Below are 54,290 nucleotides of genomic sequence, written 5' to 3'. Positions count from 1 at the left end.
ATGCGCCGGGGAGCCCCGGACGCGGCGTGCAGGCAAGCTGCGGGTTAAGTTGTTGACATCGCGACCCTCAGTGAACTGACGTTCGGAGGGAAGGGCCGCGGGCCGTGGCTTCTCAGGCCTGGGCTCCTCTAGCCGCCGTCTTGGATGACGGTCAGAAGGGCCGGCGCTGTTGCCACCAATCCAGCATCTGCTCCACCGAGGCTTCGATGGTCAGCGCCGAGTTGTCGAGCAACTGCGCGTCCTGCGCGGGAGTCAGCGGCGAGGCCGAGCGGTTCTTGTCCCGTTCGTCCCGCGCCTCCAAATCTTCGCGCAAGCCTCTGATATTAGCCGAAATTCCCTTGGAAATCAACTGCTTATACCTGCGCTCGGCACGCGTGGCGGCGCTGGCGGTCAGGAAAACCTTGAGGTCGGCGTCGGGAAAGATGGCCGTGCCCATGTCGCGGCCGTCGGCGACGAGGCCGGGCAGGCGGCGGAAGCTCAACTGCAGCTGGTGCAGGGCCTGGCGCACGGCGGGGTGCACGGCCACCTGCGAGGCCAGCAGGCCGGTCGCTTCCGCGCGCAGCCGGGCGCTGACGTCTTCGGCGCCCAGGAAGACCTGGCCGTCGCTGAAACGCAGCTGCAGCATCGGCACGATGGCCGCCACGGCGGCGCCGTCGTCCAGGTTCAGGCCGGCGCGGCGAGCGGCCAGGCCGGTCACGCGGTAGAGCGCACCGGAATCGAGCACGCCAAAGCCCAGCGCCTTGCCGACTTCGTCCGCCAGCGTGCCCTTGCCGGAGGCGGTGGGGCCATCGATGGTGATGACGGGGATGTCGGCAGCATCGGCCGTCACGACGCCGAACAGCGTCTCGAAGTAGTCCGGGAAGGTCTTGGCGACGCAGTGCGGCTCCAGGATGCGCACTGGCGCGGCCGCGTCGGTGACCAGGCCGTTGAAGGCGGCCAGCGAGAAACACATCGCGACGCGGTGGTCGTCGTAGGTGTGGATGGCCGCGGCCTGCCAGTCCTTCAGCGGTTCGACCCGGATCCAGTCCGGTCCTTCGTCGACCGTTGCACCCAGCTTGCGCAACTCGGCGGCCATCGCGGCGATGCGGTCGGTTTCCTTGACGCGCCAGCTGGCGATGTTGGTGAGCGTCGTCGGGCCGTCGGCGTACAGCGCCATGACGGTCAACGTCATCGCCGCGTCGGGGATGTGGTTGCAGTCCAGTGTGATGCCCTTGAGCGGCCAGGCGCCGCGGCGGACTTCGAGCCAGTTCGGGCCGGTCTTGACCTGGGCGCCCATGGCGGCGGCGGCTTCGATGAAGCGCACGTCGCCCTGCAGGGATTCGCTGCCCACGCCTTCGATGCGGATGGGCGCGTCGACCGCGGCGATAGCGCCCAGGCCCACGAAGTAGGACGCCGACGATGCATCGCCCTCGACAAACACCTCGCCCGGCGATCGATAACGGCTGCCGGCCGGGATGACGAAGGCCTCCCAGCCCTCGCGCTTCACGTCGATGCCGAAGCGGGCCAGCAGCGCCAGCGTGATCTCGATGTAGGGCTTGGAGATCAGCTCGCCGATGACCTCGATGCGAATGTTGCGCTCCGCGACCAGCGGCAGGGCCAGCAGCAGCGCGGTCAGGAACTGGCTGGACACGTCGCCGCGTACGCGCACCGGCGTGTCCAGCGCGAGCGGGGACGGGCCACGCAGGCGCAGCGGCGGGAAGCCGGGGTTGCCCAGGTCATCGATCTCGCAGCCCAGGCCGCGCAGAGCGTCGACGAGGTCGCCGATGGGGCGCTCATGCATGCGTGGCACGCCGGAGACTTCAAAGCTCGCCCCTTGCGTCGCTGCCAGCAGCGCGAGCGCGGCGGTCAGGGGCCGCATCGCCGTGCCGGCATTGCCGAGGAAGAGCTTGGCTTCCTTGGCGCGCAACTTGCCGCCCAGGCCGTCGATGACGACCGCATCGCCTTCGCGCCAGACGCCGCAGCCGAGCGCCCGCAGCGCATCCAGCATGACGGCCGTGTCGTCGGACGCCAGCAGGTCACGCACGAAGGTTTTCCCCTCGCTCAACGCCGCCAGCAGCAGCACGCGGTTGGAAATGCTCTTGGAGCCGGGCAGGCGCACCGTGCCTGCAGCGCCGCGCAGCGGCGGCAGGTCGAGAAAGGGGATCTTGAACATCACTTGCCGGCCGGGCGGCCGGGAGGGGGAGCAGGCGGAGGGTTGCCCCAGGCGGAGCGGCCTTCTGAGATGGGGCGCAGCGCGGCTTCCAGGGCCGGTGCATCACCGGATTCGATCAGGGCTTCGAGCTGGTCCAGCATGGTGCGAAAGCGCTTGGACTGGGCCAGCACTTCGTGCTTGTTGGCGAGCAGGATGTCGCGCCAGACCGCAGGCTCGCCAGCCGCGATGCGCGTGAAGTCGCGAAAGCCCGGGCCGGCCAGGCTCAGGTAGTCGCGCGCGGCGGGCTGCTCGGCGATGGCCTGGAAATAGGCAAAGGCCAGCAGATGCGGCAGATGGCTGACGGCGGCGAAGGCGGCGTCGTGGTTGTGCGGCCGCATCTTCAGCACCGTGGCGCCCAGGGCCGACCAGACGTCGGTGGCCTTTTGCACCAGCTGCGGGTTGGTGAAGGGCTGCGGCGTCAGGATGACCTGGCGGCCCTCGTAGAGCGTTGCCTCGGCATGCTGGACGCCGCCCGACTCCTTGCCGGCGATGGGATGGCAGGGCACGAAGCTGGACGAGCGGTCGCCCAGCGCCCGGCGCGCAGCCTCGATGACGTCGCACTTCGTCGAGCCGACATCCATGAACAGGACGCCCGGGTTGACGAGGTGGCGGATGGCCTTGAGCGTGCTTTCGGTGGCCGACACTGGCACGGCGATCAGCACGATGTCGGAGCCCGACACGGCCAACAGGGCCGATTCAGCGGCAACGTCGATGACGCCCAGCTTCTTGGCCTGCTCCGTCGTCGACGGCGACTTGCTGTAGCCGACGACGCGCTTGACCAGGCCGGCGCGTTTCATCGCCAGCGCGAAACTGCCACCCATCAGGCCGCATCCAATCACGCCGAGCTGTTGAAACATGGTCAATTTTTGACTGGGTAGGCGCCCAGCATCTTGAAGAAGGCGCAGAGCTCACGCAACTCGGCCAGCGCGCCGGCGACATGGGGTTGGCTGGGGTGGCCATCCAGGTCGATGTAGAAGTAGTAGTCCCACTGGCCGGTGCGGGCCGGGCGGGACTCGAGGCGGGTCATGGACACGCCGTGCCGTTTCAGCGGCACCAGCAGGTCGTGCATCGCACCGGGGCGGTTGGGCACCGACACGACGAGGCTGGTGCAGTCGCGGCCGGTAGCCGGCGGCGTGGCCATGGTCTGCGGCAGGCAGATGACGGCGAAGCGCGTGCGGTTGTAGGCCTCGTCCTGAATGGCGTGGGCGGTGATGTGCAGGCCGAACAGCGTCGACGCGCGCTCGCTGCCCAGGGCCGCCCAGGCCGGGTTGGTGGCGGCGAGCCGCGAGCCCTCGGCATTGCTGGACACGGCGCGGCGCTCGACGTCGGGCAGATGCTTGTTCAGCCAGTTCTGGCACTGGGCCAGGGCCTGGGGATGCGCCAGCACCGCCTCGATGCCGTGCATCGACGGCTCCTTGCGCATCAGGTTGTGCCGGATCAGCAGCGACACCTCGCCGACGACGTGGCAGGGCGTGTGCAGGAACAGGTCCAGCGAGCGCGTGACGACGCCTTCGGTCATGTTCTCGACGCCCACGACGCCGAACTGCGCGCTGCCGCTGGCCGTCGCGTGGAAGACCTCGTCGAAGTTGGAGCAGTAGACAAGGTCGGCGGCGCCGCCGAAGTATTCGATGGCGGCCTGCTCGCAGAAGGTGCCGACCGGGCCGAGCACGGCGACGCGCTGCGGCGACTCCAGCGCGAGGCAGGCGGACATGATCTCGCGCCAGATGGCCGCGACGTGCTCGCCCTTCAGGGGGCCGGGGTTGGCGGCACGAATCTTGTCGATGACCTGGGCGACGCGGTCGGGGCGGAAGAAAGGCGTGCCCTCGGCGCGCTTGATCTCGCCGACCTGCTCGGCCACTCGGGCGCGCTGGTTCAGCAGCTCCAGCAGTTGCTTGTCCAGGCCGTCGATCTGGCCCCGCAAAGCCAGCAGCTCTTGGGAGGCGACGGGTTCAACCATGGCGGGCCTCGAAGTGCTTCAGGAAGGACACCAACGCCTGCACGCCTTCCAGCGGCATCGCGTTGTAGATCGACGCGCGCATGCCGCCCACCGACTTGTGGCCCTTGAGCTGCAGCAGCCCGGCGGCCTTGGCCTCGGCAAGGAAGCTCTCGTTGAGCTTCTCGTCCTTCAGGAAGAAGGGCACGTTCATGCGCGAGCGGCAGTTGGCATCCACGCGGTTCTCGTAGAGGCTCGACGCATCCAGTGCCGCGTAGAGCAGGCTGGCTTTGTCGATGTTGCGCTGCTCGACGGCCGCCAAGCCACGCTTGCCGGCGTATTCCAAGCCCTTGACCCACTGGAAGACCAGACCAGCGACGTAGATCGCGAAGGTCGGCGGCGTGTTGTACATGGACTGCGCGGCCGCCACGGTCTCGTAGTTGAAGGCCGTCGGGCAGATGTCCAGCGCGTGGCCGAGCAGGTCTTCGCGCACGAACACCAGCGTCAGGCCTGCGGGGCCGATGTTCTTCTGCGCACCGCCGAAGGCCAGGCCGACGCGGCTCCAATCGATGGGGCGCGACAGCAGATGGGACGAGCAGTCGATGACCAGTGGTACGTCACCGCCAATGCGCGGCAGATCGTGGAACTCGACGCCGTCGATGGTCTCGTTCGTGCAGACGTGGACGTAGGCAGCGTCATCGCGCAGCTGCCATTCACGCGGAATCTCGCGGCCGTTGCCCTCTGCGGCGATCTGGACATCGGCATAGCGGCGCGCCTCGGCCGCGCTCTTACGCGACCAGGAGCCGGTGACGACGACATCGACCTTGCCGCCGCGGCTCAGGTTCAGCGGCACGATGGCGTTTTCACTCAACCCGCCACCCTGCATGAACAGGATGCGGAAGTTGCCCGGCACTGCCAGCAGCTCTCGCAGATCTCGTTCGGCCGCCTCGGCAATGGAGATGAACTCCTTGCCGCGGTGGCTCATCTCCATGACGCTCATGCCGCTGCCCTGCCAGTCCAGCATCTCGGCCGCCACCTGGCGCAGTACGGGCTCGGGCAGGGTGGCGGGGCCGGGGGAAAAGTTGAACGGGCGGGCTGAGGTCATCGAGAAAGGTGAACTACTTCTTCGGCGTGGACGCCGCGGGCTTGGCCGGGGCGGGAGCGGACGCAGGCGGCGGCGGCAGGCCGAGCTGTTTGGCGAGGTTGCCCTGCAGGGTCTTGAGGCGACCTTCCAGCGTCGGGCCGGCTTCGGCCATCACCTTTTGCGCGACGGCCTTCTGCATCTCAACGCTGGCAAGACCGAACTTCTGGCTGACCGGCGATTCTGCCCAGACCACGATCTGCTTCAGTTCGTCCTCGTTGAAGCGTTCATCCAGCAGCGCCGAAGCCGTGGTCGGCACGGCCTTGGCGATCTTGTCCTTCAGATAGGGCACGTTCTCCTCGACGAACTTCTTCAGCTCGGCATCCATGGACTTGGCCGTGGCTTCGCGCTTCTCCACGGGCAGCTGCAGCAGCGCGGCACGGCCGGCCTGCATCAGTTGGGGCAGCGGTTGCTGCACGATGTTGGCGGCCATGCTCTCGGCCATGCCCTGCTGCTGCAGCGCCACGATCTTGTCGATCAGCGCCTTTTTGGCGGGCGACGGCTGCGCCAGCGCGGTGCCGGTGGCCAGCGCTACGGCGAGGGCCAGGCCCAGCTTGCGAAAAGTCATGTCAGTCCTTGGGGGCTTCAGGGGTATCGCCGGCCTCACCGGGTTCGGCGGTGGCATCGGTTTCGGAGGTTTCGTTGGCGTCGTTCTCGACGATGCGCTGCAGGCCCGACAGCTTGCTGCCGTCGTCCAGTGCAATCAGCGTGACGCCCTGTGTGGCGCGGCCGAGTTCGCGGATCTCGCTGACGCGGGTGCGCACGAGCACGCCCTTGTCGGTGATCAGCATGATCTCGTCCTCTGGGCGCACCAGCGTGGCGGCCACGACGCGGCCGTTGCGCTCGCTCTGCTGGATGGCGATCATGCCCTTGGTGCCGCGGCCGTGGCGGGTGTACTCGGTGATGTTGGTGCGCTTGCCGTAGCCGTTCTCAGTGGCGGTCAGCACGCTCTGCGTTTCGTCCTCGGCCACCAGCATGGCGATGAGGCGCTGGTCGGGCTCGAGCATCATGCCGCGCACGCCGCGGGCGGTGCGGCCCATGGGGCGCACGTCGTCTTCGTCAAAGCGCACGGCCTTGCCGCCGTCGCTGAACAGCATCACGTCGTGGTGGCCGTCGGTCAGGGCGGCGCCGATCAGGTGGTCGCCTTCGTCGAGGTCGACCGAAATGATGCCGGCCTTGCGCGGGTTGGCGAAGTCCTTCAACGACGTCTTCTTGACCGTGCCCATGGCCGTGGCCATGAAGATGAAGTGATCTTCAGGGAAGACGCGGAACTCGCCGGTCAGCGCCAGCACGACGGTGATCTTCTCGTCGGCCTGCAGCGGGAACATGTTGACGATGGGCTTGCCGCGCGAGTTGCGCGAGCCCTGCGGCACTTCCCAGACCTTGAGCCAATAGACGCGGCCGCGGTTGGAGAAGCACAGCAGCCAGTCGTGCGTGTTGGCGATGAAGAGCTGGTCGACCCAGTCGTCGTCCTTGGTCTGCGTAGCCTGCTTGCCGCGGCCGCCGCGCTTTTGAGCACGGTATTCGCTGAGCGCCTGGCTCTTGATGTAGCCGGTGTGCGAGAGCGTGACGACCATGTCGGTCGGCGTGATCAGGTCCTCGGTACCGAGTTCCTGCGCGTTGTGCTCGATGACGCTGCGGCGTGCGCCCAGCTTGGTCTGGCCGAACTCGGTCTTCAGCTGCACCAGCTCTTCGCTGATGATGGTCGTGACGCGGGCCGGCGTGGCCAGGATGTCCAGCAGGTCGGCGATCTCCGACATCACTTCCTTGTACTCGCCGACGATCTTGTCCTGCTCCAGGCCGGTCAGGCGCTGCAGGCGCATCTGCAGGATTTCGCCAGCTTGCGATTCCGACAGGCGGTAGAGGCCGTCGGCCTGCATGCCGTACTCGGGCTCCAGGCCATCCGGACGGTAGGCGGCGGGGCCGCCGGCCGACAGCGTCTCGGTGCGCGACAGCATCTCGCGCACCAGCGACGAATCCCAGCTCTTGGCCATCAGCGCGGACTTGGCGACGGGCGGTGTCGGCGAGGTCTTGATGGTCTCGATGAACTCGTCGATGTTGGCCAATGCTACGGCCAGGCCTTCCAGCACGTGGCCGCGCTCGCGCGCCTTGCGCAGCTCGAAGATCGTGCGGCGGGTCACCACCTCGCGGCGGTGCTCCAGGAACACGATGACCATGTCGCGCAGATTGCACAGCTTGGGCTGGCCGTCCACGAGGGCGACCATGTTCATGCCGAAGCTGTCCTGCAGCTGGGTCTGCTTGTAGAGGTTGTTCAGCACCACCTCGGGCACTTCACCGCGCTTGAGCTCGATGACGACGCGCATGCCCGACTTGTCGGACTCGTCCTGGATGTGGCTGATGCCCTCGATCTTCTTCTCGTGCACCAGCTCGGCGATGCGCTCGAGCAGCGTCTTCTTGTTGACCTGGTAGGGGATCTCGTCAACGATGATCGACTGGCGCGAGCCCTTGTCGATGTCCTCGAAGTGCACCTTGGCGCGCATGACGATGCGCCCGCGGCCGGTGCGGTAACCGTCGCGAACACCGGCCAGGCCGTAGATGATGCCGGCGGTGGGGAAGTCGGGCGCCGGGATGATCTCCATCAGCTCGTCGACCGTGCACTCCGGGTTCTTCAGCGCGAACAGGCAGGCGTCGACGACTTCATTGAGGTTGTGCGGCGGGATATTCGTCGCCATACCCACGGCAATACCCGACGAGCCATTCACCAGAAGATTGGGCAAACGGGTGGGCAGCACCAACGGTTCTTTATGACTGCCGTCGTAGTTGGGCCCGAAATCGACGGTTTCCTTGTCGATGTCGGCCAACATTTCATGAGCGATTTTGTCGAGGCGAATCTCGGTGTATCGCATCGCAGCAGCGTTATCGCCGTCGATGGAGCCGAAGTTGCCTTGCCCGTCGATCAGCATGTGCCGCAAGCTGAATGGCTGAGCCATGCGGACGATGGTGTCGTAAATCGCCGAGTCGCCGTGCGGATGGTATTTACCCATCGTTTCACCCACGGCCTGCGCACTCTTGCGGTACTTGGCGTTGTAGGTGTTGCCCATCTCGTTCATCGCGTACAACACGCGGCGATGCACCGGCTTGAGGCCATCGCGGGCATCGGGCAGGGCGCGGCCGACGATCACGCTCATCGCGTAATCGAGGTACGAGCGGCGCATCTCCTCCTCGAGGCTGATCGGAAGGGTTTCCTTGGCGAACTGGGTCATGCGGCAGGATTACGCACGTGCTACACGCACACGGCGTCCTCAGAGGTAGGTGAAAGACGCGAATTCTAAGCGGCCCGCCTCCATGTAGCAGCAGCGCAACATCGTCACCGTGCCCATGAACGTAGCCCGCCACAATGCGTTCGTCTCGGTGCCCCCATGGCACAATCGTCGAGTCCCTAGGAGAAACCCTAAAGTCTCTCCTGTGGTTAGAGGTTCGAGTACTGACTCTCGCAGGGCAACTGCGGCATTCCTTGAGAGGAGAATCATGAAGAAATTGAATCGTGTGGCGTCGCTGTTTGCGGTGGCCGCTGTCGCCGTTGCTGCGTCCAGCGCATCGGCCCAGGTCATTGACAACTGGCGCGCAACCGACGGTACCGTCTGGAAGAATGGCACCAATGAATATTGCTGGCGCGACAACTTCTGGACGCCCGCCACGGCTGCCAAGGGTTGCGACGGCGAAATCAAGCCGGCGCCGAAGGTCGAGCCGCCTGCACCGGTCGCTCCGCCCCCCCCGGCCCCCGCGCCTCAGCCTCCGAAGCCGGTTCCCCCGCCTCCGCCGGCTCCGGTCAGCGAGAAGGTCACCTTCGCTGCTGACGCCTTCTTCGATTTCGACAAGGCGACGCTGAAGCCCGAAGCTACGGCCAAGCTGGATGACCTGGTCAGCAAGACCAAGGGCATCAACCTGGAAGTCATCATCGCCGTTGGCCACACCGACTCGGTGGGCAGCGATGAGTACAACCAGAAGCTGTCGATCCGCCGCTCGGAAGCCGTCAAGGCCTATCTGGTGAGCAAGGGCGTCGAGCCGAACCGCGTCTACACCGAAGGCAAGGGCGAAAAGCAGCCCGTCGCCGACAACAAGACCGCTGAAGGCCGCGCCAAGAACCGCCGCACCGAGATCGAAGTCGTCGGTACGCGCAACAAGTAAGTCGAAGCGCCTTCGGGCGCTTTGCACAAAGCCCCGCCGGCCTGCCGTCGGGGCTTTTTTAATTTCAGGACGTCATGACGATCAATGCCGACCCGCAAGAGCTCGCCAAATTCGGCGAACTGGCCCACCGCTGGTGGGATCCCGAGAGTGACTTCAAGCCCCTGCACCAGATCAACCCGCTGCGCCTGGGCTGGATCCAGCAGCTCAGCCCGCTGGCGGGCAAGCGCGTGCTCGACGTCGGCTGCGGCGGCGGCATCCTGAGCGATTCCATGGCGCGTGTCGGCGCGCAGGTGCTGGGCATCGACCTGTCGACCAAGCCGCTGCGCGTGGCCGAACTGCATGCGATGGAAGCCGGCACCGAGGGCGTTGAATACCGCGAGATCGCCGTCGAGGCCCTGGCCGACGAGCAGCCGGCGGGCTTTGATGTGGTGACCTGCATGGAGATGCTGGAGCACGTGCCCGACCCGGCCTCGGTCGTGCGCGCCTGCGCCACGCTGGTGAAACCCGGTGGTTGGGTCTTCCTGTCCACGCTGAACCGCAACGCCAAGGCTTTCCTGCTGGCCATCGTCGGCGCCGAGTACGTGCTGAACATGCTGCCCAAGGGCACGCACGAGTACGCGCGCTTCCTGAAGCCCTCGGAGCTCGCGCAGTTCTGCCGCGACGCGGGTCTTGAAACCCAGGCCAGCCGAGGCCTGACCTACAACCCACTGACACAGCGCTACAGCCTCGGCAGTGATACCGACGTCAACTACCTGATGGCCTGCCGCCGCCCGCTGTGAAGCCGCTTGCCGCGCGCTGGGCGCATTTGCGCGCCGTGCTGTTCGACCTGGATGGCACGCTGATCGACAGCGCCGAGGACCTGGCCCGCGCCGCCAATGCCATGCGCGCCGAGCGCGGGCTTGCGGCGCTGCCGCTGGCGCAGTACCGGCCGCATGGCGGGTCGGGTGCGCGCGGCATGTTGGGCCAGGCCTTCGACGTGGCACCTGGGCAGCCGAGCTACGACGCACTCAAGCGCGAGTTTCTCGACCGCTACGAAGGCCTGATGCAGGACAGCACGCGGCCCTTTGCAGGGGTCGAAGCCGAGCTTGCTGGCCTGTCTGCCGGCGGGCTCGCCTGGGGCATCGTCACGAACAAGGCCGAGCGCTTCGCTCTGCCGCTGGTCGCAGCGCTACGCCTGGGGGCGGCTGCTGTCGTTGGCGGCGACACCACGGGCCATACCAAGCCCCACCCGGCGCCGCTGTTGGAGGCTGCCCGCCGGCTCGGCGTTGCGCCGGCTGCCTGTCTCTATGTCGGCGATGACGAGCGCGACATCCTGGCCGGCCGGGCCGCCGGCATGGCGACGGCCGTGGCGGCCTGGGGCTACCTGGGCCCGCAGGCTCAGCATGAGCGTTGGGGTGCAGATATCGAGCTTGCCGCGCCCGGCGAGCTCTTGAAGCAGCTCGGACTGGCCTAAACTACGCCTTCTGGGGCCGACCTGGTTTCGACGTGGGTGCGGATCCGGAGTAGGGCATGCCGAGCACCAGTTCGCTCGTAAAACCACTGGAAACAAAGTAACTGCAAACGACTCTACGTTCGCACTCGCCGCTTAATTGCGGATGAGCTTCTCAACGGCAGGCCGATGGGCCGGGCTGAACCTCGCAAGGGGCTAGGCTGAGAAGTCACTCACATCGGCTGGCGTCTGACCGGGTCACTCGGCTAGGCGTGAGATCAAGTGACTGGCGGGAAAGCTAGCGTGCCACTGCGCGAGTTGACCGTGAGATTCAAATCAGCCGGCTAAGCATGTAGATCTGCCCGGTGATGGCTGACGGACGGGGGTTCAATTCCCCCCGGCTCCACCATCCAAACGAAAAGGCCCGTGTCGGTGACACGGGCCTTTTTTCATTTCGAGTGGGCCGGGGGAATTGAACCCCCGTCCAAACTCAGTTGAAGCCTTGCCCGCGGATCAGGCCGACGGCCAGGCCTTCGATGCTGAAGTGCTCGCTGTTCTCGTTGATGCGGATGGGCTCGAAATCGGCGTTCTCCGGCAGCAGCTCGATCCCTTCGGGGCCGCGCTTGAAGCGCTTCACGGTGACCTCTTCGCCGACGCGGGCGACGACGATCTGGCCGTTGCGGGCCTCCTTGGCCGATTGCACGGCAAGCAGGTCGCCATCGAGGATGCCGATGTCCTTCATGCTCATGCCCTTGACCTTGAGCAGGTAGTCGGGCCTTTTGGCGAACAGGCCGGGTTCGACGGTGTAGGTCTGCTCAACGTGTTCCTGCGCCAGGATGGGCGCGCCTGCTGCCACGCGGCCGATCAGCGGCAACGTGAGTTGCGCGAAGTTGGGAATTGGCAGGCTGAACTGGCGAGCGCGGTTGACGGCGTTCAGCGCGTCGGACTTCAATCGGATGCCGCGCGAGGTGCCGCCGACGAGTTCCAGCATGCCTTTGCGGGCCAAGGCCTGCAGATGTTCTTCGGCGGCGTTGGCGGATTTGAAACCCAGCTCGGCGGCGATTTCAGCGCGGGTGGGTGGCGAGCCGGTGCTTTCGATCGCGTGGCGGACCAGGTCGAAGATCTGCTGCTGGCGGGCGGTAAGCTTGGGTCGGTCTTGCACGTGCGGCCTTTTGAGGTGGCTGGAAATTTGTCCAGCACCTGTATTTTCATCCAGGAATCTACAAAATTGCAAACTGCAGCGGATCTGATCGTCATTCTGGGTACCGGCGGCACGATTGCCGGGACCGCCAAAACAGCCAGCGATGGTGTCGGCTACACGGCCGCGCAGCTGAGCGTCGAGGATTTGCTGGCCGCGGTGCCGGCGTTGGCCGGGCGCCGGCTGGAAGCGCATCAGGTCGCCCAGCTCGACAGCAAGGACATGGATTTCTCGACCTGGCAGCGGCTTGCGGCTGTCGTGCATGAGCAGCTTGGGCGGCCGGAGGTTGGCGGCATCGTCATCACGCATGGCACCGACACGCTGGAGGAGACCGCCTACTTCCTGCAGCGCGTGCTGGCGCCGGCCAAGCCCGTCGTGCTGACGGCAGCGATGCGCCCTGCAACGGCGCTGGCGCCTGACGGACCGCAGAACCTCTTCGACGCGGTGCAGGTGGCGGCGAAGCCAGGTGCGTCGGGTGTTGTCGTTGCGTTTGCCGGCCGCGTGCATGACGCGACGCAGGTGCGCAAGGCCCACAGCTACCGCGTCGACGCCTTCGAGTCGGTCGATGGGGCCTTGGTGGCGCGGGTGGAGGAGGGCGTGGTGCGGCAGCTCGGGCGGTGGCCGTCAGGTGACGCCGTGGGGATGGCGCGCATCGGCCGTCAGGCCGAACGCTGGCCGCGCGTCGAGATCGTCATGAACCATGCCGGCGCGGATGGCGCCGTCGTGCGGGCGCTGTGGGCGGCCGGCATTGACGGGCTGGTTGCCGCCGGCACGGGCAACGGCACGCTCAGCGTCGCGCTGGACGCGGCACTGCGCGAGGCGCAGGCCGGGGGCGTGAAGGTCTGGCGCAGCACGCGCTGCGACGCCGGCCCGGTGATGGACTTGCCCGGCCTGCTGCCGAGCGCCGGCGCGCTGAGCCCGGTCAAGGCCAGGATCGAACTGATCCTGACCCTGCTGGGCGAATAAGCCTCAGCGGCTGCGGCGGCGTGCCACGAAGCCGACCAGGCTCAGGCCCGCCAGCAGCAGCGCGTACTGGCTGGGTTCCGGCACGGCAGCGATGGTCTGGTTGACCAAGTTGCCCTCGAAGGCGAAGACGTAGAACTGGTTGCCGTAGGCCACCGGGGCGCTGCCACCGTTCGGGGTGAACGTGGCCAGGAAGTCGTTGTCGTTGGCCAGGTAGAGCGTGTGCATCGTCTTGCCGCCCACGACGACGTCCTCGCCGAAGGCGATGCCTTCGAGCTTGGCCGGGATCAGCGCGTCAGGGATGCCGGCGGCGTTCAGCGCGGCCTTGATGTCGAGGAAGCGCGTGCCGACGATTGCCGTGCTGGGCTGGGTGCGCAGGTCGGCGATGCCGCTGACGTCGGCGGCACCCGTCAGGTCGATCTTGATGAGCTGCTTCACCACGGCCTTGGAGCCGTCGCCCATGCCTTTGCCGTCGCGCTCCAGCACGATGAGTTCGTGGTCGTTCAGCGCCAGCAGCTCGCTGCTGTTGTAGGCCTTGCCGGCGATCTGGTTGTCGTAGGCGAACTGGCTGACGGCGCCGGTGGCGATGTCGATCTTGACGATGCGGTTGTAGCGGCCGCCGTCGCCGCCGTCCTGGGCCAGCGGGCTCTGCACGAAGCCGAACAACGTCTTGCCGTCGGGCGAGATGGCCAGGCCTTCCATGCCCTTGTTGGCGACGCGGCCGGTCGCGTTGCCGGAGATCTCGGCAGCGCCCGACGAGCTGACGTTGCTCACGCCGAAGCTGCTCGGCAGGCTGTAGGTGCGCAGGCGCTCGCCGGTCGCGCGGTCGAACTGGTAGACGTAGGGGCCGTACTCGTCGGAGATGAAGACGCTCTTGCCGTCGTTGGAGACGCGGATGCCTTCGGGGTCCAGGCGCGCGTTGGCCGGGTTGGTGGACAGACCCACTGCGAAGTTGTCCGAGCGGCCCGAGAAGTAGTTCTTGCTGCCGGCGGGAAGCAGGCTGCTGTCGACGATGCCGGCCAGCGTCGCTGCCTTGGGGCCGTAGTTCAGCGCGGTGGTGCTGGACAGCAGCGTGGTGGCCTGCAGCGTCGGCGTCAGCGTGTAGGGCAGGGCGGAGCCGGCTGCGTTGGCGGTGAGGCTGAGCTGCACCGTCTGGAAGCGGGCGATGAAGGACGTCGTGTTGTCGAGCTGCGGCGCGCCCCAGTCATTGGCGTTCGGGCCGCGGTCGGGCAGGGCCAGGAAGGTGTTGCCACCGGCCCAGGCCAAGCCCGAGCCCATGCCGCCCAGCAGATTGGCCGCGAGGCCGCTTTCCAACGAGTAGTTCAGACCGGACATGTCACTCAGCGAGCCGCTGAGGTTGCCCATGCCGATCAGCACCGGCTCGGCCGCGCGGGATTGGGCGGCGAGGGCCAGCAGGGCGCTGGCGAGCACGGTGGGAAGGAAGCTGGGGCGCATCGCGGGTCTCCGGAGTGGTTGGAAAACCCGCGATGCTGACCGGCGGCCGTGACGCCAGCGTGACGGATGTCACGAACCGGCGTTCACGGCTCCCGGCCTCAGACGATGGTCAGCGTGACGTCGATGTTGCCGCGCGTGGCGTTCGAGTAGGGGCAGACCTCGTGGGCGGTAGCCACCAGGGTTTCCAGCGCGGCGCGGTCCATGCCCGGCACCGAGATCTTCATGTCGACCTGGATGCCGAAGGCGCCCGGCTTGTTGGCGTGAGGGCCGATGCCGACTTCCGTCGTGATCGAGACCTCGGCGGGCAGGCTGACCTTCTGGCGGGCCGACACGGCCTTCATCGCGCCGATGAAGCAGGCCGAGTAGCCAGCGGCGAACAGCTGCTCGGGGTTGGTGCCGGTGGCACCGTCGCCGCCGAGTTGCTTGGGCGTGGTCAGCACGACGTCCAGCACGCCGTCAGACGACTTGGCGGTGCCGGCGCGGCCACCGGTGGCAGTGGCGGTGGCGGTGTAGAGGGCTTTTTCGATGGCCATGGTGGCTCCTTTGGGGGTGGTGGTGGGGAAGGAATCAGGCGGCCGCGTCAGCGGCCCGGTTGAGTTGCTGGCGCAGCTGCGTGAGCCGTTGCGTCAGCGCGATGACCTCGTCCAGCTCACAGGCGCTGGCACAGGCGAGGTGACTGGGGATGTCCAGGGCAAGCTCGCGCAGTTGGCGGCCCTGGGGTGTCAGGAAGATGTCGACGCGGCGCTCGTCGTCGCTGGCGCGGCGGCGCTCGATATGGCCCAGGGCTTCGAGGCGCTTCAAGAGCGGCGTCAGCGTGCCCGAGTCCAGCGACAGGCGCTGGCCGAGCTGGGAGACGCTTTGCCCCTCGACCTCCCACAGCACCAGCATGACGATGTACTGCGGGTAGGTCAGGCCCAGCGGCGCCAGCAGGGGCTTGTAGATCTTGGTCATGGCCAGCGAGCTGCTGTACAGCGCAAAGCACAGCTGGCGGTCCAGCTGCAGCCATTCACCGCGGGGATCGACGGTGGGGGTGGGGGTCTTGCTGCGTGCCATGGGTGTTAATGTAGTACGCAATTCAATTGCACACAAGTTAAATGGTCTTTTGGGCGACACCGGACGCTAGAGCGATCTGCGAGGATGCGCCACCCCCAAACAATGACAAGGAGTGAGGCGATGCAGATGGTTGCGATCGTGCTGGCTGCGCTGGTGGCGCTGCTTCACCTGTATTTCCTGGTGCTGGAAATGTTCTTCTGGACCAAGCCGCTGGGCCGCAAGGCCTTCGGGCTGGACAAGGATTTCGCCGAGAAGAGCAAGGCGCTGGCGGCCAACCAGGGGCTCTACAACGGCTTCCTGGTGGCGGGCCTGGTCTACGGGCTGATGCTGGGCGCCGCGGGCGCGGGCAAGCCCTGGCTGGTGTTCTTCCTGGGCTGCGTCGTCGTGGCTGGCCTGTTCGGCGCGGCCACGGCCTCCAAGAAGATCCTGTTCGTGCAGGCGCTGCCAGGCGCCTTGGCGCTGGCGGCTGTCCTGCTCAGCTGAGCGTCAACTCAGCGCTTCGATCTGCTCGCCCAGCTCCAGCCAACGGGCCTCATCGGCTTCGAGCTGGTCGCTGATCGCCTTCAGCCGCTTGCCCATCTCGGCAATGGCGGAGGCGGCGGCGCCTTCGGCCAGCTGAGCCTCGATCTCGGTGCGCTCGGTGGCGAGCGCGTGCATGCGCTTGTCGATCTGCTCCATCTCCTTGCGCAGCGGTCGCGTCTGCTCGGCCACTTTGGCGCGCGCCTGGCCTGAGGCCTTGCGGTCTTCGCGCGGCGCAGGCGCGGCGGCAGGTGTGGCAGGTGCGGCGGCAACCACCGGCGCGGGCGCTGCGGCTGATTGCTTCTTGGCGGCGCGCGCAGCCTCCTTGCTCTGGTCGAGCAGCCATTTTTGGTAGTCGTCCAGGTCGCCATCGAAGGGCTTGACGACGCCGTCGGCCACCAGCCAGAACTCGTCGCAGACCTCGCGCAGCAGCGCGCGGTCATGGCTGACCAGCATGACGGTGCCTTCGAACTCGTTCAGCGCCATCGACAGCGCCTCGCGGGTGTTCAGGTCCAGGTGGTTGGTCGGCTCGTCCAGCAGTAGCAGGTTGGGGCGCTGCCACACCAGCATGGCCAGCACCAGCCGCGCCTTTTCGCCGCCCGACAGGCTGCCGACCTGCTGGTTGACCATGTCGCCGGTAAAGCGGAACTGGCCCAGGAAGTCGCGCAGCTCCTGCTCGCGGCCAGCCGGGCCGACTTCGCGGGCCAGGCGCACCATGTGCTCCAGCGGACCTTCGTCCAGGCGCAGCACGTCCAGCTCCTGCTGGGCGAAGTAGCCGATGGACAGGCCCTTGCCTTGCGTCAGCTTGCCGGCCAGCGCGGGCTGGGTGCCGGCAATCGTCTTCACCAGCGTCGACTTGCCCTGGCCGTTGGCGCCCAGGATGCCGATGCGCTGGCCGGCCAGCACGGAGCGGTCGACGTTGCGCACGATGGTGGTCGTGCCGTAGCCGGCCGACATCTCGTCGAACATCAGCATCGGGTTGGGCAGGTTCAGCGGCTCGCGGAACTCGAAGTTGAAGTCGGCGGAGGCCAGCACCGGTGCCAGCCGCTCCATGCGCTCCAGCGCCTTCACGCGGCTCTGCGCCTGCTTGGCCTTGCTGGCCTTGGCCTTGAAACGGTCGATGAACTTCTGCAGGTGGGCCACGCGGTCCTGCTGCTTGGAGAAGGCGGCCTGCTGCAAGACCATGCGTTCTGCGCGCTGGGTCTCGAAGCTGGTGTAGTTGCCGCCGTAGCGAACGAGCTTGCCTTCGTCCAGATGCAGCGTGACCTTGGTGATCGCGTCGAGGAATTCGCGGTCATGGCTGATGATGATCAGCGTGCCGTCGTAGCGCTGCAGCCAGGCTTCCAGCCAGACGAGTGCGTCCAAGTCCAAGTGGTTGGTGGGCTCGTCCAGCAGCATCAGCTCGGCCGGGCACATCAGCGCGCGGGCCAGCTGCAGGCGCATGCGCCAGCCGCCGGAGAAGCTGTTGACGGGCGCGTCGAGCTGCACAGTCTTGAAGCCCAGGCCCATCAGCAGCGCCTGGGCGCGCGAGCGGGCGTCAAAGGCACCGACGTCGGCCAGCAGCGCGTGCGCGTCGGCCATCGCGTGGCCATCGTTGGCAGCTTCGGCCGCTTCGAGCGCGGCGCGGGCGGCCATCAGCGGCAGGTCGCCTTCCAGCACGTAGTCGGTCGCGCCTTCCTCCGTCTCGGGCATGTTCTGGGCAACCTCGGAACGGCGCCAGTGCTTGGGCACCTCGACCTCGCCCTTGTCGTTGCCCAGGCGGTGCGTCAGCAGCGCAAACAGGCTGGACTTGCCGGCGCCGTTGCGGCCGACGAGGCCGATCTTTTCACCGGGTTGGAGCGTGGCGGAGGCGTTGTCCAGCACCACCTTGACGCCGCGGCGCAGCGTGATGTCGCGCAGCGTGATCATTGCAGGGCCTCCTTCGTCAGCAGCAGCACTTGGTCTGCGCCGGAGGAGGTTTCGAGCCAGACGGTTTCGAGTGTGGGGAAAGCGGCTTCGAAGTTCTCGCGTTCGTTGCCGATCTCCAGCACGAGGACGCCGTCGTCGGTCAAGGCGGCAGGCGCGGCGCGCAGCAGCTCGCGGATGAAGTCCATGCCGTCGCTGCCGCCGGCCAGGGCCAGTTCGGGTTCGGCGCGGTATTCGGCGGGCAGGGCGGCCATGCTGGTGCTGTTCACGTAGGGCGGGTTGCAGAGAATCAAGTCGTAGGGGCCTGTGCCTTGGCTGATGGCGCCGGCCAAGCCGTCGCCTTGCAGCAGGCGGATGCGTGCGGTCAGGTCGTGGCGAGCCACGTTGAGCTTGGCGACTTCGAGGGCATCAGTGCTGAGGTCCAGCGCGTCGACCTCGACCTCGGGCCAGGCCATCGCGGCCAGCACGGCCAGGCTGCCGTTGCCGGTGCACAGGTCCAGCACGCGGCGGCTGGCCGGGTGCAGCCAGGGGTCGATGCTGGCGTCGGCGATCAGTTCGGCGATGAAGCTGCGCGGCACGATGGCGCGCTCGTCGATGGTGAAGGGCACGCCCTGCAGCCAGGCCTCGCCGGTCAGGTAGGCGGCGGGCTTGCGGGTGGCGATGCGTTCGTCGACGAGTTGCGTGATGCCGGCCAGTTCGGCCTCGCTCAGTTCGCGCTCGGCGTTTTCATCCAGCGCATCCAGCGGCAGGCCCAGGCGCCACAGCGCCAGCCAGGCGGCCTCGTCGAAAGCGTTCGTCGTGCCGTGGCCAAAAAACAAGCCCGCTTGGGTCAAGCGGGCGGTTGCGGTTTCGATGCAGGTGATCAGGTTCAAGAGGTACGCACGTCGAGCGTGATTTCGGTGAAGCTGGCGTCGTCGCCAGCTTTTTCTTCCTTGCGTGGCGTGTTCGTGAGGCGCGCACCGGGCGCCTCGTTCTGCAGCCGCCACAGCAGGTTGGTCGGCGAGTCGGCAAAGGCGAGGCCTTCCTCGCGGGTGATGGTGCCGTCGGTGATGAGCTTGGCGAAATGCTCTTCGTAGGTCTGCGAGCCCTCGGCGATGGACTTCTCCATCGCCTCTTTCACGCCGGCGAAATCACCCTGCTCGATGAGTTCAGACACCAGCTTGGTGTTCAGCAGAATCTCGATGACCGGCACGCGGCCACCGGCGGTTGCGCGCACTAGGCGCTGCGACACGATGGCCTTCAGGCCGGCGGCCAGGTCGTTCAGCAGTGCCGGGCGTGACTCGGGCGTGTAGAACGACAGGATGCGGTTCAGCGCGTGATAGGTGTTGTTGCCGTGCAGCGTGGCCAGCACCAGGTGGCCCGACAGCGCGTAGCTGATGGCCGCGGTCATCGTGTCGCGGTCGCGGATTTCGCCGATCAGGATGCAGTCGGGCGCCTGGCGCAGCGCGTTCTTCAGCGCGATCTGCAGCGAGGCGGTGTCGCGGCCGATCTCGCGCTGGTTGACGACCGAGCGCTTGTTGCTGAAGAGGTACTCGATCGGGTCCTCGATGGTGAGGATGTGCCCGGTCATCGTCTGGTTGCGCAGCTCCAGCATGGACGCGAGCGTCGTGCTCTTGCCGGTGCCGGTCGCGCCCACCATCAGGATGAGGCCACGCTTTTCCTTGATCATCGTGCCCAGCACGGGCGGCAGACTCAGCGATTCCAGCGTCGGGATGTCGTGCGGGATGTGCCGGAACACGCCGGCAATCGAGCCGCGCTGGCGAAAGCCCGACAGCCGGAAGCTGCCGACACCGCGCACCGACACCGCCATGTTCAGCTCGCCGCTGTTGTCCAGCTCGGCCAGCGAGGCCGGGTCGATGACCTCGGCGATGAGCTGGCGCGGCTGCGGCGGCGTCAGCAGTTGGTCCGACAGCTGCACCGTCTGGCCATTGATGCGGATCAGCACCGGCATGTTTGCCGACAGATAGCAGTCCGACGCACCCTTGTCGGCCATCAGCCGCAGGATGCGCTCCATGTTGCCGGCGCCGGGACCGCTCATCTCAGGCTCGCAGCAGTTCGTTGATGCTGGTCTTGGAGCGCGTCTGGGCGTCGACGCGCTTCACGATGATGGCCGCGTACAGCGAGTAGCGGCCGCCGTCCTTGGGCAGCGAGCCCGAGATGACGACGGAGCCGGCCGGGATGCGGCCGTAGCTGACGGTGTCGGTCGCGCGGTCGTAGATCGGCGTGCTCTGGCCGATGTAGACGCCCATCGAGATGACCGAGTTCTCTTCGACGATGACGCCTTCGACGACCTCGGAGCGGGCGCCGATGAAGCAGTTGTCTTCAATGATGGTCGGGTTGGCCTGCAGCGGCTCCAGCACGCCGCCGATGCCGACGCCGCCCGAAAGGTGCACGTTCTTGCCGATCTGCGCGCAGGAGCCGACGGTGGCCCAGGTGTCGACCATGGCGCCTTCGTCAACGTAGGCGCCGATGTTCACGTAAGAGGGCATCAGCACGACGTTCTTGGCCTGGAAGCTGCCGCGGCGGGCAACGGCCGGGGGCACGATGCGCACGCCGCTGGCGCGCAATTGGTCGTCGCTCCAGCCGGCGTACTTGGTGGGCACCTTGTCGAAGAAGGTCAGTTCCTTGTCGCCCATGACGCGGTTGTCGTTCAGGCGGAACGACAGCAGCACGGCCTTCTTGATCCACTGGTGCACCGTCCACTGGCCCACGCTCTCGCGGGTGGCCACGCGCAGGCGGCCGGCGTCCAGCTCGGCGATGACTTGCTCGACGGCCTGGCGCAGCTCGGGGGCGTTGGTCGGGTCGAGCGCGGCACGGTTGTCCCAGGCGAGGTCGATCAGGCTTTGCAGTTCAGCGGTGTTCATGGGAGAGATTGGGTGAAAGAGACGATGCGGCGGGCGGCTTCGAGGCATTCGGCCTCGTCAGCCACGAGGGCCAGGCGGATGCGCCCGGCGCCAGGGTTGCTGCCGTGCGCCTCGCGGGCCAGCAGGCTGCCCGGCAGGACGGCGAGATTGTATTGAGCGAGCAGGCCTTGGGCGAACGCGACGTCGTTACCGCCTGGAACAGCGGCCCAGAGGTAGAAGCCGGCGTCGGGCAGGGCCACGTCCAGCACGCCGGCCAGCAGGGGCGTGACGTCCGCGAATTTCCTGCGGTAGCGCGCCCGGTTCTCGATGACATGGGCCTCGTCGCCCCAGGCCGCGATGCTGGCCGCCTGCACGATGGGGCTCATCGCGCTGCCGTGATAGGTGCGGTAGAGCAGGAACTTCTTCAGCAGCGCTGCGTCACCCGCCACAAAGCCTGAGCGCAGGCCCGGCACGTTGGAGCGCTTGGACAGCGACGTGAACGCGATCAGGTTGCGGAAGTCGTGGCGGCCTAGCTTGGCTGCGGCTTCCAGGCCGCCCAGCGGCGCTTCATCGCGGAAATAGATCTCCGAGTAGCACTCGTCCGACGCGATGACGAAGCCGTGCCGGTCGCTCAGCTCGAACAGCGCCTGCCATTCGGACAGCGGCATGACGGCGCCGCTCGGGTTGCCGGGCGAGCAGACGTAGAGCAGCTGGGTGCGGGCCCAGGTCGCGTCGTCGATCTGGCGCCAGTCGACCGCGAAGTTGCGCGCGGGGTCGGAGTTGGCGTAGGCCACCTCGGCACCGGCCAGCAGCGCCGCGCCTTCGTAGATTTGATAGAAGGGATTGGGGCAGACGACGACGGCGCCGGGGCGGCTGTCATCGATGACAGTCTGCGCGATGGCGAACAGCGCCTCGCGCGAGCCATTGACGGGCAGCACCTGCGTGGCCGCGTCCAGCTTCAGGCCGTAGCGGCGCGAGATCCAGGCCGAGATGGCCTCGCGCAGCGCCGGCGTGCCGGCCGTGGCGGGGTAGGCGGCCAGGCTTTTCATCGAGCCGTTGATGGCCTCGGCGATCAGGGACGGTGCCGCGTGGCGGGGCTCACCGATGCCCAGCGAGATGGGCGCCAGGTCGGGGTTGGGTGTGATGCCGGCGGTCAATTCGCGCAGGCGCTCGAAGGGGTAGGGGTGCAGCCGGTCGAGCCGCGGATTGACGGGGAAACTCATGCGGGCATGATAGGGCGCAGCCCGTGATCTGCAGCCTGGGGAGGCATGAAGATGAAGCGCAGTTGGCTGATCTGTGCGTTGCTGGCCGCGAGTGGCGCGGCCCTGGCCCAGACGGGCTGCCACAAGGTCGTCGTGACCGCCGATCCCGAGTACCCGCCCTACGCGTGGTACGACGGCCAGACGCTGCGCGGCGCCAGCGTGGACGTCGTGCTGGCCGTGCTGCAGGCCATGAAGTTGCCCTATGAACTGCGCTACGTCGGGCCGTTTGTGCGCGTGCTGCAGAACGCCCGCATCGGCGAGGTTGACATCGTCACCGAGCTCAAGCGCAACGCCGAGCGCGAGGACTACCTGGCCTTCGGCGATACGCCCATCTTCACGAACCCAAGTTCGGTCTTCGTGCGCGCAGACCAGAACCTCAAGTTCACCAAGCGCGAAGACCTGCGCGGCCTGCGTGGCGGTGTCACGCACGGCACGCGCTTTGGCGACGGGCTGGACGAATATGCCGAGGCCAACCTCAATGTCGAGGTCGGCCCGGGCATCAAGGAGAACTTCCTCAAGCTCGACGCGGGCCGCATCGATTACTTCATCTCTCCGCACTACCCCGCGCTGTCGCACCTGATTTCCAGCGGCAGCGAGGCCAGGTTCAGGGTGCTCAAGCCCCCGATCGCCGAGGCGCTGAACTATGTGGGCTGGTCGCGCCGCAGCGCCTGCCTGGCGCGGCTGCCGGAGTTCGACGCGATGATGAAGCGCTATCTCGCGGCGATGAGCCCCGGCCGCCTCGTCGAGGAGAGCCACGAGGCCTGGCGGCGCAACCCGGTGATGAAGCGCTGACGCTAGCTGCCGGCCGGTTGCCGCACGACGGTGACCGTGCAGTCCGACTCGGCCACCACCTGCCCCGACACGCTGCCCAGGTAGCGCCGCAGCGCCGACGCACCCCGCGCACCCATGACGATGTGGTCCACGCCGTTGCGGTGGGCGAAGTCGATGATGGCGCCGGCCGCGTCCGGGGCTTCCAGCACATGGAAGGTCAGCCGCCCGTCTTCCAGCTTCAGCGCCTTGCTGATGGGCCGGGCCCAGTGCTTGAGCGCGATGAGCTGCTTCACGTGCAGGCTCTGGCCGTGCTGGTCGGTCAGTTCGTCGATGCCGATGCGGTTCACCCGCATGACGCTCACGCAGGCCAGGCGGGCGCCGGCCTCCGTCTGCACGATGCGGCGCACCGTCTCGCAGAGCTGGGCCAGCAGCTCCGGCGTGGCGTTGTCGACGTCCACTGCTGCCATGACGATGGGGCTGCGCGCCAGTTGCTGGCCGGCCGGCGGCGGGGGCGGGGCTTCCGCGCCGAGCGCGAAGAACCAGCGCTTGAGCCTGAGCATCGCGCCGCTCACCCGCAGCTTCTCCGCGCGGGCGGTCAGCGCCACGCCGGCGGGCTCGCGCAGGTCCAGGGCCAGCTGGGCGGCGCTCTGGTACCGGCGCTCGGGCTTGACCTCCAGGCAGCGCAGGATGATTTCCTGCAGCCAGGGCGGCAGCTCGGGCCGGATGGCGCGGGGCGGCACCGGCTCGACGAAGAGGCGGCGGCGCAGGCCGCGCACCGAATTCGGCTGGCCGAAGGGCCGCTCGCCGGTGGACAGGTGATACAGCATGACGCCCAGCGCAAACAGGTCGCTGCGCGGGTCGTTGCGAACGAACTGCACCTGCTCCGGGCTCATGTAGGGGCCCGTGCCCATGGGCAGCGTGAACTCCTCTTCGAGCAGGTCGGGCAGCTGTTCATGGCGGCTGAGGCCGAAGTCGACGAGCACCGCGGTGCCATCGGGCCGGAACATGATGTTGCTCGGCTTGATGTCGAGGTGGACGACATACTGGCGGTGCAGGGCGGCCAGGGCCGTGGCGACGCGGGCGCCGATGTCGGCCACTTCTTCCGGCGGCAGCGGCGCGTCGTCCAGGCGCGGGCGCAGCGTGTCGCCGGGGATGCGCTCCATGACGATGAAGGCCTGGCGCGTCCAGTCGCCGCGGGCGACGAAGCGTGGCACGTGCGGGCCGCTGAGCTGCGGCATCAGCATCTGCTCGACCTCGAAGCCGACGATGGTGGCCGGGTCCTCGCCGCCTTTGATGCGCGGCACCTTCATCAGCAGGTCGCCGCCGTCGTCCGTGCCATCGGTGCGGCTGACGCGCCACAGATTGGCCATGCCGCCCTGGTGCAGCCTCTCTTCCAATTTGAAGCCGTCCAGCACCTGGCCGGCTTCCAGCGGGGCGGGTGGGGAGGCCTCCATCATTCGCCGAGGGTCAGGCGGCGCGCGAGGCGTTCGGCAATCAGCGGCGGCAGATCGGTCGCGCGCAGGGCCGCGCAGGCGGCATCGACGTCGTAGGCCACGCGCTGGAAGGTGATGCGGGCATCGTCCAGGTCGGACTTGCCCGGGTCCAGCAGGGCGTAGCAGGCTGCCGGGTTGCCGTCGCGCGGCTGGCCGCAGGAACCAGGGATGGCCAGCCACTGGCGATGCGCTGGCAGCGGCATGGGCACGCTGGCCACGGGCCGGAAATCGCCGGCCTTGCCCGTGCCCGAGAGGTGGAAGAGCATGGGCTCGTGCATGTGGCCGCAGACCTGGATGCGCGCCGTACTGGCGTGCAGACTCTTCACCGCCTCGGAGCGGCCCTGCACGTACTCCCAGCCATTGGGCTCGAAGGCATTGGCATGCACGAACAGGCAATGCCCGGGTTCGCCATGGGCCTGCAGCGGCAGCCGGGTCAGGAAGCGCAGCTGATCTTCATTCAGCTGTGCGCGGGTCCAGTCGATGACGGCACGCGCGTCCGGGTGCATGCCGGGCGTGCTGCCATGGGCTACGGCTTCGTCGTGGTTGCCCTGCACGGCAATGGCGCCATCGGCGGCCAGGGCCATGACCTGGTCGACCACCCAGGCCGGGTCGGCACCGTAGCCGACAAAGTCGCCCAGCAGCGCAAAGTGGGTAGCGCCTTGGGCGCTGGCGTCGGCAAGAACAGCCTCAAAGGCCTGTCGATTGGCGTGAATGTCGGTGATGAAGGCCCAGCGCATGGGGCGCAGCTTGCCACGAAGGACTGACGCCGGCCCAACACCGTTTCAGGGGGCTGCGAGATCGGGGCGGATATCGGCTAGGGATGCCAGCAGACGTTGCGCGGTGGCCGGGTCGCGCGGGGCCAGGGCTTGCGCGATGCGGCGCAGCGGTTCGGCGGCGGGCCGGAAGTCGGGGCTCTGGCGCAGAACGGCCAGCAGCGGCGGCCCCACGCGGGCCAGCATGACGGCGGGGTCGGCGCTGGGCGTCGTGCGCCGGCCCAGATCGAGATAGCCGCGGCGGGCCTGGGCGTAGGCCGTCAGGCGTGTGGCCAGCGAGAGGTCGGGCGGGGCGAGCAGAGCGGTGGCGTCGACGTCCAGCTGGCCGAGCAGCGCCAGCAGGCGGTCGCACGGCGCGGAGTCGGGCGCGTAGGTGATGCGCGGCGCGCGGTAGGCCACCCAGGGGCGGTCGTCGGTGTTCAGTGGCGCGCCGGCGGCGAAGCGTTGCAGTGAGCGCGGGTCGGCGATGAAGCTGCCGAGGACGGCGAAATCGCCGGTCAGCCCGAACTGCGCGGCCAGCTCGGGCGCCTGCCTGGGCTTGAAGCGCGTGCCACCGGCACGGGCAACGAGGCCGACGGTGGGCGTGTCCAGGCTGTTGCTGGCCAGGATGGCCGTGCCGTCGGGAAAGGCCTGCAGGAAGGCGGCCGTGATGCTGCGCAGCGTGTCCAGGTCGAGCTGGTGCAGCGGCAGCCATTGGCAGAACAGGCCGGCCGGCGCGAGGCGTTCGCCCACGGCGCGGAAGTGCTCGACCGTGTAGAGGGCGCCCGAGCCGCTGCGGGCGGGGTGGAAGTTGTCGGAGACGATGACGTCGTAGTGCTGCGCGGTGGTGCGCACGAAGCGGCGCGCATCGGCCGCATGCAGATGTGGCAACGCCCCTTCGCCGAGTGCAGGCCGGAACAGCGCCGAGGCCTCGATGACCTCCGGCAGCAGCTCGACGGCGTCCACCTGCAGGCCCGGCAGCCGCGCGGCGACACCGGCCGTGATGCCCGAGCCGACGCCGAGGAAGAGGGCGTGGCGCGGTGCTTCGTGCAGCAGCAGCGGCAGCAGGGCCTGGCGGCCGTCGACATGCAGCGTGGCGCTGCTGCCTTCCTGCTGGCGGTTGTTGATGCGCAGCCGGGCGATGCCGTCTGCGTCCTCGACGACGCTGACGGCGGCCATGGCGCCGTCGCGGTAGCTCAGTACGCGCCCCGCCTCGGGCAGGTCGATGAAGGCCAGCGGCGGCGCGAACAGCGCCAGCGCCGCCGTGCCCAGGGCGGGCAGCCACCAGGCGGGGCTGCGCCAGGCCGGCATGAGCAGCAGATAGCCGGCCGCAACGAGCAGCAGCGCGAGCTTGGGGCCGAGGGCCGGCGCCAGCGCCACGCCGAACAGCGGCGCGGCGAGCATGGCGCCGAGCGTGTTGACGCCCAGGGCACGGCTGAACGGGATGCCGGCCTCGGCCGCGTCGGCACAGAGCTGGCAGAAGAGGGCGCCCATCAGCAGCGTCGGCAGTGCGAACACGGCGACGGCGAGCAGGGCCTCGGTGGCCAGCGCCGCGGTGAACGTCTCGGGCTGCAGCCAGTCCTTGATGGCCTCTGCGCCCCACAGCGCGGCCATGCCGAGCAGGATGCTCAAGGCCAGCCCCTGCAGAAGCCGCGGTGTGCCGCGCAGCCGTGGCCAGCGCGCGAAAACCGCCGCGCCCAGCGCACTTCCGGCCAGGTAGACGGCCAGCAGCAGCGCGAAGGTGTAGACCGTGTCTTCGGCGACCTGGCTCAGCACGCGCACGGCCAGCACTTCGTAGGCGATGCCCAGCAAGCCGGTCAGCGCGAGCAGAGTGAGTGGTCGGCTCGACGTTCGCGGGCCGAGCGTGGGCGCGGGGCGAGCCTGCAGCGCAGTGCCCGCCAGCAGTGCGCAGCCGAGGTTGAGGGCAACGCACAGCCCGGCGCTGCGCGTGAGGCCCCAGTCCGGGATCAGCCAGAAGGCCGTGGCCAGCACGCCGGCGACGGCGCCCAGCGTGTTGGCGGCGTACAGCGGCGCCACGCCGGCCGTGCCGATCCGCGCCATGGCCGGCAGCGTCGCCCCCATGGCGGCGGTGGCGGGCAGCAGCAGCGCGAAGCTGGCGCCGAAGGCGACGCTCCAATGCCAGAGCGGCGACGCGTCCGGCCCGATCAACGCCAGCGCGGCGCTGCTGGCCGTGGGCATGGCGGCCATCAGCACGGCGCCCCACAGGCCGATCAGCGCTTCGCAGCCGGCGTACCAGCGCAGCGGCTGGTCGCTCGCCTCGATGCGCCGGCCCAGCAGCAGCGCACCCAGCGACAAGCCACCAAAGAAGGCCGCGACAACCGCCAGCACGGCGGCCGATTCATGGCCCAGCACGAGGCCGAACTGCTGCGTCCAGACGATCTGATAGCCCAGCCCGGCAAAGCCGGACGCGGCCATCAGCAACAGGGCGAGGGCTCTCAAGCGTTGAAGCTGAGTGTGTAGCCCCAGCTCTCCAGCCGCGTTGGAATGGCGTTGAAGGCCAGGCTGATGCGGCGCCCGCCGGCGTTCGGCGGCACGGCGTGCATCAGGTAGCTCGGGAACAGGATCAGGTCGCCCGGTGCCGGCGCGGGGCTGACCCACTTCTCGGCGTTGTAGGGGCCGGTCGTCACGCCGGCGTGGTCGTTCTTCAGGGCGAAGTCATGCCCGCCGGGCGACTTCATGAAGACGGTGCGCGCGGAGTCGTCGGTCTCGGTCAGGTAGACCACGCCGGAGGCAAAGCTGTTGGCGTGGTTGTGCATGGCTTGCCGCCCGCCGGTGTCCAGCACGTTGACCCACATCTCCTTGATGGCCCAGCCCAGGTTCTCGCCGAACAGCAGCCGGCCGAACTCGGCGATCTTGGGTGTGATGAGGGCAGCGGCCTGCACGAGCAGCAGGCTGTCGCCCGGCTGCAGCATGCGCGTGTGCGACAGCGCGTCGGAGCTGTTGTTGGCCTGCAGCGCCTGGGTGGTGAAGTGATCGACCAGCGCGTTGACAAGGGGCGCCGGCAGCACGCCCGGCGCGCGCAGCAGCGGCACGGGGAAGAGGCCGATGACTTCGTCGGTCATGCCAGGACAGCCGCCACGCGCAGCCAAGACCAATAGGCGGCGATCGCGCCAATCATGTAGAGCAAGACCGTGCGCAGCCGCTGCATTGCCGGCCAACGCGCGCTGACGCGCCACAGGCACCAGCAGACGCCCACCGTCATCAGCTGCCCCAGCTCCACGCCGACGTTGAAGGTCAGCAGCGCGACGAGCAGATGGTTCTCGGGCAGGCCGATCTCCTTGAGCGCGCCGGCAAAGCCCAGCCCGTGCACCAGGCCGAACAGGAAGGCGACGACGGCCGGCCAGCGCCTTGCGAGGGTGTCCCGCTTGTGCAGCGCTTCGCCGGCCACCAGCACGATGGACAGCGCGATGCTGGCTTCTACCGGCGCCGAGCGCAGCGTCAGCCAGCCCAGGGCGCTGCTCGCCAGCGTCAGGCTGTGCGCGGCGGTGAAGGCCGTGATCGTCCACACCAGCCGGCGGCGAAAGCCGACGAGGAAGAGCAGGCCGACGACGAAGAGCAGGTGGTCGATGCCGCCCAGGATGTGTTCGACGCCCAGCAGCGTGTAGGCGCTGGCGATCTCGCCCATGCCGCGCGGGTCGTCGGCGGCGCCGAACAGCTGCACGGTGGGCTGGCCCTTGGTCAGCGTGTAGACGCGGGTCTGGCCGTCCAGCCAGAAGACCTTGACTACAGCGGCCGAGTAGCGCTCGCCCACGCCCTTGACGGACAGCGTGCCGGCCAGGCCGCGCTCGCCGCAGCGCAGCACATTGGCGTCGAGCTGGCAGGCCTCGGGCCAGATGGGTGTCAGGTCCTGGGCGGCCGGGCGTTTCTCGGTAGCCATCCACTGCCAGATGAACTCGCCGCGCTGGGTTTCGCGCAGCTGCATCTCGGCCATGCTCATCTCGTGCGCAAACGAGGGCAGGGCGGCGCAGGCGAGCGCCAGCCACAGGAGGAAGCGCTTCATTTCGCGGGCGCCTCGATCTTGATGGTGTACTTCTTGGCCAGCGCGGCGACGGCGGCGCTGCGCTGTTCGGACAGCGTCGCGTCGGTCCAGTCCTGCAGCACAACGCCGCGCAGGACTTCGAAGTTGGCCGGCTTGGCCGGCGTGGCGGCATCCAGACGCACCGCGCGCCAGCCATCGCTTGATTCCAGCGCCAGCCACGGGCCGGGTGTGGCGGCTTCCAGCGCCTTGGCGAAGCCTTCGCCATAGCTTTGCAGCAGGTTGCCGTGCGGCCGGCCCTTGAAAACGCGCAGCCCGGCCTTGGCATCACCGGGCGTGCCGGCGTTCAGTGCTTCGACAAAGGCGCGCACGGCGGCTTCACTGGCCTCGCCGCCGAGCACGGCTTCCTGGAAGTCGAAGCGGGCGGGCTCGTCGTACTTCTCGCGGCGTTGGCCGAACCAGTCGCGCAGCAGCTTGTCGCTGACCTGGGGCAGCTTGGTGCCGCCGTCGACCACGCTGAGCGCCTTGAAGATGACGCGCTCGCGGATGGCGGTGTCGCCCTTGTCCAGCTGCAGGGCCAGGCCCTCGCGGTAGAGCACCTCGTTTTCCAGCCACACCTTGCGCAGCGCGGCCATCTCCTCGGCGTTGGGCTCCTGGCCGCGCTTGGCCTTGAAGATCTGGCGCGCTTCTTCGTCGACCTCGGCGCTGATGCGGATCTCGTTGGCCTCACCGGTGCCGCGGTTGAGGGCGTAGTCGACGCCGAAGAGCACGGCGCCCAGCAGCAGGAAGTGCAGCAGCGGTTCGCGCGTCCAGCCAGGCAGGGGCTGGCGGGGCGGGGCTTGGGTGTGCGAATTCAGGGGGAGCTGGGCAGACATGGATCTCTAAAAGGGCGCGCTACAGGCGGCGGATGCTAGCGACGCTGCAAGACAAAACGACGACAAGCGAGACCGAGCAGGCCCAGCCCCAGGCTGATGGCGGTGGCCGGCTCGGGTACGGCCGAGGTGATGACGAAGTCCAGCGCGTAGCTCGCGGGGCCACCGGTCTCCTGCACCCAGACCGAGTAGGTGCCGGCCGGGATGGGCGCCTTGGCCGGGCCGACCAGGGCGACGAGGATGTCGGTGCCGACCTGGCTGTTGTCGTAATGGCCGAAACCGTAGAAGGCGCTGATGCCGCCGCCGCTGGGCGTCACGGTCAGTTGCGGGCCGGCCTGGATGCCGAGGAAGGAAGCGCCGCCGGAGACGCTGGTAGTAGGCAGCAGCCACAGCTCGCCGAGCTCGGCGCCCTGGGGAATGGTGAAGCTGAAGTAGTCGCGGTCGATGCCGTTGCCAGCGTCGCCGGTGATGCCCAGCACGACGTTGTGGCCGAGGCCCACGGTGATGGCGGTGGGGGCCAGGCCGTCATTGGAGAAATCCACGGCGGCGTCGTCCCAGACGGTGGCGGCTTGCGCATGGGCGGCGGCAGCGAGCAGCACGGCGGTGAACCAGGTCTTCATGCGAATCTCCTTGGGAGCTGAAACGAAAAAGGGCGCCGCGTTGCCGCGACGCCCTCGTGGACGGTCGGAAGAACCTTCCGACGGTTTACTTCACGCCGGCGACGGCAACCGAGTTGGCCACTTCGACGTAGATCGGGTTGCTGTAGAACCAGAGGTCGGACCAGGCGGCCACGTCATAGGACACGTACTTCTGGCCACCGACCGTTGCGAGGTGGGCGGGGCAGCCGTTGATGGCGTCGCCCGTCAGCGTCGTGCCGACCGTGTTGCAGGGGATGCGCAGCATGGAGGTGTCGCTGGCGTTGGTGTAGATGTCGGCCAACGGGTTGCCGCTTGCATCCGTCTCGAAGGGCACGGCGGCCGGCAGGTTGCTGCCGCGCAGGCGCAGGTACTGCGAGGCTTGGACGGCCGAGATGCGGAAGCTCATCTTCAGGAAGACGGTGTTGTCCACGCCCGACTGCACCTGGGTCCACGGCGTGCCGCCGTTGCCGCTGAAGGTCTTCACGACGGAGGCCGTCGTGTTCTTCGCAGCGGCCGGCACGGAGGCCAGGCCGGTGGTCGTGCCGTCAGCCTTCAGCCAGTTGGTGTTGCGCGGCCATTCGCCCGAGTAGTCGGCAGCACCCGGCGTCTTGTAGCCCGTCACCAGGCCGCGGATCACGTCGACGTGGTCCAGCACCGGCTTGTTCAGCGGCTGCGTGATGCCGACCTGGGCCAGCGACGGGTTGGGGAAGGTGTAGGGCGAGAAGTTGGCGCCGTCCGGGTCACGCAGCACGACGGCAACGACGATCTCGGCACCCGGGCGGGCGGCGAGCTTTTCGCCCATGGTGGCGCAGCCGGCCTTGTCGATGTCGGTGCCGTTGGTGGCAGCGGCAACAGCCAGGGCCTCGACGGAGGCGTTGGTACGCGCACCGATGCCGGGGTAGGACGTGCAGGCGATGAAGGCCAGGCGGTCGATCAGCTGACCGGAGGAGGAGAAGGCGTTGCCGGTGCGCAGGCCGTCGACGATGGCTTGCGGGCGCAGCTTGTCGGCACCGTTGCGGACCATGGCGTAGGTGCGCTGGTATTCGCCGGGGTAGAAGTCTTGCGTGGAGCGGCGGTCATCCGGGCCGAACTGGCCGCGGTTGTGCCAGTCGGAGCTGGCGAAGAACCACCAGTTGCGGCCTTCGCCGAGCAGGGCGTCCCACACGCCACCCACCAGGCCGGCATAGACGCCGGTGCCGCCGTAGGTCGTGCCGCCGACGGAGTCCGTCAGCACGCCGCCGATGCTGTTGCGCTTGACCTGGTACTCACCGCGGTTGCTGGACGCGCCGTGGCCGGGCTGCGACTCGAAGCCGAAGGCGACGTTGGGCGCGGCGTTGTTGAAGTTGCGCAGGTGCTCGACGTTGAAGCCGTTGTTGCCGTCGGCGTTGAACGGGCCGGCGCGCTCCAAGTGGGCGGGCACGTAGTAGCTGCCTTGGCCGTGGAAGTTGGCCATCCACTTCAGCGATTCGACGGTCTTCAGGTGGCCCTTGTTGCCGGTGCCCGTGCCGCCGGGCTGCACGAGCTTCTTGCCGGTGGCGCTCCAGCCCAGCGTGCTGGACGTGGAGTCGGCGCTGGCGGGGTTGGTGCAGTCCCAGTTGTTGCCGACGGCCGAGCCGGTCACGTTGCCGCGGCTGGTGTCGGTGTCACCACGGTCGAAGCAGTAAGACCATTGCGACAGCGCATTGGCGTTGCCGAGTGCCGTGTAGCCAGGCGTCGTCGGCATGGTGGCGCTGTCCACCGAGGCGGGCATCTGGCCGGTGATGACGGACATGGAGCTGTGCTCGTGGCCGGCGACAACCGATTCCATGCCGATGAAGAGGGGCAGGTTCTTGGAGGCCGCGAGGTACTCGATCACCGGGTACTGGTACTCCTGGATGGACTGCCAACGCCACATGTTGCCGTTGCCGCCCACGCCGCCGCCAACGCCCTTGAGGTTGGCTGCGCCGATGCTGTTGGCCCAGGTCGTCGTCGGGCCTTGGCCAGCGACGTAGGGGTAGGCGGGCGTGGACAGCGAGGCGTCTTCGACCAGCGTGCAATTGCGGTTGCCGTTGCCGCCGTGGCCGGCCTGCACGAACCAGTCCAGGCCCCAAGGCGAGTCAGCGGTCTTGTCGGTGACCTTCTTGACCAGCTTCTGCATCGAGATCGCGCCGTCCGAGCAGGTGGTGTGGTTGTGGAAGTCACCGGCCACATATTTGCCGGCGGTCTTGCCGGCAGCGGTGGCGGCGGTCGGCGCAATGACAGCAGCGCTGCCGAGTGCCGCAAATGCGGCCAGGGCGATCTGGCTCTTGCTGAAGAAATGGGTCATGAAGCGGCTCCAGGAGGATGGGGGAGTCTGTGAACGGGGCGGATGCTAGGAAGCGGTCGTGACCTGGGCGTGACGGCTTGACGACGCTAAAAAAGTAAGTGCGTCAGCGCAGGCCGGCGTAGTCGACGTTGAGCGTCACGTTCACCGGTTCGGCAGATTCGAAAAGCAGGCGCAGCGGGTAGCTGCGGCCAATCTGCAGCGGCTGCTGCAGGTCGAGCAGCTCGATGTGCAGGCCGTCTTCGGCCAGCGTCAGCTCCTGGCCCTGGGGGATCAGCAGGGACAGGTCTTGCACGGCGGTTGGCGCGCCAGGGCCGGCCAGGCGCACCCCCCCAGCCACGGGGGTCTCGACGCCGATCAGCCGGTCGGTGCGCTGCACTTCGTCAAAGCGCATGCAGAGCTTGGCGCTGTCGGCATCGACGCGCGTCGCACGCGTCCACGGGTGCCAGATGCGCAGATGGCTGCTGAAGAACTCGCAGGCCTGCGCTGGGCGGGCGGCCAGGCCGGCGGTGCCCAGCGCAATCAGCAACTGGCGGCGAAGCAGGGAAGGGGTGGGCATGACGGGGCGGGTCGGACAGGGTGGCCGACCATCGCAGCCGCTGATGACAGCCGCGTGAACCGCGCGCCGGTCATCGCGCCTGCCTTCGTCACGTCACGAGGCTGTCGTCTTTGCCCACCAAACTCCAGCCGACTCGAAACGCCGCGGTCCCGACCGCCCCAACCCCTAGCTCTGGAGTTCCTGATGAAGCTCGCCACCCTCGCCCTGGCCCTCGGCCTGGCCTCGCCGGCCTTTGCAGCCGCCCCGCTGTCTGTCGACTTTGAAAAGATCTGGGACTACGGCCAAGCGGTCGACAACAGCTACATCGCCGATGGCGTGAGCTTCAGCAACGTGATCGCCTTCTCCAACGGCGACGGCCTGGGCAGCCTTGCCAATGGCGACTACTACGCGGGTGCACCGTCACCGCTGGGCGTGGCGATGGTTCAGCTGGATGGCGTCGTCAACACGGCTGCCTACCTGAACGTGGCCGCGGGCGTGACCGGCGGCCTGAGCTTCTTCTACTCGACGCCGAGCGATGCGCAGTTCGCGGTCAAGGCCTACTCGGGCCTGAACGGCACCGGCACGCTGCTGGGCACCATCAACCTGACCGCCAACTCGGCCGACTACACGTCTTGGAACCAGGCTGTGCTGAGCTTCGGCGGCACCGCGCTGTCCTTCGACCTGACGGGCGCCGCCAACGTTGTCGCACTGGACAACATCAGCGCCGTGCCCGAGCCGAGCAGCGTCGCGCTGCTGCTGGCCGGTGGCGCGCTGCTGCTGGCCCGCCGTCGTCGCGCCTGATCGTCGAGCGCACAAAAAAGCCGGCTGCGAGCCGGCTTTTTCTTGGGTGGGACGGATCGATCAGCCGATGCGGCCGAGCAGCAGGTACTCCATGAGTGCCTTCTGCACGTGCATGCGGTTCTCCGCTTCGTCCCAGACCACCGACTGCGGCCCGTCGATAACGTCCGCCGCCACCTCTTCGCCGCGGTGGGCTGGCAGGCAGTGCATGAACAGCGCGTCGGGTTTGGCGCGAGCCATCATCTCGGTGTCCACGCACCAGTCCGCAAACGCCGTCTTGCGGGCTTCGTTCTCGGCCTCGTAGCCCATGCTGGTCCAGACATCGGTCGTGACCAGATCGGCGCCTTCGCAGGCCTCGCGCGGGTCCTTGAAGACCTTGTAGCAACTGGCGTCCTTGATGCCCGCCACGACCGGGTCGACCTCGTAGCCGCTCGGTGTGCTGACGTGCACCGTGAAACCCAGGATCTCGGCCGCCTGCAGCCAGGTGTTGGCCATGTTGTTGCCGTCACCCACCCAGGCCACCACGCGGCCCTTCAGGCAGTCCATGTCGATGGAACCGCGTCGGTCCATGCCACGGTTCTCGATGAAGGTGAACAGATCGGCCAGGATCTGGCAGGGGTGGTATTCGTTCGTGAGGCCGTTGATGACCGGTACGCGCGAGTGCGCCGCGAACGCCTCGATCTTGCTTTGCTCGAAGGTGCGGATCATGACGATGTCGACCATGCGGCTGATGACGCGCGCCGAGTCCTCCACCGGCTCGGCACGGCCCAGCTGGCTGTCGCCGGTCGTCAGGTGCACGACCGAGCCGCCCATCTGGTACATGCCCGCCTCGAAGCTCACGCGCGTTCGCGTGCTGGCCTTCTCGAAGATCATGGCCAGCGTGCGGTCCTGCAGCGGCTGGTACTTCTCGTAGTTCTTGAAACGCCGCTTGATGATGCCGGCGCGGTCGAACAGGTGGGCGTACTCCTCGGCCCGCAGATCCTTGAACTGGAGGTAATGGCGCATCAGTGCATCCCCCGGCTTCATGGTTTGGGCTGAGCGAGGAAGGCCTTGATCAGCGGCACCAGCAGCGCCGTGATCTGGTTGGCCTCGTCATGCGTCAGGATCAGCGGCGGCAGCAGGCGCACGACACGGTCGGCCGTGATGCTGATCAGGAGGCCTGCTTCCAGGCTCTGGGTCAGCAGCACGCCGGCGGGGCGATCCAGCTCGATGCCCAGCATCAGGCCCTGGCCACGGATCTCGACGACACCGGCTACGCCAGCCAGGCCTGCGGCCAGACCATTGCGCAGCGTCGCCCCGACCGCCTCGGCGTTGGCCAGCAGGCTGTCCTCTTCCATGATCTTCAGCGTCTCGACGCCGGCGCGCATGGCCAGCGGGTTGCCGCCGAAGGTGGTGCCGTGGTTGCCAGCCTTCAGTACGCTGGCGGCGCGCGGGCCGCAGACGACGGCACCGATGGGCACGCCCGAGCCCAGGCCCTTGGCCAGCGGCATGACGTCTGGCTTGATGCCCGCCCATTGGTGGGCGAACCACTTGCCGGTGCGGCCGATGCCGCACTGCACCTCGTCCAGCATCAGCAGCAGGTCGCGCTCGTCGCAGACGCGGCGCAGCGCTTGCAGGAACTCGATGCGGGCGGGGTTGATGCCGCCTTCGCCCTGGATGGTTTCCAGGAAGATGGCCGTGATGTTGGGGTGCGCGGCGATGGCGGCCTCGACGGCGGCGACATCGTTCAGCGGGACGCGCACGAAGCCCGGCACCAGCGGCCCGAAGCCGGCTTGGATCTTCGGGTTGGCAGTGGCCGACAACGTGGCGATGGAGCGACCGTGGAAGGCGCCCTCGAAGACGAGGACTTCGGGCGAGGGGTTGCCGCGGTCGTGGCCGAACTTGCGGGCAATCTTCAGTGCCGCCTCGTTGGCCTCCAGTCCGCTATTGCAGAAGAAGACGTTGGCCAGGCCCGAAAGCTCGCAGAGCTTCTCGGCGAGCTGCTCCTGCAGCGGCACACGGTAGTAGTTGCTGGTGTGGATCAGCTTGGAGATCTGATCCTGCAGCGCCGGCACCAGGCGAGGGTGGTTGTGGCCCAGCGTGTTGACCGCGATGCCGCCCAGTCCATCCAGCAGTCGTCGGCCATCCGTGTCCCAGACCCAGCAGCCCTGGCCGTGCGAAAGCGCAACGGGCAGGCGGCCATAGGTCGGCATGACATGGGGCTCGGACGAGGGAGGGACAGCGTTCATCGGGTCTCCGGATGGCGTTGAGGAAAAGGGACTTTTGATTCTAGAGTCGATACCGTGACGAATGCTGCGCCGCAGCAGATGTGCCGGTGTCGAGGCACAATAGCGGACTTTGGCAGCGGTGCCCGCTGTACTGCGAAGTCCCCCCGTCCATGACCGTTGCCCCCCCGCCGCGCGAAGTCTTCATCCAAGGTGTCACCCTGGATGGCAAAACCTTCCGCCCGAGCGACTGGGCCGAACGGCTCGCCGGCGCGATGTCGTGCTTTCGCCCCGGTGGCGCGCGTGGCGGCATCGGCGCCTACATCGGCTACTCGCCGCTCTGCGTGCCCACCGTCATCAACGGCGTGAAGTGCGTGATCGTCAATGAGGAGCTCAAGCGCCTCGAACCGATGGCCTGGGACTTCGTCATGAATTTCGCGCGCGACAACAACCTGCAAGTCGCCGACGCCTGCCTGCTGCCAGATGGCCCGGGCGGCAAGGCTGGTACGTCGGGCGCTTGATTTCGGCTCTCCTAGCGAGAGTCCCAGGGCGCGCCTGCGCGTGTCGCCGTTATCCTCACCCGTAATGTTTGGAAACGAGCCGATAAACCCCAGCACCGCCACCGTGGCGGTCGATCCGCGAGCCACCGCACCGGTCGTACCGCCCGCGGAGCGCACGCCGACGCCGATCTGGGTGTTGCTGCGCGGCTTGTCGCGCGCGAGCGGGCATTGGGGCGTCTTTCCCGAGCACCTGCTGCGCGAATTGCGCGCGCTGCAACCGGCGTCGAGGCTTCTGATGCTGGACTTGCCCGGCACGGGCGCACTGCGCCGTCAGGTCAGCCCCACGCAGGTGTCGGCCATCGTCGATGCCTGTCGCGTTGAATTGGAGCGCCAGGGCGTCAGCGGGCCGATCTCGCTGGTCGGCATGTCGCTGGGTGGGGCGGTGCTGAGCGATTGGGCGAACCGTTATCCCACCGAGGTCGAGGCCGGTGTGTTGATCAACCCCAGCCTGAGACCCTTCAGCGAACTCTTTCGCAAGCCCAGGCCGTTGAACTATCTGGGCTTGCTGCTGCTGTCGCTGAGCCGTTTCAGCGCTCGCATGCGCGAGGAGCGCGTGCTCAGCCTGACGACACGGCTGACGCCCACGCAGACCATCATCGACCGCTGGGTGGAGCTGCAACGCCAATACCCGCTCGGGGTGCGCAACACGGCGCGCCAGTTGCTGGCCAGCGTGCGCTACCGCGCAAGCCGCACACGGCCGGCCGCGCCGATGCTGCTGTTGTGCAGCAAGGCCGACGGTCTGGTCGACTGGCGCTGCTCGCAGGCCATCAGTCGCGCCTGGGGGGCGCCGCTGCGCCTGCATACCAAGGCCGGACACGATCTGCCGCTGGACGACCCGCAATGGGTGGCGCGCGCCGTTGCCGAGTGGCTGCGCGACCGCAGCATCCAGGGCGTGGTGCCGGGCGAGTGGCACTAGAACAAGCGCCCCTCGCCCAGTTTCGCCTCGCTGGACGCGGGCAACCCTAGTCGGTCCCCCGAGGGGACGGCGATGCTTGCGGCGTTGAGCCGCAAGCACATCGCCTGCGGGCCGGCTTGGGGGCGGCCCGGCGCTCGGCCCGCAATAAAAGGCAATTCAAATGCAAGAAGGCCCGCTTTCGCGGGCCTTCTGCTTGCACCAGAGCTGGATTTGTAATCAGGCGGCGAGCGCCTTGATCTTGGCGGACAGGCGGCTCTTGTGGCGAGCAGCCTTGTTCTTGTGGAAGATGCCCTTGTCGGCGACCGAATCGATCACGGCTTGGGCATTCTTGAAGAGGTCAGCGGCCTTGGACTTGTCGCCCGCGGTCACTGCCTTTTGCACGTTCTTGACGACCGTGCGGAATTGGGAGCGAAGAGCCGTGTTGGCGGCGTTGAGCTTGGCGTCCTGGCGGACGCGCTTGAGGCCCGACGCCAGGCGGACAGTCTTCTTCTTGGCTTTGGAGCTGGTTGCCATGCTGTGTCTATACCCAGTTGGTGCAAAAACCGAGAGTATAGCCTGGAATCAGGGTTAAAGCCAAGTATCCGGGCGGAGTTTCAAAAGAGGGGCCATCTGCGACACAGATAATCCGCCGCCATGAATCTGCTGCGTGCTGCGTCGACCATTTCCCTGCTGACCCTGACCTCGCGCATCACAGGCCTTGTTCGAGAAACCATGGTGGCCGGCTTGTTCGGCGCCACCGCGATGACGGACGCGTATCTCGTCGCGTTCCGGATTCCCAATCTGCTGCGCCGGCTGTTCGCCGAGGGCGCCTTCTCCCAGGCCTTCGTGCCGCTGCTGGCCGCCACGCGGGCCACCGAGGGCGACGCAGCGACGCAGCGCCTCATCGACGCCGTCGCGACCGTGCTGCTGTGGGCGCTGGTGGCGACATCGGTGGTCGGTGTCGTCGGGGCGCCGATCCTGGTCTGGCTGCTCGGCTCGGGCTTGCCGACCGAGGCGTTTGATGCGTCCGTCGTCATGACGCGAGTCATGTTTCCCTACATCGGCTGCATGTCGATGGTCGCGTTGTCGGCCGGCATCCTGAACACCTGGCGGCGCTTCGTCGTGCCGGCGGTCACGCCCGTGCTGCTCAATTTGAGCGTTATCGCCGTTGGCTGGGCGCTTGCCGGGCCGCTGGAGCGGGCCGGTTATCCAGGCATCTACGCCATGGCCATCGGCGTCATGCTCGGCGGCGTGCTGCAACTGCTGGCGCAATGGCCGGCGCTGCGGGCCGTCGGCGCGATGCCGCACATGCGCCTGAGCAGGCGCGGGTTTCAGGAGGCGCGCGCCAATCCGGGTGTCGGCCGCGTCATCCTGGGCATGGGGCCGGCGCTGCTGGGCGTCGGTGTGTCCCAGCTGTCGTTGATGATCAACACGCAGATCTCCAGCCATCTGGCCGAGGGCGCTACGTCCTGGCTGAACTACGCCGATCGACTGATGGAGTTCCCCATCGGCCTGCTGGGCGTGGCGCTGAGTGCGGTGCTGACGCCTCAACTGTCTGCCGCCCAGGCCTCGGGGCAAAGCGAGCGTTACAGCCGCCTGCTCGACTGGGGCCTGCGCATGGTCATGCTGCTGGCCTTGCCCTGCGCCGTGGCGCTGCTGGTCTTTGCCGAGCCGCTGACGGCCGTGCTCTACCACCGCGGCGCCTTCAGCGCGGCCGACGTGACCCACACAGCGCAGTCGGTGATGGGTTGGGGCGTGGGCCTGCTGGGCCTGGTGGCCATCAAGGTGCTGGCGCCGGGCTTCTATGCCCGCCAGGACACCGGCACGCCAGCCAAGATCGCCGTCGCTGTGCTGGTGCTGACGCAGTGCTTCAACCTCGTCTTCGTGCCCTGGATCGGCGTCGCCGGCCTGGCGCTTTCCATCGGCATGGGCGCCCTGGTCAACGCGACCTGGTTGTTCTGGGGGCTGAAGAAGCTGGGCAGCTATCGCCCGGAGCCCGGCTGGCTGTCTTTTGGCCTGCGCGTGGTGCTGGGCTGCACGGCCATGGGCCTGCTGCAGTGGCAACTGGCCACACGGCTCGACTGGATCGCCCTTGGCGCCCATGAGGTCCAGCGCGCGCTCGTCATGGCGGCCAGCCTGGGCGGCAGCGCCATCATCTATTTCGCGGTGCTTCTCCTGGCTGGCATGCGGCCCAAGGCGCTGGGGCGTCCGAGCTGATGAATTACACCGCGCCGACCCCGCTGGACTACTTCGCCACGCTGGTGGCGGAGGACGAGAGCCTCAACCTGCTCGAAGCCGCCATCAGCCTGGCCCAGGACGAACACCCCCGGCTCGACGTGCAGGCAGTGCTGGCCCAGGTGGATGGCCTCGCACGCCGCCTGCGCGAGCGCATCACACCTGAGACTGTGCCCGCCGAGCGGCTGCGCCAGCTGACGCGCTTCTTCCACGGCGAGCTTGGGTTTGCCGGCAATCTGAACAACTACTACGCGGCCGAGAACAGCTTCGTCCACCGCGTGCTCGAGACGCGGCGCGGCATTCCGATCACGCTGGCCGTGCTGCTGCTGGAGCTGGCCGAGCAGGCGGGCTTGCGGGCTGCCGGCGTGGCATTCCCGGGCCATTTCCTCGTCAAGTGCCGCATCGGCCTGGGCGAGGTCGTCATCGATCCTTTCACGGGCGAGTCGTTGTCGGCTGGCCGGCTGGACGAGCGGCTGGCCGTCTATCGCCATGGCAGCGAGCTGCCGGCCGACCTGGAGTTGCCGCTGGAGTTCTTCCTGCGCGGCGCGACCAAGCGGCAGATCCTCGCCCGCATGCTGCGCAACCTGAAGGAAGTGCACCGCGCCGCGCGCGACTGGCCACGCCTGCTGGCCGTGCAGCAGCGCCTCGTCGTGCTGCTGCCGAACGACGCAGCCGAGCGCCGCGACCGCGGCCTGGTGCTCGATGCGCTCGGTGCCGCAGCTGCAGCGGCGGACGACCTGGCTTTCTATCTCGCCGAGCGAGGCGATGCGCCCGATGCCGCGGAATTGCGCGCCCGGCTGGCCGTGCTGCTCGAGCAGCGGTCCCCGCCGCTTCAGTGACAATCCGCGCCCTCGCGCCCCGCCACCCATGATGAAGCTCAGCAAGCACCAACGCACCGCCCTCGTCTGGGGTGGCGTCGCTTTCGCCCTCATCCTGCTGCTGTGGCTGCTGTCGCCGGTGCTGGCGCCCTTCATCGCGGCCCTGGTGCTGGCCTATGCGCTGGCGCCAGCGGTGCAGGCCCTCGTCAACCGGCGTGTGCCACGGTCGCTGGCGGTGCTGGTGGTGGAACTGCTCTTCGCGCTGGCCCTGCTGGCGTTGATGCTGCTTGTGCTGCCCATCCTCAGCAAGGAGCTGCCGGCGCTGCGCGAGCAGATCCCGGCTCTGGCCAAGCTGGCCAACGACAAGCTCTCGCCCTGGTTGGCCCAGTACGGCATCAACATGCAGCTCGACCCGGCCAGCATCAAGGCCTTCGTGCTGAAGTATCTGGACGCCAATTTCGAGGAATGGCTTGCGACGGCGCTGAGCTCGGCCCGCATCGGTGGCAGCTTCCTGCTCGCCGTCGTCGGCAATGCGGTGCTGCTGCCCGTCGTGCTCTTCTATCTGCTGAACGACTGGCCCAGCCTTGTCGGGCGCGTGCATGCGCTGGTGCCGCCGGCGGCGCGCGATTCGGTCGGCAGCTTCCTGGAGGAATGCGACGCGACGCTGGGCCAGTATCTGCGCGGCCAGTTGCTCGTCATGGGCTTCCTCGCCGTCTTCTACAGCGTCGGCCTTGCGCTTGCGCGCTTCGACCTGGCGCTGCCCATCGGCGTCTTCACCGGGTTGGCCGTGTTCATCCCCTATCTGGGCTTCGGCGTGGGCTTGCTGCTGGCGTTGCTGGCCGGCCTGCTGCAGTTCGGCAGTCTTTACGGCTTTGTGGCCGTCGCCATCGTCTTCGGCATCGGCCAGTTGCTGGAGGGCTTTGTGCTGACGCCGCGTTTCGTCGGCGAGCGCATCGGCATGAGCCCGCTGATGGTCATCTTTGCGCTGCTGGCGTTTGGCCACCTGTTGGGCTTTGTCGGCGTGCTGATCGCGCTGCCGTTGTCGGCCGTCGCAGCCGTTGCGGCGCGCCGCCTGCATCGTGCGTATCTTGAGAGTTCCTTGTTCCGCTGAAAACCGAATGAGGCAGATTCCCCTCGCGTTGCTGGCGCCGCCTGCGCACAGCTTTGACAACTTCCTGCCCGGTGCGAATGCCGAAGCGCTGGCCTATCTGACGGCCCTGATGCCCGGCGACCCGCCCACGCTGCTGTGGGGGTCAACTGGCTCCGGCAAGACCCATCTGCTGCAGGGCCTGGCCGAGCGTTGGCAGGCTGCCGGCCAGCGCGTGGCCTGGTACGACGCCGACACCGCCTTGCCCTGGGAGTTGCCCGCCCACGAGAGCCTGCTGCTGCTGGACGACTGCCAGCGCTTCGATGCCGGGCAGCAGCACGCGGCCTTCGCGCTTTTCGTCGCGTCGGCAGGGCAGGGCTACACGGTGGTCGCATCGGCAGATGCGCCTGCCGTGGATCTGCTTGTGCGCGAGGATCTGCGCACCCGGCTCGGCTGGGGCCCCAGCTTTGCGCTGGAGCCGCTGCGTGATGCCGAGGTGCGCGCCGTGCTGCGTCGCGAGGCCGACCGCCGCGGCCTGCTGCTCGGCGACGAGGTGCTGTCCTATCTGCTGACACGCTTCGAGCGCAACCTCAAGGGCCTGATGGCTCTGCTCGAGCGCCTGGACGAATTCGCGCTGGCCAGCAAACGAGCGCTGACGCTGCCTCTGCTGAAGGCCATGCTGGCTGACGAGAAAATAGACTCTGACCCCATTTTATGAATCTGACGCTGTTTGACCTGGATGGGACGCTGATCCCGATGGATTCCGACCACGCCTTTGGAGGCTTCATGGTCGACGTGGGCTGGGTGGACGGCGCGGTCTGGGGTGCGAAGAACGATGAGTTCTTTGCCCAGTACAACGCCGGCACGCTGGACCTACCGGCCTACATCGATTTCGCGACCTCGGCGTGGCGCAGCCGCCCGCTGGCCGAGGCGCTGGCGATGCGCGAGCGCTTCATGGCCGAAGTCATGCGCCCGGCGCTGCGGCCCGAGGCCATTGCGCTCGTCGAGCAGCACCGTGCGGCCGGCGACCTGATGGCCATCGTCACCGCCACCAATGTCTTCGTCACCGAGCCCATCGCCCAGGCCTTTGGTGTCGAGCACCTGATCGCCGTTGACCTGAAGCGCGATGCCGAGCAACGCTACAGCGGCGAGATCGACGGCATTCCGAGCTTCCGCGAGGGCAAGATAGCGCGCGTTGAAGACTGGTTGCGAGGCCTGGGGGCACAATGGCCCGATTTTGAGCGCGTAACCTTCTACAGCGACTCGACCAACGACTTGCCCCTGCTTGAACGGGTCAGCCACCCTGTGGCGACCAATCCCAGCCCGTCGCTCGCCAGCATCGCCAGTGCGCGCGGCTGGCCCCAGTTGCACCTCTTCGCATGATCAAGAAGTTCATCGACAAATTGTTCGGCAACGCCCCCGCGGCACCCAAGAAGACCAGCCCGCTCGGCAAGCGCGTCGAGATCACCGCTGACGTCCACGGCATCAACCCCGATCTCCTCGACGAGCGTGCCGTCAAGGTCGTCAAGACGCTGACCGATGCCGGCTTCGAGGCCTACATCGTCGGCGGCGCCGTGCGCGACCTGCTGCTGGGTGTGCGCCCCAAGGACTTCGACGTCGCCACCAACGCGACGCCCGAGCAGGTCAAGGGGCTGTTCCGCCGCGCCTTCATCATCGGCCGGCGCTTTCGCATCGTGCATGTCGTCTACGGCCGTGGCCGCGAGCACGAGGTGATCGAGGTCTCGACCTTCCGTGCGCTGCCGACCGAATCCGATGCCGCCGAAGCCGTCGCAGGCAACGAGAAGACGTCCAAGAGCGAGCTCGAAGGCAAGTCCCACGCCGTGGACGCCAGCGGCCGTGTGCTGCGCGACAACGTCTGGGGCCCGCAGATCGAGGATGCCGCCCGCCGCGACTACACGGTCAACGCGATGTACTACGACCCGCAGCGCCAACTGGTGGTGGACTATCACAACGGCCTGGCCGATGCGCGCGCCAAGCTGCTGCGCATGATCGGCGACCCCGAGACCCGCTACCGCGAAGACCCGGTCCGCATCATTCGCGCTGTGCGCTTCGCCGCCAAGCTGGGCTTCACGCTGGAGCCCAAGACCCTGGCGCCGGTGAAGGCTTCGTCCGCGCTGCTGGCCAACGTGCCGGCCTCGCGCCTGTTCGACGAAATGATCAAGCTGCTGCAGACCGGCCATTCGCTGGCCAGCATCGCGCAGCTGAAGAAGCTCGGCCTTTCGCGCGGCGTGTTCGCCGTGCTGGACGCGATGCTGACCCAGACCGGTGACCTGCACGAAGGCATCCGCGGCAACTTCGTGCGCCTGGCCTTCGAGGACACCGACCGCCGCGTGCAGGAAGGCCGCGGCGTCAGCCCCAGCTTCATGCTGGCCTGCATGCTCTGGCATGAAGTGCTGGACCGCTGGACCAAGATCCGCGATGGCGGTGAGCCGGCCGTGCCCGCGCTGGCCCAGGCCATCGACGCTGTCTTCGACGCCCGCATCGGCGACATCTCCGGCCGCGGCAAGCTGGCCGGGGACATGCGCGAGATCTGGATGATGCAGACCCGTTTCGAGCGCCGCAGCGGCTCGGGCGTGTTCAGCCTCATCGAGCAGCCGCGCTACCGCGCCGGTTTCGACTTCCTGCGCCTGCGCGCCGACGTCGGCGAGATCGATCCAGCCCTGGCCGACTGGTGGGAAGACTTTGCTCTGGGCAGCGACGACGACCGCCAGGCCCTGTTGGCCGACGCTCGCACCACCCAGCAAAAGCAGCCGCGCGTCGTGCGTGCGCCGCGCCCTGAGGCGCCTGCCGGCGAGGACGCCGAGCCCGTCGCGGCCGATGCACCTGCCAAGAAGCGCCGCCGTCGCCGCCGCAAGCCCGGCGGCGGGGAGGGCACCGCGGCGCCCGCACCTGCAGCCGAGTGAACGCACGCGCCTACGTCGGACTGGGCGCCAACCTCGGCGCCAATCTCTCTGCCACGTTGACGCAGGCAGCGCTGCGGCTTGCGGTGCTGCCCGGCACCCAGGTCACCGCACTGTCCAGCGTCTGGCGCAGCGCACCGGTGGATGCCGGCGGCCCGGACTTTCTGAACGCCGTCGTGGCGCTGGACACGGCGCTTGCCCCCATTGAACTGCTGGACGCGCTGCAGGTGATCGAACTGGCCCATGGCCGGGAGCGCCCCTACCGCAATGCGCCGCGCACGCTGGACCTTGACCTGCTGCTCTATGACGAGCTGGTACTCGACACCCCGCGGCTGACACTGCCCCATCCCCGCCTGGGCGAACGTGCCTTCGTGCTGCGCCCGCTGCTGGAGATCGCACCGCAGCTGGCCCATCTCGCGGCAGGCGAGGGCTGGCAGGCCCAGCGCATCGAGCGGCTCGGCCCGCTGTCCCTCTGACCCGGAGATAAAACGATGTTCTCGACCCTCGCCGGCTGGCAGACCGTGGGGCTGCTGCTGCTGTCCAACGTCTTCATGACCTTCGCCTGGTACGGCCACCTCAACGGCCTGGCGACCAAGCCCTGGTGGATCGCCGCCCTCATCAGCTGGGGCATCGCGCTGTTCGAGTACCTGCTGCAGGTGCCGGCCAACCGCATCGGCCACGGCGCCGGCTTCAGCCTGGCGCAGCTCAAGATCACGCAGGAGGTCATCACGCTGGCCGTCTTCGTGCCCTTCAGTGTGTACTACATGGGCGAGCCGATGAAGCTGGATTTCCTCTGGGCAGGCCTGTGCCTGATGGGTGCCGTCTACTTCATCTTCCGGTCTGCTTGATGACGGTTCCGTGACGGCGCCCGCTAAACTGCGCGCCTTCAAGAATCCAAGGATGGCCATGCTATTTGGCAAGCTGCTGCCCCGTGAGGGCAATTTTTTTGAGCTTTTCAATGAGCACGGTGGTTTCATCGCAGAGGGTGCGCGCGCCTTCCTGAAGATGATCGAGAACTATGCCGACCCGACCTTGCGTCAGCAGTACGCGGACGAGGTCGACAAGGCCGAACATGCCGCCGACCGCGTCACGGCCGAAGTCAACCGGCTGCTGCATCGCACCTTCATTACCCCCATCGACCGTGAGCAGATCCACGGCCTGATCAACGCGATGGACGACATCCTCGATCTGTTGCAGGACTCGTCCGAGACGCTGTCGCTGTACGACGTGCGAGCCGTGCCTGAACAAGTGCTGCAACTGGCCACACTCAGCGTGCGCTGCTGCGAACGTGTGCAGCATGCCGTGACTCTGCTGCCCCACCTGAGCAAGCCCGCCACGACCGAGGCGGCACTGAAGACCTGCGAGGAGATCGACCGCCTGGAGTCCGACGCCGATCGCGTCATGCGCTCGGCGATGTCGCGCCTGTTCCGCGAGCAGGAGGACGTGCGCGAACTCATCAAGCTCAAGGCGATCTACGAACAGCTCGAATCCATCTCCGACCGCTGCGAAGACGTGGCCAACCTGATCGAGGGCATCGTCCTCGAGAACTCCTGATCAGGCATGGCATCCGCTGAGATCGCCTTCTGGGTGGTGGCCCTGCTCGTCGTGCTGGCGCTGCTGTTCGACTTCATGAACGGTTTCCACGACGCGGCCAACTCCATCGCCACCGTCGTTTCTACCGGCGTGCTCAAACCCCAGCAGGCCGTGCTGTTCGCCGCCTTCTTCAACGTCGTCGCCATTGCCATCTTCCAGCTCAATGTGGCGGCCACCATCGGCAAGGGCATCGTCGAGCCGGGCATCGTCGATCACCACGTCATCTTCGGCGCGCTGATCGGTGCCATCGCCTGGAACTTCATCACCTGGTGGTGGGGCATCCCGTCGAGCTCGTCGCATGCGCTGATTGGCGGCATCGTTGGTGCCGTCGTCGCCAAGGCCGGTCCGCAGGCGCTGGTGGGCGCGGGCATCTGGAAGACCGTGGCCTTCATCATCGTGTCGCCGCTGCTGGGCTATCTGCTCGGCTCGCTGATGATGGTGCTCGTTGCCTGGATCTGCCGTCACAAGTCGCCGATACGCATCGACCGCTGGTTCCGCCGGCTACAGCTCGTGTCCGCCGGCCTCTACAGCCTGGGCCACGGCGGCAACGACGCGCAGAAGACCATCGGCCTGATCTGGATGCTGCTGATCGCGGCCGGCATGGTCAACGTGGGCGACAAGGCGCCGCCGAGCTGGGTCATCGTCGCCTGTTACATCGCGATCGGCCTGGGCACGATGTTCGGTGGTTGGCGCATCGTGCAGACCATGGGTCAGCGCATCACCAAGCTCAAGCCTGTGGGCGGGTTCTGTGCCGAGACGGGCGGGGCGATCACGCTGTTCGTCGCCACGTCCTTGGGCATCCCGGTGTCGACGACGCACACCATCACCGGCGCTATTGTTGGCGTGGGCTCGGTGCAGCGCGCCTCGGCCGTGCGCTGGGGTGTGGCCGGCAGCATCGTCTGGGCATGGATCTTCACGATCCCGGCTGCGGCGCTGATGGCCGGCGTCTGCTACTGGATCAGTTTCGCGATCTACTGACCGGTCTGCGATTCGAAATAGCGCTGGGCGCTGAAGGCAATGGTTGCCATCAGCGCCGTGCCGCCGATGAACAGGCACAGCACGACGCCGATGATGGCTGCCCAGCCGCCCGTCGAGGCCGGCTGCCCGGCGTTGAAGCGTGCATTCCAGCGCTCATCCGGCATCAGGCCGTAGACGATGCCGCCCAGCAGGGCGGCGACGACGCTGAGGCCCAGCAGCGGCAGCAGCAGCCAGGCCAGGCGGTCGTCCTGGCCGAGTGTGTCCATGCGCTGCAAACCCATCAGCCCGAGCAGGGTTGGCAGTGGGAAGGTCCAGGCCCAGCGATCCTTGAGCCCGTGCAGGTAGAAGCGGTGCAGGCCGAAGACGCCGACGAGGAGCGCCAGCCAGGTCGCGACGGCTTTGTGCTTGACGGCTCCGCTCATTCGGCGGCCGCAGCGCTGTCGCCCAGGCCCAATGTGCGTTGCATCAGCACGACGTCCAGCCAGCGATCGAACTTCCAGCCGGCACTCTTCAACACGCCGGTGTGCTCGAAGCCCAGCGCCGTGTGCACGCCAACGGAGCCGGCATTGGCCGCGTCTCCGATGACAGCCAGCATCTGGCGCGCGCCAGCGGCCTCGCAGCGGGCCATCAGTTCGGCCAGCAGCAAGCGGCCCACGCCCTGGCCCTGGGCAGCGGGCGAGAGGTAGATGGAGTCTTCGACGCAGAAGCGGTAGGCGAGGCGAGGGCGGAAGTAGTTGGCGTAGGCATAGCCCAGCACCTGGCCGTCACGCTCCGCCACCAGCCAGGGCAGGTCGCGACCCAGCACCTCTTGGCGGCGGCGGCCCATCTCGTCGACGCCGGGCACCTCGGTCTCGAAGGTGCCGGTGCCGTGCAGCACGGCCTGGGCATAGATGGCCTGGATGGCTGGCAGGTCGGCGTCGGTGCTGGGGCGGATGCGCAAAGGGGCGGCGTGAGAAGTCTGAGACATATCTTGTCTGAAATTGATTGCGATCGAGTTTATAATGCTGAGTTCTGGTGCCGGCAGTGGGGAGCCGCAGCGTATCTACGGCGCCAGTGACGGTGGCAACACCGGCGGAAACTCACCGCGAACGATCTGCTCGCCCTGAGTGTCTCCTGGTGCGGTGATCGCCAAATTCATCATCACGTCATCAGTTTAGGAAACATCATGGTTGTCATTCGTCTTGCCCGCGGCGGTTCCAAGAAGCGTCCCTTCTACAACATCGTCGTCGCCAACAGCCGCCAGCGCCGTGACGGTCGCTTCATCGAGCGCGTCGGCTTCTACAACCCCGTCGCCTCCGGCGCCGCTGAAAAGCTGCGCGTCGAGCAGGACCGCGTGAGCTACTGGCTCGGCGTCGGCGCCCAGCTGTCGCCCACGGTTGCCCGCCTGGTGGGTGACGCGAAGACGGCTGCGGTTGCCGCCTGACTTTCGTGGTTGGCAACAAGCCTCAAAAAGACGGCGCTTCGGCGCCGTCTTTTGCTTCCTGGCCTGAGGATCTGCAGCCGGTCGGCCGCATCCTGGACGCCTGGGGCATCAAGGGTGGCCTGAAGGTGCAGGCTTATTCGGTCGACGCGGGCGCGCTGTTCAGCGCCAAGACCTGGTACCTGAAGTCGACGGGCCCCAAGCCATCGCAACTGGTGCTGGCCGTGCGCTCGGTGCGCGAGCAGGGCGAGGGCATCGTCGCCACGGCCGAGGGCGTGGATGACCGCAACGCCGCCGAAGCCTTGCGCGGCCACGAGATCTTTGTGCCCCGCAGCGACTTCCCCCGCACCTCGGACGGTGAGTACTACTGGGTCGACCTGATCGGCCTGGAAGTCATCAACCGCGAGTCGCAGGCGCTGGGCCGTGTCATCGGGCTCATCGACACCGGCCCGCACGCGGTGTTGCGCATCCTGCCGCCCGGCGTGGAAGAGCCCGCCAAGCCGGACCAGGAGCGCTTGATCCCCTTCGTCGAGGCTTTCATCGTTGACGTGAGCCTGGAAGCCAAGCAGATCCGTGTCGACTGGGGCGTGGACTACTGACGTGCGCTTCGACGTCCTGACGATCTTCCCGGAGCTGTTCGCGCCGCACCTGACGCACGGCGTCACGCGGCGCGCCTTCGAGAGCCGACAGGTCGACGTGCGCCTCTGGCCGCTGCGGGACTTTGCCGAGGGCAACTACCGGCGCGTCGACGACCGCACCTTCGGTGGCGGCCCCGGCATGGTCATGCTGGCCGAGCCGCTGGAAAAGGCACTCGCGGCCGTCAAGGCGGACCGCGACGAGGCGGAGCCCGCCGTCATCCATTTCACGCCGACCGGCGCCCGCATCGATCAGCCCCGCGTGCAGGCGTTGGCCACCGGCCCCGGTGCCATCCTGCTGTGCGGCCGCTACGAAGGCATCGACCAGCGCGTGCTGGACCGCCATGTCACGCTGGAGCTCAGCCTGGGCGACTTCGTGCTGTCGGGCGGCGAGCTGCCCGCGCTGACCCTGCTTGATGCCGTCGCGCGCCTGCAGGACGGCGTGCTGGGCGACGCCCAGTCCCATCAGCAGGACAGCTTTTCGGACGGCCTGCTGGACTGCCCGCACTACAGCCGCCCCGAAGTGCTGGCCGATGGCCGCGAGGTGCCTGCCGTGCTGCTGTCCGGCCACCATGCCGACATCCGGCGCTGGCGTCGCGAGCAGGCGTTGGCGCTCACGGCGGCGCGGCGGCCCGAGTTGATCGAGGCGGCCCGCGCGGCCGGCCGACTCAGCAAGGCCGACGAGGCCTTCCTGGCCAAGCTCTAGGCAAAACCCGCGACTCACGCTAAACTAGAGGGCTGTCCGATCCTCTGGCGGGTCGAGTGGACTGGAATCCTTCAAAAGGAATCCAGCTGCAAACATCCTGATAAATAGCGCCCCGCCAAGATCCGTAGGAGTACAGATGGACCTGATCCAAACCCTTGAGCAAGAAGAAATTGCTCGCCTGAACAAGACGATCCCCACGTTCGCCCCTGGCGACACCGTGATCGTCAGCGTCAACGTCGTTGAAGGCACCCGCAAGCGCGTGCAGGCTTATGAAGGCGTCGTGATTGCCAAGCGCAACCGCGGCCTGAACAGCAGCTTCATCGTCCGCAAGATCTCCAGCGGCGAAGGCGTCGAGCGTACTTTCCAGCTCTACAGCCCGCTGATCGCGACCATTGAAGTCAAGCGTCGTGGCGATGTCCGCCGCGCCAAGCTGTACTACCTGCGTCAGCGTTCGGGCAAGTCGGCGCGTATCAAGGAAAAGCTGGCCTAATCAGCCGGTTCCCACCGCCAAAGCCGCCAGGGCGTACGCTCTTGGCGGCTTTTGTTTTTTCTGCCGCATGACTCGACCCGCCATCACCCAGCCCCAACTCGTGCCGGTCACGAGCGTCGATGACCATCTGCCTGCCGTTCCTGCCGCCGCGCTGACCGCCGAGGCGATTCGCAGCCGGCTGGAATCGCTCTCGGCCTGGACGCCCGAGTTCGCTGGCGACGGTGGGCTGTTCGCCGGCCGTGAGCCCTCGGGCGCGGCCGTCTTGATCCCGCTCGTGCAGCACGAGTCAGGGCTGAACCTGCTGCTGACCCGCCGCACCGACCACCTGCGTGACCACGCCGGCCAGATCAGCTTCCCCGGCGGCCGCGTCGAGCCCGAGGACGACGGCCCCATCGCGACGGCGCTGCGCGAAACGGAAGAAGAGATCGGCCTGTCGCGCCGCCACATCGAGGTCATCGGCCAGTTGCCGATCTATTCGACGGTGACGGCCTTCCAGGTCACGCCGGTTGTCGCCCTCGTCGAGCCCGGCTTCACGCTCACACTCGATGACTTCGAAGTCGCCGAGGCCTTCGAGGTGCCGCTGGCTTTCCTGATGAATCCGGCCCATCACCGCCACCACCGTTTCGAGTTCGCAGGTGCCGAGCGGCGCTTCCTGTCCATGCCTTGGCAGGGGCCTGAACGCGAGTACTTCATCTGGGGCGCAACGGCAGCGATGTTGCGGAACCTCTACCGTCTGCTTGCCAACGCCTGAGCGCACGCACAGCGCCACTATCATCCCGGCCCATGAATTTCTTCGCGGTGCTGCTGGCCCTGTTGTGTGAGCAACTCAAGCCCCTGAGACATGGCAATCGGGTGCACCAGTCCGTCATCGCCTGGGTGCGCTGGACGGGCCGCAACTTCGACGCGGGCGACGAGCACCATGCTGTCGTCGTCTGGGCCATCACGGTTCTGGTACCAGGCCTGGCTGTTGCGCTGATCTATCTGGCCCTGCGCCATTTCAGCCTGCTGCTGGCGCTGGGGCTGGACGTGCTCGTGCTCTACCTGACGCTGGGCTTCCGCCAGTTCAGCCACTACTTCACCGACATCCGCGATGCGCTGGAGCGTGGCGACGACGCGACCGCGCGCCAGTTGCTGGCCGAATGGCGGCACCTCGATGCAAGCGAGCTGCCGCGCACGGAGCTGATCCGCCACGTCATCGAGCATTCGCTGCTTGCTGCCCACCGTCATGTCTTCGGTGTGTTCTTCTGGTTCATCGTGTGCTCGACCATCGGCCTGGGGCCGGCCGGTGCGGTGGTCTACCGCATGGCCGAGTTCGCCGGCCGCTACTGGGCCTTTAAGAGCCGCACGCTGGACGCGCCCACCAACACCCGGCTGCTGGCCCTGTCGCGCCAGGCCTTCACGTGGATCGACCATCTGCCCGCACGGCTGACGGCGACGGGCTTCGCCATCGTCGGCAACTTCGAGGAAGCCGTGAACGGCTGGCGCCGCGACGCCAGCCTGTGGCTGCATTCGAACGAGGGCATCATCCTGGCGTCCGCCGCCGGCGCCGTTGGCCTGCAGCTCGGTGGCGCGGCCGCGCCTGGCATCACGCCGGACCGCAGCAAGACCTTCGACGCGGGCTCCGAGCCCGATGCCACCGGCGCTGCCGGCTCAACGGCCGGTGCACCGCCTCAACTCGGCCATCTGCAGAGCGTCGTCGGCCTGGTGTGGCGCTCCGTCGTGCTGTGGATGCTGCTGCTGGCGCTGCTGACCCTGGCCAATCTCGTCGGCTGACCGCCGACCCCACTCCGATGAACTTTCCCGAACTGCCGGCCCTGGCCGAGCCCAGCCTGAGCGCGCGCGTGCAACACGCGCTCGACCACAAGACCAAGCCCCTGGGCGCACTGGGCCGCATCGAAGCGCTGGCCTTGCAGCTTGCCTTGATCCAGGGTGTCGAGAAGCCGGCCCTCTCTCAGCCCCAACTCGTCGTCTACGCGGCCGACCATGGCCTGTCGCGGCGCGGCGTCTCGGCCTATCCGCGCGAGGTCACGCCGCAGATGGTCGCCAACATGCTGGCGGGCGGCGCCGCCGTGTCCGTGCTGGCGCGCCAGCAAGGCCTCTCGCTGAGCGTTGCCGACTGCGGCGTCGATGCGCCGTTGGCACAAGGCGCCATCGACCTGCGCATCGCACCCGGCACCGCCGATGCGAGTGCCGGGCCAGCCATGTCGGCCGAGCAGGCCGAGCGCGCGCTGGGCAACGGCATGGCCTTGGTGGAGCGCCTGCCTGGCAACGCGTTGCTGCTGGGCGAGATGGGCATCGGCAACACCTCGTCGGCCAGCCTGCTGATGCAGCGCCTGACCGGCCTGCCGCTGGCTGACTGCGTCGGCCGCGGCACGGGGCTGGACGATGCCGGCCTTGCTCGCAAGCTCGCGGTGCTCGACGAAGCCCTGGCTACGAACACCACAGCGCAGTCGCCCTTGGAGATCGCCGCTGCGTTGGGGGGCTTCGAGATTGTCACGATGGCCGGCAGCGTCATCGCCGCCGCGGCCCAGCGTCGTGTCGTTGTCGTTGACGGTTTCATCACGACGGCCGCCGTTGCGTTGGCCGAGGCGCTGCGCCCGGGCGTGTTGGCAGCCTGCGTCTTTGCCCACCGTTCGGCCGAAGGCCCGCATGCACGTTGGCTGCAGCAACTGGGTGCGAGGCCGCTGTTGGACCTGGACCTGCGCCTGGGCGAGGGCAGCGGCGCCGCGCTGGCCTGGCCGCTGCTGACTGCCGCGTGCGCGCTGCTGGCCGACATGGCCAGCTTCGAGAGCGCCGGCGTCAGCAACCGCGAGTAGTCGTGTGCGGCTCTTCCTCGTCGCGCTGCAGTTCCTGACCCGGTTGCCGGTGCGGCTGAGCCGCTTTGAGCCGACGTGGCTGAACGACTGCGTTCGCCATTTCCCGCTGGTCGGCGCGCTGGTCGGCGCCGTCGGTGCGGCGGTGCTGGTCGGTGCCGCCCAGCTCTGGCCGGCCTGGGTGGCCGCCGTGCTTGCGCTGGCAGCAACAGTGGCTCTGACCGGCGGCTTTCACGAGGACGGCCTGGCCGACACCTTCGATGCGCTCGGCGGCGTCGTGCCGCGCGACAAGGCGCTGGCCATCATGAAGGACTCCCGCATCGGCAGCTACGGCGCGCTGGCCCTGGCGCTGTCACTGCTGCTGCGCGCCACGCTGCTGGCCGTGCTGGCAACGCGCCCGGTGCTGGGCATCGTCGCAGCGCTGCTGGCCAGCCACGCCTTCGCACGCGCGGCGGCGGTCGGCGTCATGGTCAGCCTGCCTTACGGCGGCGATGCTGAGCATGCCAAGGCCAAGCCACTGGCCCTGGCGGTCGCGCCGCGCAACCTGGTGCTGGCGTTGGGCTGGTGCAGCCTGCTGGCGCTGGCACTGGTGGCGCTGGGCGTCCAGGCGCCCCGGCTGCTGGCCGCCGCGGCCGCTGCGGCCATTGCCGCACTGCTGATGCGCCAGTGGCTCCAGCGCCGCCTGGGTGGCTACACGGGAGACGGCCTCGGCGCCACCGAGCAACTCGCCGAG

56 protein-coding genes and 1 other RNA gene (1 of these 57 only partly in view) are annotated in these 54,290 nt (G+C 67.7%); 28 read left to right on the top strand and 29 right to left on the bottom strand.

The window, feature by feature from the left end:
* Positions 1-151 precede the first annotated feature (151 nt).
* The 6 genes from AC07V5_RS26675 to gyrA are packed head-to-tail and all read right to left on the bottom strand — an operon-like array spanning position 152 to position 8,489.
* Positions 152-2,152 carry a bifunctional 3-phosphoshikimate 1-carboxyvinyltransferase/cytidylate kinase gene (locus AC07V5_RS26675; RefSeq protein ID WP_495118650.1) on the bottom strand — a complete coding sequence of 667 codons (2,001 nt, stop codon included), beginning with the start codon at positions 2,150-2,152 and terminating at the stop codon, positions 152-154.
* Positions 2,152-3,048, bottom strand: a complete 897-nt coding sequence (locus AC07V5_RS26670) for a prephenate dehydrogenase (protein ID WP_495118649.1) — start codon at positions 3,046-3,048, stop codon at positions 2,152-2,154. The genes AC07V5_RS26675 and AC07V5_RS26670 overlap by 1 nt, the downstream gene beginning before the upstream one ends.
* A gap of 2 nt (positions 3,049-3,050) precedes the next feature.
* Positions 3,051-4,148, bottom strand: coding sequence for a prephenate dehydratase (gene pheA / locus AC07V5_RS26665; protein WP_495118648.1), 1,098 nt, complete (start codon positions 4,146-4,148; stop codon positions 3,051-3,053).
* Entirely contained in the window at positions 4,141-5,229 is a 1,089-nt protein-coding gene (gene serC, locus AC07V5_RS26660) for a 3-phosphoserine/phosphohydroxythreonine transaminase (protein ID WP_495118647.1), read from the bottom strand. The genes pheA and serC overlap by 8 nt, the downstream gene beginning before the upstream one ends.
* Before the next feature lie 13 nt (positions 5,230-5,242).
* Positions 5,243-5,833, bottom strand: coding sequence for a DUF2059 domain-containing protein (locus tag AC07V5_RS26655; RefSeq protein ID WP_495118646.1), 591 nt, complete (start codon positions 5,831-5,833; stop codon positions 5,243-5,245).
* Position 5,834: 1 nt separating this feature from the next.
* The gene (gene gyrA / locus AC07V5_RS26650) at positions 5,835-8,489 is read right to left on the bottom strand and encodes a DNA gyrase subunit A (protein WP_495118645.1); all 2,655 of its coding nucleotides are present in this window, start codon (positions 8,487-8,489) and stop codon (positions 5,835-5,837) included.
* Between the two features lie 265 nt (positions 8,490-8,754).
* Between gyrA and ompA the strand changes: the two genes are divergently transcribed.
* The 4 genes from ompA to ssrA all read left to right on the top strand — a co-directional run bounded on the left by ompA (position 8,755) and on the right by ssrA (position 11,252).
* Positions 8,755-9,414: an outer membrane protein OmpA gene (ompA, locus tag AC07V5_RS26645; protein ID WP_495118644.1), complete on the top strand. Its 660-nt coding sequence runs from the start codon at positions 8,755-8,757 to the stop codon at positions 9,412-9,414.
* Positions 9,415-9,488: 74 nt separating this feature from the next.
* Complete coding sequence (gene ubiG, locus AC07V5_RS26640) at positions 9,489-10,193, top strand: bifunctional 2-polyprenyl-6-hydroxyphenol methylase/3-demethylubiquinol 3-O-methyltransferase UbiG (RefSeq protein WP_495118643.1); 705 nt, start codon at positions 9,489-9,491, stop codon at positions 10,191-10,193.
* Positions 10,190-10,867, top strand: coding sequence for an HAD-IA family hydrolase (locus tag AC07V5_RS26635; RefSeq protein WP_495118642.1), 678 nt, complete (start codon positions 10,190-10,192; stop codon positions 10,865-10,867). Before ubiG ends, AC07V5_RS26635 begins: the two co-directional genes overlap by 4 nt.
* Positions 10,868-10,879: 12 nt before the next feature.
* Positions 10,880-11,252: a transfer-messenger RNA gene (ssrA, locus tag AC07V5_RS26630) on the top strand.
* A gap of 81 nt (positions 11,253-11,333) precedes the next feature.
* Here ssrA and lexA read toward each other — a convergent pair.
* On the bottom strand, positions 11,334-12,005 hold the full coding sequence (lexA, locus tag AC07V5_RS26625; RefSeq protein WP_495118641.1) for a transcriptional repressor LexA: 672 nt from the start codon (positions 12,003-12,005) through the stop codon (positions 11,334-11,336).
* Between the two features lie 27 nt (positions 12,006-12,032).
* On the opposite strand from lexA, the gene AC07V5_RS26620 reads away from it, so the two are divergent.
* The gene (locus AC07V5_RS26620) at positions 12,033-13,007 is read left to right on the top strand and encodes an asparaginase (RefSeq protein WP_495118798.1); all 975 of its coding nucleotides are present in this window, start codon (positions 12,033-12,035) and stop codon (positions 13,005-13,007) included.
* Positions 13,008-13,010: 3 nt separating this feature from the next.
* On the opposite strand, the gene AC07V5_RS26615 is transcribed toward AC07V5_RS26620, so the two are convergent.
* The 3 genes from AC07V5_RS26615 to AC07V5_RS26605 all read right to left on the bottom strand — a co-directional run bounded on the left by AC07V5_RS26615 (position 13,011) and on the right by AC07V5_RS26605 (position 15,512).
* Positions 13,011-14,459 carry an esterase-like activity of phytase family protein gene (locus tag AC07V5_RS26615; protein ID WP_495118640.1) on the bottom strand — a complete coding sequence of 483 codons (1,449 nt, stop codon included), beginning with the start codon at positions 14,457-14,459 and terminating at the stop codon, positions 13,011-13,013.
* A 98-nt stretch (positions 14,460-14,557) separates the two neighbouring features.
* The gene (locus tag AC07V5_RS26610; RefSeq protein WP_495118639.1) at positions 14,558-14,992 is read right to left on the bottom strand and encodes an organic hydroperoxide resistance protein; all 435 of its coding nucleotides are present in this window, start codon (positions 14,990-14,992) and stop codon (positions 14,558-14,560) included.
* A gap of 34 nt (positions 14,993-15,026) precedes the next feature.
* Positions 15,027-15,512: a MarR family winged helix-turn-helix transcriptional regulator gene (locus AC07V5_RS26605; RefSeq protein WP_495118638.1), complete on the bottom strand. Its 486-nt coding sequence runs from the start codon at positions 15,510-15,512 to the stop codon at positions 15,027-15,029.
* Positions 15,513-15,632: 120 nt separating this feature from the next.
* Between AC07V5_RS26605 and AC07V5_RS26600 the strand changes: the two genes are divergently transcribed.
* On the top strand, positions 15,633-15,995 hold the full coding sequence (locus AC07V5_RS26600) for a DUF1304 domain-containing protein (protein ID WP_495118637.1): 363 nt from the start codon (positions 15,633-15,635) through the stop codon (positions 15,993-15,995).
* A gap of 3 nt (positions 15,996-15,998) precedes the next feature.
* Here the strand turns inward: AC07V5_RS26600 and AC07V5_RS26595 are convergent, their stop codons facing one another.
* The 5 genes from AC07V5_RS26595 to dapC are packed head-to-tail and all read right to left on the bottom strand — an operon-like array spanning position 15,999 to position 22,002.
* Complete coding sequence (locus AC07V5_RS26595) at positions 15,999-17,939, bottom strand: ABC-F family ATP-binding cassette domain-containing protein (protein ID WP_495118636.1); 1,941 nt, start codon at positions 17,937-17,939, stop codon at positions 15,999-16,001.
* Positions 17,936-18,808, bottom strand: coding sequence for a 50S ribosomal protein L3 N(5)-glutamine methyltransferase (gene prmB / locus AC07V5_RS26590; RefSeq protein WP_495118635.1), 873 nt, complete (start codon positions 18,806-18,808; stop codon positions 17,936-17,938). The genes AC07V5_RS26595 and prmB overlap by 4 nt, the downstream gene beginning before the upstream one ends.
* Positions 18,805-19,974 (bottom strand): PilT/PilU family type 4a pilus ATPase, encoded by a 1,170-nt coding sequence (locus AC07V5_RS26585; RefSeq protein ID WP_495118634.1) that lies wholly within the window; start codon positions 19,972-19,974, stop codon positions 18,805-18,807. Before AC07V5_RS26585 ends, prmB begins: the two co-directional genes overlap by 4 nt.
* A 1-nt stretch (position 19,975) precedes the next feature.
* On the bottom strand, positions 19,976-20,800 hold the full coding sequence (gene dapD, locus AC07V5_RS26580; protein ID WP_495118633.1) for a 2,3,4,5-tetrahydropyridine-2,6-dicarboxylate N-succinyltransferase: 825 nt from the start codon (positions 20,798-20,800) through the stop codon (positions 19,976-19,978).
* Positions 20,797-22,002, bottom strand: a complete 1,206-nt coding sequence (gene dapC, locus AC07V5_RS26575; RefSeq protein ID WP_495118632.1) for a succinyldiaminopimelate transaminase — start codon at positions 22,000-22,002, stop codon at positions 20,797-20,799. The genes dapD and dapC overlap by 4 nt, the downstream gene beginning before the upstream one ends.
* 51 nt (positions 22,003-22,053) lie before the next feature.
* On the opposite strand from dapC, the gene AC07V5_RS26570 reads away from it, so the two are divergent.
* The gene (locus AC07V5_RS26570) at positions 22,054-22,833 is read left to right on the top strand and encodes a substrate-binding periplasmic protein (RefSeq protein ID WP_495118631.1); all 780 of its coding nucleotides are present in this window, start codon (positions 22,054-22,056) and stop codon (positions 22,831-22,833) included.
* Between the two features lie 2 nt (positions 22,834-22,835).
* Here the strand turns inward: AC07V5_RS26570 and AC07V5_RS26565 are convergent, their stop codons facing one another.
* From AC07V5_RS26565 to AC07V5_RS26525, 9 genes are all read right to left on the bottom strand, one after another.
* Complete coding sequence (locus AC07V5_RS26565) at positions 22,836-24,269, bottom strand: protein kinase domain-containing protein (RefSeq protein WP_495118630.1); 1,434 nt, start codon at positions 24,267-24,269, stop codon at positions 22,836-22,838.
* Entirely contained in the window at positions 24,266-25,042 is a 777-nt protein-coding gene (locus AC07V5_RS26560; protein WP_495118629.1) for a metallophosphoesterase family protein, read from the bottom strand. Before AC07V5_RS26560 ends, AC07V5_RS26565 begins: the two co-directional genes overlap by 4 nt.
* Positions 25,043-25,087: 45 nt before the next feature.
* A complete protein-coding gene (locus AC07V5_RS26555) occupies positions 25,088-27,517 on the bottom strand; it encodes a spermidine synthase (protein WP_495118628.1) in 2,430 nt (809 codons plus the stop codon).
* Positions 27,514-28,140: a putative 2OG-Fe(II) oxygenase gene (locus tag AC07V5_RS26550; RefSeq protein ID WP_495118627.1), complete on the bottom strand. Its 627-nt coding sequence runs from the start codon at positions 28,138-28,140 to the stop codon at positions 27,514-27,516. The genes AC07V5_RS26555 and AC07V5_RS26550 overlap by 4 nt, the downstream gene beginning before the upstream one ends.
* Positions 28,137-29,078, bottom strand: coding sequence for a HupE/UreJ family protein (locus AC07V5_RS26545; RefSeq protein ID WP_495118626.1), 942 nt, complete (start codon positions 29,076-29,078; stop codon positions 28,137-28,139). The genes AC07V5_RS26550 and AC07V5_RS26545 overlap by 4 nt, the downstream gene beginning before the upstream one ends.
* Entirely contained in the window at positions 29,075-29,929 is an 855-nt protein-coding gene (locus tag AC07V5_RS26540) for a peptidyl-prolyl cis-trans isomerase (protein ID WP_495118625.1), read from the bottom strand. The genes AC07V5_RS26545 and AC07V5_RS26540 overlap by 4 nt, the downstream gene beginning before the upstream one ends.
* Positions 29,930-29,964: 35 nt before the next feature.
* Positions 29,965-30,546 (bottom strand): PEP-CTERM sorting domain-containing protein, encoded by a 582-nt coding sequence (locus tag AC07V5_RS26535; protein WP_495118624.1) that lies wholly within the window; start codon positions 30,544-30,546, stop codon positions 29,965-29,967.
* A gap of 85 nt (positions 30,547-30,631) precedes the next feature.
* Positions 30,632-32,869, bottom strand: coding sequence for a hypothetical protein (locus AC07V5_RS26530; RefSeq protein WP_495118801.1), 2,238 nt, complete (start codon positions 32,867-32,869; stop codon positions 30,632-30,634).
* A 103-nt stretch (positions 32,870-32,972) separates the two neighbouring features.
* A complete protein-coding gene (locus AC07V5_RS26525) occupies positions 32,973-33,425 on the bottom strand; it encodes a copper chaperone PCu(A)C (RefSeq protein WP_495118623.1) in 453 nt (150 codons plus the stop codon).
* Positions 33,426-33,608: 183 nt separating this feature from the next.
* Here AC07V5_RS26525 and AC07V5_RS26520 point away from each other — a divergent pair, with 183 nt between their 5' ends.
* The gene (locus AC07V5_RS26520; protein ID WP_495118622.1) at positions 33,609-34,205 is read left to right on the top strand and encodes a PEP-CTERM sorting domain-containing protein; all 597 of its coding nucleotides are present in this window, start codon (positions 33,609-33,611) and stop codon (positions 34,203-34,205) included.
* A gap of 60 nt (positions 34,206-34,265) precedes the next feature.
* Here AC07V5_RS26520 and argF read toward each other — a convergent pair whose 3' ends face one another.
* Both argF and AC07V5_RS26510 read right to left on the bottom strand, forming a co-directional pair.
* Positions 34,266-35,228, bottom strand: coding sequence for an ornithine carbamoyltransferase (argF, locus tag AC07V5_RS26515; protein ID WP_495118621.1), 963 nt, complete (start codon positions 35,226-35,228; stop codon positions 34,266-34,268).
* Positions 35,225-36,430: an aspartate aminotransferase family protein gene (locus AC07V5_RS26510; RefSeq protein ID WP_495118620.1), complete on the bottom strand. Its 1,206-nt coding sequence runs from the start codon at positions 36,428-36,430 to the stop codon at positions 35,225-35,227. Before AC07V5_RS26510 ends, argF begins: the two co-directional genes overlap by 4 nt.
* Positions 36,431-36,579: 149 nt before the next feature.
* On the opposite strand from AC07V5_RS26510, the gene AC07V5_RS26505 reads away from it, so the two are divergent.
* Both AC07V5_RS26505 and AC07V5_RS26500 read left to right on the top strand, forming a co-directional pair.
* A complete protein-coding gene (locus AC07V5_RS26505; RefSeq protein ID WP_495118619.1) occupies positions 36,580-36,927 on the top strand; it encodes a DUF3579 domain-containing protein in 348 nt (115 codons plus the stop codon).
* A 103-nt stretch (positions 36,928-37,030) separates the two neighbouring features.
* Entirely contained in the window at positions 37,031-37,882 is an 852-nt protein-coding gene (locus AC07V5_RS26500; RefSeq protein ID WP_495118618.1) for an alpha/beta fold hydrolase, read from the top strand.
* Between the two features lie 216 nt (positions 37,883-38,098).
* Here the strand turns inward: AC07V5_RS26500 and rpsT are convergent, their stop codons facing one another.
* Positions 38,099-38,395 (bottom strand): 30S ribosomal protein S20, encoded by a 297-nt coding sequence (rpsT, locus tag AC07V5_RS26495; RefSeq protein ID WP_056270726.1) that lies wholly within the window; start codon positions 38,393-38,395, stop codon positions 38,099-38,101.
* 120 nt (positions 38,396-38,515) lie between these two features.
* On the opposite strand from rpsT, the gene murJ reads away from it, so the two are divergent.
* From murJ to AC07V5_RS26445, 10 genes are read left to right on the top strand one after another with little or no spacing between them, the layout of a single operon-like run.
* Positions 38,516-40,078 carry a murein biosynthesis integral membrane protein MurJ gene (murJ, locus tag AC07V5_RS26490; RefSeq protein ID WP_495118617.1) on the top strand — a complete coding sequence of 521 codons (1,563 nt, stop codon included), beginning with the start codon at positions 38,516-38,518 and terminating at the stop codon, positions 40,076-40,078.
* The gene (locus AC07V5_RS26485) at positions 40,078-40,935 is read left to right on the top strand and encodes a SirB1 family protein (RefSeq protein ID WP_495118616.1); all 858 of its coding nucleotides are present in this window, start codon (positions 40,078-40,080) and stop codon (positions 40,933-40,935) included. Before murJ ends, AC07V5_RS26485 begins: the two co-directional genes overlap by 1 nt.
* 28 nt (positions 40,936-40,963) lie before the next feature.
* Positions 40,964-42,025 (top strand): AI-2E family transporter, encoded by a 1,062-nt coding sequence (locus AC07V5_RS26480; RefSeq protein WP_495118615.1) that lies wholly within the window; start codon positions 40,964-40,966, stop codon positions 42,023-42,025.
* A gap of 7 nt (positions 42,026-42,032) precedes the next feature.
* Positions 42,033-42,719, top strand: coding sequence for a DnaA regulatory inactivator Hda (hda, locus tag AC07V5_RS26475; protein WP_495118614.1), 687 nt, complete (start codon positions 42,033-42,035; stop codon positions 42,717-42,719).
* Positions 42,716-43,384, top strand: coding sequence for a histidinol-phosphatase (locus AC07V5_RS26470; protein WP_495118613.1), 669 nt, complete (start codon positions 42,716-42,718; stop codon positions 43,382-43,384). The genes hda and AC07V5_RS26470 overlap by 4 nt, the downstream gene beginning before the upstream one ends.
* On the top strand, positions 43,381-44,925 hold the full coding sequence (gene pcnB, locus AC07V5_RS26465) for a polynucleotide adenylyltransferase PcnB (RefSeq protein WP_495118612.1): 1,545 nt from the start codon (positions 43,381-43,383) through the stop codon (positions 44,923-44,925). Before AC07V5_RS26470 ends, pcnB begins: the two co-directional genes overlap by 4 nt.
* Positions 44,922-45,398 (top strand): 2-amino-4-hydroxy-6-hydroxymethyldihydropteridine diphosphokinase, encoded by a 477-nt coding sequence (gene folK, locus AC07V5_RS26460; protein ID WP_495118611.1) that lies wholly within the window; start codon positions 44,922-44,924, stop codon positions 45,396-45,398. Before pcnB ends, folK begins: the two co-directional genes overlap by 4 nt.
* A 15-nt stretch (positions 45,399-45,413) precedes the next feature.
* The gene (locus tag AC07V5_RS26455; RefSeq protein ID WP_495118610.1) at positions 45,414-45,770 is read left to right on the top strand and encodes a DMT family protein; all 357 of its coding nucleotides are present in this window, start codon (positions 45,414-45,416) and stop codon (positions 45,768-45,770) included.
* A 58-nt stretch (positions 45,771-45,828) separates the two neighbouring features.
* A complete protein-coding gene (locus AC07V5_RS26450) occupies positions 45,829-46,476 on the top strand; it encodes a DUF47 domain-containing protein (RefSeq protein ID WP_495118797.1) in 648 nt (215 codons plus the stop codon).
* A gap of 6 nt (positions 46,477-46,482) precedes the next feature.
* The gene (locus AC07V5_RS26445) at positions 46,483-47,493 is read left to right on the top strand and encodes an inorganic phosphate transporter (RefSeq protein ID WP_495118609.1); all 1,011 of its coding nucleotides are present in this window, start codon (positions 46,483-46,485) and stop codon (positions 47,491-47,493) included.
* Here AC07V5_RS26445 and AC07V5_RS26440 read toward each other — a convergent pair.
* Both AC07V5_RS26440 and AC07V5_RS26435 read right to left on the bottom strand, forming a co-directional pair.
* Entirely contained in the window at positions 47,487-47,915 is a 429-nt protein-coding gene (locus tag AC07V5_RS26440; protein ID WP_495118608.1) for a TM2 domain-containing protein, read from the bottom strand. The two genes, AC07V5_RS26445 and AC07V5_RS26440, sit on opposite strands and share 7 nt — an antisense overlap.
* Positions 47,912-48,460 carry a GNAT family N-acetyltransferase gene (locus tag AC07V5_RS26435; RefSeq protein WP_495118607.1) on the bottom strand — a complete coding sequence of 183 codons (549 nt, stop codon included), beginning with the start codon at positions 48,458-48,460 and terminating at the stop codon, positions 47,912-47,914. Before AC07V5_RS26435 ends, AC07V5_RS26440 begins: the two co-directional genes overlap by 4 nt.
* Before the next feature lie 198 nt (positions 48,461-48,658).
* On the opposite strand from AC07V5_RS26435, the gene rpsP reads away from it, so the two are divergent.
* The 8 genes from rpsP to cobS form a co-directional block, all read left to right on the top strand.
* Positions 48,659-48,916 (top strand): 30S ribosomal protein S16, encoded by a 258-nt coding sequence (gene rpsP / locus AC07V5_RS26430; RefSeq protein ID WP_495118606.1) that lies wholly within the window; start codon positions 48,659-48,661, stop codon positions 48,914-48,916.
* Positions 48,917-48,921: 5 nt separating this feature from the next.
* Positions 48,922-49,512, top strand: coding sequence for a ribosome maturation factor RimM (gene rimM / locus AC07V5_RS26425; protein ID WP_495118605.1), 591 nt, complete (start codon positions 48,922-48,924; stop codon positions 49,510-49,512).
* 1 nt (position 49,513) lies between these two features.
* Positions 49,514-50,254 (top strand): tRNA (guanosine(37)-N1)-methyltransferase TrmD, encoded by a 741-nt coding sequence (gene trmD / locus AC07V5_RS26420; protein ID WP_495118604.1) that lies wholly within the window; start codon positions 49,514-49,516, stop codon positions 50,252-50,254.
* A gap of 136 nt (positions 50,255-50,390) precedes the next feature.
* Positions 50,391-50,744 (top strand): 50S ribosomal protein L19, encoded by a 354-nt coding sequence (rplS, locus tag AC07V5_RS26415; RefSeq protein WP_495118603.1) that lies wholly within the window; start codon positions 50,391-50,393, stop codon positions 50,742-50,744.
* Positions 50,745-50,811: 67 nt separating this feature from the next.
* On the top strand, positions 50,812-51,495 hold the full coding sequence (locus AC07V5_RS26410; RefSeq protein WP_495118602.1) for a CoA pyrophosphatase: 684 nt from the start codon (positions 50,812-50,814) through the stop codon (positions 51,493-51,495).
* Between the two features lie 32 nt (positions 51,496-51,527).
* Complete coding sequence (locus AC07V5_RS26405; protein ID WP_495118601.1) at positions 51,528-52,517, top strand: CobD/CbiB family protein; 990 nt, start codon at positions 51,528-51,530, stop codon at positions 52,515-52,517.
* A gap of 17 nt (positions 52,518-52,534) precedes the next feature.
* A complete protein-coding gene (gene cobT / locus AC07V5_RS26400) occupies positions 52,535-53,560 on the top strand; it encodes a nicotinate-nucleotide--dimethylbenzimidazole phosphoribosyltransferase (protein WP_495118600.1) in 1,026 nt (341 codons plus the stop codon).
* A gap of 4 nt (positions 53,561-53,564) precedes the next feature.
* On the top strand, positions 53,565-54,290 hold the 5' portion of the coding sequence (gene cobS / locus AC07V5_RS26395; protein WP_495118599.1) for an adenosylcobinamide-GDP ribazoletransferase. It continues 36 nt past the right edge of the window; 726 of the gene's 762 nt are visible here — the first part of the coding sequence; its start codon is at positions 53,565-53,567; its stop codon lies beyond the right edge, outside the window.

This window comes from Roseateles sp. GW821-FHT02E12 (assembly GCF_059421665.1).
This window is presented reverse-complemented; position numbering and strand designations above follow the sequence as displayed.

What these genes read in the sequence shown, in the direction of transcription:
- AC07V5_RS26525 (WP_495118623.1), bottom strand. Translation starts at nt 33,425, where the DNA reads ATGCCCACCCCTTCCCTGCTTCGCCGCCAGTTGCTGATTGCGCTGGGC.
- AC07V5_RS26670 (WP_495118649.1), bottom strand. Translation starts at nt 3,048, where the DNA reads ATGTTTCAACAGCTCGGCGTGATTGGATGCGGCCTGATGGGTGGCAGT.
- AC07V5_RS26470 (WP_495118613.1), top strand. Translation starts at nt 42,716, where the DNA reads ATGAATCTGACGCTGTTTGACCTGGATGGGACGCTGATCCCGATGGAT.
- AC07V5_RS26435 (WP_495118607.1), bottom strand. Translation starts at nt 48,460, where the DNA reads ATGTCTCAGACTTCTCACGCCGCCCCTTTGCGCATCCGCCCCAGCACC.
- hda (WP_495118614.1), top strand. Translation starts at nt 42,033, where the DNA reads ATGAGGCAGATTCCCCTCGCGTTGCTGGCGCCGCCTGCGCACAGCTTT.
- AC07V5_RS26520 (WP_495118622.1), top strand. Translation starts at nt 33,609, where the DNA reads ATGAAGCTCGCCACCCTCGCCCTGGCCCTCGGCCTGGCCTCGCCGGCC.
- dapC (WP_495118632.1), bottom strand. Translation starts at nt 22,002, where the DNA reads ATGAGTTTCCCCGTCAATCCGCGGCTCGACCGGCTGCACCCCTACCCC.
- AC07V5_RS26530 (WP_495118801.1), bottom strand. Translation starts at nt 32,869, where the DNA reads ATGACCCATTTCTTCAGCAAGAGCCAGATCGCCCTGGCCGCATTTGCG.
- AC07V5_RS26440 (WP_495118608.1), bottom strand. Translation starts at nt 47,915, where the DNA reads ATGAGCGGAGCCGTCAAGCACAAAGCCGTCGCGACCTGGCTGGCGCTC.
- argF (WP_495118621.1), bottom strand. Translation starts at nt 35,228, where the DNA reads ATGAAGCCGGGGGATGCACTGATGCGCCATTACCTCCAGTTCAAGGAT.
- AC07V5_RS26570 (WP_495118631.1), top strand. Translation starts at nt 22,054, where the DNA reads ATGAAGCGCAGTTGGCTGATCTGTGCGTTGCTGGCCGCGAGTGGCGCG.
- AC07V5_RS26615 (WP_495118640.1), bottom strand. Translation starts at nt 14,459, where the DNA reads ATGCGCCCCAGCTTCCTTCCCACCGTGCTCGCCAGCGCCCTGCTGGCC.
- cobT (WP_495118600.1), top strand. Translation starts at nt 52,535, where the DNA reads ATGAACTTTCCCGAACTGCCGGCCCTGGCCGAGCCCAGCCTGAGCGCG.
- pheA (WP_495118648.1), bottom strand. Translation starts at nt 4,148, where the DNA reads ATGGTTGAACCCGTCGCCTCCCAAGAGCTGCTGGCTTTGCGGGGCCAG.
- AC07V5_RS26535 (WP_495118624.1), bottom strand. Translation starts at nt 30,546, where the DNA reads ATGAAGACCTGGTTCACCGCCGTGCTGCTCGCTGCCGCCGCCCATGCG.
- dapD (WP_495118633.1), bottom strand. Translation starts at nt 20,800, where the DNA reads ATGAACACCGCTGAACTGCAAAGCCTGATCGACCTCGCCTGGGACAAC.
- pcnB (WP_495118612.1), top strand. Translation starts at nt 43,381, where the DNA reads ATGATCAAGAAGTTCATCGACAAATTGTTCGGCAACGCCCCCGCGGCA.
- AC07V5_RS26485 (WP_495118616.1), top strand. Translation starts at nt 40,078, where the DNA reads ATGAATTACACCGCGCCGACCCCGCTGGACTACTTCGCCACGCTGGTG.
- AC07V5_RS26455 (WP_495118610.1), top strand. Translation starts at nt 45,414, where the DNA reads ATGTTCTCGACCCTCGCCGGCTGGCAGACCGTGGGGCTGCTGCTGCTG.
- ubiG (WP_495118643.1), top strand. Translation starts at nt 9,489, where the DNA reads ATGACGATCAATGCCGACCCGCAAGAGCTCGCCAAATTCGGCGAACTG.
- AC07V5_RS26565 (WP_495118630.1), bottom strand. Translation starts at nt 24,269, where the DNA reads ATGATGGAGGCCTCCCCACCCGCCCCGCTGGAAGCCGGCCAGGTGCTG.
- AC07V5_RS26545 (WP_495118626.1), bottom strand. Translation starts at nt 29,078, where the DNA reads ATGAAGCGCTTCCTCCTGTGGCTGGCGCTCGCCTGCGCCGCCCTGCCC.
- rpsT (WP_056270726.1), bottom strand. Translation starts at nt 38,395, where the DNA reads ATGGCAACCAGCTCCAAAGCCAAGAAGAAGACTGTCCGCCTGGCGTCG.
- AC07V5_RS26450 (WP_495118797.1), top strand. Translation starts at nt 45,829, where the DNA reads ATGCTATTTGGCAAGCTGCTGCCCCGTGAGGGCAATTTTTTTGAGCTT.
- serC (WP_495118647.1), bottom strand. Translation starts at nt 5,229, where the DNA reads ATGACCTCAGCCCGCCCGTTCAACTTTTCCCCCGGCCCCGCCACCCTG.
- AC07V5_RS26510 (WP_495118620.1), bottom strand. Translation starts at nt 36,430, where the DNA reads ATGAACGCTGTCCCTCCCTCGTCCGAGCCCCATGTCATGCCGACCTAT.
- AC07V5_RS26480 (WP_495118615.1), top strand. Translation starts at nt 40,964, where the DNA reads ATGATGAAGCTCAGCAAGCACCAACGCACCGCCCTCGTCTGGGGTGGC.
- AC07V5_RS26505 (WP_495118619.1), top strand. Translation starts at nt 36,580, where the DNA reads ATGACCGTTGCCCCCCCGCCGCGCGAAGTCTTCATCCAAGGTGTCACC.
- rpsP (WP_495118606.1), top strand. Translation starts at nt 48,659, where the DNA reads ATGGTTGTCATTCGTCTTGCCCGCGGCGGTTCCAAGAAGCGTCCCTTC.
- AC07V5_RS26610 (WP_495118639.1), bottom strand. Translation starts at nt 14,992, where the DNA reads ATGGCCATCGAAAAAGCCCTCTACACCGCCACCGCCACTGCCACCGGT.
- AC07V5_RS26560 (WP_495118629.1), bottom strand. Translation starts at nt 25,042, where the DNA reads ATGCGCTGGGCCTTCATCACCGACATTCACGCCAATCGACAGGCCTTT.
- AC07V5_RS26405 (WP_495118601.1), top strand. Translation starts at nt 51,528, where the DNA reads ATGAATTTCTTCGCGGTGCTGCTGGCCCTGTTGTGTGAGCAACTCAAG.
- AC07V5_RS26410 (WP_495118602.1), top strand. Translation starts at nt 50,812, where the DNA reads ATGACTCGACCCGCCATCACCCAGCCCCAACTCGTGCCGGTCACGAGC.
- AC07V5_RS26675 (WP_495118650.1), bottom strand. Translation starts at nt 2,152, where the DNA reads ATGTTCAAGATCCCCTTTCTCGACCTGCCGCCGCTGCGCGGCGCTGCA.
- AC07V5_RS26595 (WP_495118636.1), bottom strand. Translation starts at nt 17,939, where the DNA reads ATGATCACGCTGCGCGACATCACGCTGCGCCGCGGCGTCAAGGTGGTG.
- ompA (WP_495118644.1), top strand. Translation starts at nt 8,755, where the DNA reads ATGAAGAAATTGAATCGTGTGGCGTCGCTGTTTGCGGTGGCCGCTGTC.
- AC07V5_RS26445 (WP_495118609.1), top strand. Translation starts at nt 46,483, where the DNA reads ATGGCATCCGCTGAGATCGCCTTCTGGGTGGTGGCCCTGCTCGTCGTG.
- AC07V5_RS26600 (WP_495118637.1), top strand. Translation starts at nt 15,633, where the DNA reads ATGCAGATGGTTGCGATCGTGCTGGCTGCGCTGGTGGCGCTGCTTCAC.
- AC07V5_RS26605 (WP_495118638.1), bottom strand. Translation starts at nt 15,512, where the DNA reads ATGGCACGCAGCAAGACCCCCACCCCCACCGTCGATCCCCGCGGTGAA.
- rplS (WP_495118603.1), top strand. Translation starts at nt 50,391, where the DNA reads ATGGACCTGATCCAAACCCTTGAGCAAGAAGAAATTGCTCGCCTGAAC.
- AC07V5_RS26550 (WP_495118627.1), bottom strand. Translation starts at nt 28,140, where the DNA reads ATGACCGACGAAGTCATCGGCCTCTTCCCCGTGCCGCTGCTGCGCGCG.
- AC07V5_RS26655 (WP_495118646.1), bottom strand. Translation starts at nt 5,833, where the DNA reads ATGACTTTTCGCAAGCTGGGCCTGGCCCTCGCCGTAGCGCTGGCCACC.
- gyrA (WP_495118645.1), bottom strand. Translation starts at nt 8,489, where the DNA reads ATGACCCAGTTCGCCAAGGAAACCCTTCCGATCAGCCTCGAGGAGGAG.
- AC07V5_RS26585 (WP_495118634.1), bottom strand. Translation starts at nt 19,974, where the DNA reads ATGAGCGGTCCCGGCGCCGGCAACATGGAGCGCATCCTGCGGCTGATG.
- murJ (WP_495118617.1), top strand. Translation starts at nt 38,516, where the DNA reads ATGAATCTGCTGCGTGCTGCGTCGACCATTTCCCTGCTGACCCTGACC.
- AC07V5_RS26540 (WP_495118625.1), bottom strand. Translation starts at nt 29,929, where the DNA reads ATGTCTGCCCAGCTCCCCCTGAATTCGCACACCCAAGCCCCGCCCCGC.